General features: G+C 66.1%; 37 protein-coding genes, 5 tRNA genes, 1 other RNA gene, 3 pseudogenes and 1 riboswitch (1 of these 47 running past the window's edge). Of the genes and pseudogenes, 17 read left to right on the forward strand and 29 right to left on the reverse strand.

From position 1 onward, the window contains the following. Together AC4PWQ_RS03515 and ffs are read right to left on the reverse strand one after the other, a co-directional pair. Positions 1-1,296: DNA polymerase III subunit gamma and tau (locus AC4PWQ_RS03515; RefSeq protein WP_492089773.1), on the reverse strand; the 1,296-nt coding region annotated here is incomplete at its 3' end. 112 nt (positions 1,297-1,408) lie between these two features. Then, an RNA gene (gene ffs, locus AC4PWQ_RS03520) (signal recognition particle sRNA small type) lies at positions 1,409-1,504 on the reverse strand. 350 nt (positions 1,505-1,854) lie between these two features. Here ffs and AC4PWQ_RS03525 point away from each other — a divergent pair. Further along, positions 1,855-1,942: transfer RNA gene (locus AC4PWQ_RS03525), tRNA-Ser, on the forward strand. Between the two features lie 1,142 nt (positions 1,943-3,084). Here AC4PWQ_RS03525 and AC4PWQ_RS03530 read toward each other — a convergent pair. The 4 genes from AC4PWQ_RS03530 to AC4PWQ_RS03545 all read right to left on the reverse strand — a co-directional run bounded on the left by AC4PWQ_RS03530 (position 3,085) and on the right by AC4PWQ_RS03545 (position 10,801). Beyond that, positions 3,085-4,155, reverse strand: coding sequence for a hypothetical protein (locus tag AC4PWQ_RS03530; protein ID WP_492089774.1), 1,071 nt, complete (start codon positions 4,153-4,155; stop codon positions 3,085-3,087). A gap of 135 nt (positions 4,156-4,290) precedes the next feature. Then, a complete protein-coding gene (locus AC4PWQ_RS03535; protein WP_492089775.1) occupies positions 4,291-4,560 on the reverse strand; it encodes a helix-turn-helix domain-containing protein in 270 nt (89 codons plus the stop codon). A 476-nt stretch (positions 4,561-5,036) separates the two neighbouring features. Then, positions 5,037-6,041 carry an IS1/IS1595 family N-terminal zinc-binding domain-containing protein gene (locus tag AC4PWQ_RS03540; protein WP_492089776.1) on the reverse strand — a complete coding sequence of 335 codons (1,005 nt, stop codon included), beginning with the start codon at positions 6,039-6,041 and terminating at the stop codon, positions 5,037-5,039. A gap of 272 nt (positions 6,042-6,313) precedes the next feature. Then, positions 6,314-10,801 carry a cell wall-binding repeat-containing protein gene (locus tag AC4PWQ_RS03545; protein WP_492089777.1) on the reverse strand — a complete coding sequence of 1,496 codons (4,488 nt, stop codon included), beginning with the start codon at positions 10,799-10,801 and terminating at the stop codon, positions 6,314-6,316. 210 nt (positions 10,802-11,011) lie between these two features. Here AC4PWQ_RS03545 and AC4PWQ_RS03550 point away from each other — a divergent pair, with 210 nt between their 5' ends. Continuing rightward, positions 11,012-11,686, forward strand: a complete 675-nt coding sequence (locus AC4PWQ_RS03550) for a LytR C-terminal domain-containing protein (RefSeq protein ID WP_492089778.1) — start codon at positions 11,012-11,014, stop codon at positions 11,684-11,686. A gap of 85 nt (positions 11,687-11,771) precedes the next feature. Here the strand turns inward: AC4PWQ_RS03550 and AC4PWQ_RS03555 are convergent, their stop codons facing one another. Both AC4PWQ_RS03555 and AC4PWQ_RS03560 read right to left on the reverse strand, forming a co-directional pair. After that, positions 11,772-15,749 carry a cell wall-binding repeat-containing protein gene (locus tag AC4PWQ_RS03555; RefSeq protein ID WP_492089779.1) on the reverse strand — a complete coding sequence of 1,326 codons (3,978 nt, stop codon included), beginning with the start codon at positions 15,747-15,749 and terminating at the stop codon, positions 11,772-11,774. A gap of 334 nt (positions 15,750-16,083) precedes the next feature. Beyond that, positions 16,084-17,184 (reverse strand): annotated as a pseudogene (locus AC4PWQ_RS03560) (uracil-xanthine permease family protein); the annotation flags it as partial. Between the two features lie 93 nt (positions 17,185-17,277). On the opposite strand from AC4PWQ_RS03560, the gene AC4PWQ_RS03565 reads away from it, so the two are divergent. Further along, positions 17,278-18,441, forward strand: a complete 1,164-nt coding sequence (locus AC4PWQ_RS03565; RefSeq protein ID WP_371164145.1) for an IS1249 family transposase — start codon at positions 17,278-17,280, stop codon at positions 18,439-18,441. Between the two features lie 47 nt (positions 18,442-18,488). Here AC4PWQ_RS03565 and AC4PWQ_RS03570 read toward each other — a convergent pair. Then, positions 18,489-18,752 (reverse strand): annotated as a pseudogene (locus AC4PWQ_RS03570) (solute carrier family 23 protein); the annotation flags it as partial. Positions 18,753-19,020: 268 nt separating this feature from the next. Between AC4PWQ_RS03570 and AC4PWQ_RS03575 the strand changes: the two are divergent. Together AC4PWQ_RS03575 and AC4PWQ_RS03580 are read left to right on the forward strand one after the other, a co-directional pair. Further along, on the forward strand, positions 19,021-19,371 hold the full coding sequence (locus AC4PWQ_RS03575; RefSeq protein WP_371152894.1) for a hypothetical protein: 351 nt from the start codon (positions 19,021-19,023) through the stop codon (positions 19,369-19,371). A gap of 59 nt (positions 19,372-19,430) precedes the next feature. Beyond that, entirely contained in the window at positions 19,431-20,183 is a 753-nt protein-coding gene (locus AC4PWQ_RS03580) for a glutamine amidotransferase-related protein (RefSeq protein ID WP_492089780.1), read from the forward strand. A 98-nt stretch (positions 20,184-20,281) separates the two neighbouring features. Here the strand turns inward: AC4PWQ_RS03580 and AC4PWQ_RS03585 are convergent. From AC4PWQ_RS03585 to tadA, 4 genes are all read right to left on the reverse strand, one after another. After that, positions 20,282-20,368, reverse strand: a tRNA-Ser gene (locus AC4PWQ_RS03585). Between the two features lie 117 nt (positions 20,369-20,485). Further along, positions 20,486-23,089 carry a cell wall-binding repeat-containing protein gene (locus tag AC4PWQ_RS03590; RefSeq protein ID WP_371152897.1) on the reverse strand — a complete coding sequence of 868 codons (2,604 nt, stop codon included), beginning with the start codon at positions 23,087-23,089 and terminating at the stop codon, positions 20,486-20,488. Positions 23,090-23,323: 234 nt separating this feature from the next. Continuing rightward, positions 23,324-25,966: a cell wall-binding repeat-containing protein gene (locus tag AC4PWQ_RS03595; RefSeq protein WP_492089781.1), complete on the reverse strand. Its 2,643-nt coding sequence runs from the start codon at positions 25,964-25,966 to the stop codon at positions 23,324-23,326. A gap of 749 nt (positions 25,967-26,715) precedes the next feature. Further along, positions 26,716-27,177, reverse strand: coding sequence for a tRNA adenosine(34) deaminase TadA (tadA, locus tag AC4PWQ_RS03600; protein WP_492089782.1), 462 nt, complete (start codon positions 27,175-27,177; stop codon positions 26,716-26,718). Positions 27,178-27,306: 129 nt separating this feature from the next. Between tadA and upp the strand changes: the two genes are divergently transcribed. Next, positions 27,307-27,948, forward strand: coding sequence for a uracil phosphoribosyltransferase (gene upp / locus AC4PWQ_RS03605; RefSeq protein WP_371152900.1), 642 nt, complete (start codon positions 27,307-27,309; stop codon positions 27,946-27,948). A gap of 183 nt (positions 27,949-28,131) precedes the next feature. Here the strand turns inward: upp and AC4PWQ_RS03610 are convergent, their stop codons facing one another. From AC4PWQ_RS03610 to AC4PWQ_RS03620, 3 genes are all read right to left on the reverse strand, one after another. Next, entirely contained in the window at positions 28,132-29,016 is an 885-nt protein-coding gene (locus AC4PWQ_RS03610; protein WP_371152902.1) for a MetQ/NlpA family ABC transporter substrate-binding protein, read from the reverse strand. A gap of 233 nt (positions 29,017-29,249) precedes the next feature. Beyond that, positions 29,250-30,026: a methionine ABC transporter permease gene (locus AC4PWQ_RS03615; RefSeq protein ID WP_371152903.1), complete on the reverse strand. Its 777-nt coding sequence runs from the start codon at positions 30,024-30,026 to the stop codon at positions 29,250-29,252. After that, positions 30,023-31,030: a methionine ABC transporter ATP-binding protein gene (locus AC4PWQ_RS03620; RefSeq protein WP_371152904.1), complete on the reverse strand. Its 1,008-nt coding sequence runs from the start codon at positions 31,028-31,030 to the stop codon at positions 30,023-30,025. Before AC4PWQ_RS03620 ends, AC4PWQ_RS03615 begins: the two co-directional genes overlap by 4 nt. Before the next feature lie 4 nt (positions 31,031-31,034). After that, a riboswitch (SAM riboswitch) is annotated at positions 31,035-31,128 on the reverse strand. Between the two features lie 151 nt (positions 31,129-31,279). On the opposite strand from AC4PWQ_RS03620, the gene AC4PWQ_RS03625 reads away from it, so the two are divergent. The 8 genes from AC4PWQ_RS03625 (at position 31,280) to AC4PWQ_RS03660 (ending at position 38,824) form a co-directional block, all read left to right on the forward strand. Beyond that, complete coding sequence (locus tag AC4PWQ_RS03625; protein WP_492089783.1) at positions 31,280-32,353, forward strand: alpha/beta hydrolase; 1,074 nt, start codon at positions 31,280-31,282, stop codon at positions 32,351-32,353. Between the two features lie 72 nt (positions 32,354-32,425). Continuing rightward, positions 32,426-33,550: a hypothetical protein gene (locus AC4PWQ_RS03630; RefSeq protein WP_371177411.1), complete on the forward strand. Its 1,125-nt coding sequence runs from the start codon at positions 32,426-32,428 to the stop codon at positions 33,548-33,550. Between the two features lie 361 nt (positions 33,551-33,911). After that, the gene (locus tag AC4PWQ_RS03635; protein WP_371152907.1) at positions 33,912-35,939 is read left to right on the forward strand and encodes a glucose PTS transporter subunit IIA; all 2,028 of its coding nucleotides are present in this window, start codon (positions 33,912-33,914) and stop codon (positions 35,937-35,939) included. 71 nt (positions 35,940-36,010) lie between these two features. Next, positions 36,011-36,985, forward strand: a complete 975-nt coding sequence (locus tag AC4PWQ_RS03640) for a PRD domain-containing protein (RefSeq protein ID WP_492089784.1) — start codon at positions 36,011-36,013, stop codon at positions 36,983-36,985. A gap of 9 nt (positions 36,986-36,994) precedes the next feature. Then, positions 36,995-37,417, forward strand: coding sequence for a hypothetical protein (locus AC4PWQ_RS03645; RefSeq protein WP_492089785.1), 423 nt, complete (start codon positions 36,995-36,997; stop codon positions 37,415-37,417). A gap of 41 nt (positions 37,418-37,458) precedes the next feature. Further along, positions 37,459-38,052: a PIN domain-containing protein gene (locus AC4PWQ_RS03650; RefSeq protein ID WP_492089786.1), complete on the forward strand. Its 594-nt coding sequence runs from the start codon at positions 37,459-37,461 to the stop codon at positions 38,050-38,052. A gap of 104 nt (positions 38,053-38,156) precedes the next feature. After that, positions 38,157-38,588, forward strand: a complete 432-nt coding sequence (locus AC4PWQ_RS03655) for a helix-turn-helix domain-containing protein (protein WP_371152911.1) — start codon at positions 38,157-38,159, stop codon at positions 38,586-38,588. 2 nt (positions 38,589-38,590) lie between these two features. Further along, positions 38,591-38,824, forward strand: a complete 234-nt coding sequence (locus tag AC4PWQ_RS03660; RefSeq protein WP_492089787.1) for a VapC50 family PIN domain-containing toxin — start codon at positions 38,591-38,593, stop codon at positions 38,822-38,824. A 31-nt stretch (positions 38,825-38,855) separates the two neighbouring features. On the opposite strand, the gene AC4PWQ_RS03665 is transcribed toward AC4PWQ_RS03660, so the two are convergent. The 6 genes from AC4PWQ_RS03665 to AC4PWQ_RS03690 form a co-directional block, all read right to left on the reverse strand. After that, positions 38,856-39,224 carry a PH domain-containing protein gene (locus tag AC4PWQ_RS03665; RefSeq protein ID WP_371163941.1) on the reverse strand — a complete coding sequence of 123 codons (369 nt, stop codon included), beginning with the start codon at positions 39,222-39,224 and terminating at the stop codon, positions 38,856-38,858. Positions 39,225-39,452: 228 nt separating this feature from the next. Continuing rightward, the gene (locus tag AC4PWQ_RS03670; protein WP_492089788.1) at positions 39,453-41,438 is read right to left on the reverse strand and encodes an AMP-dependent synthetase/ligase; all 1,986 of its coding nucleotides are present in this window, start codon (positions 41,436-41,438) and stop codon (positions 39,453-39,455) included. A 311-nt stretch (positions 41,439-41,749) separates the two neighbouring features. Beyond that, positions 41,750-42,997, reverse strand: a complete 1,248-nt coding sequence (locus tag AC4PWQ_RS03675; RefSeq protein ID WP_371163943.1) for an ATP-binding protein — start codon at positions 42,995-42,997, stop codon at positions 41,750-41,752. Positions 42,998-43,327: 330 nt separating this feature from the next. Continuing rightward, positions 43,328-44,575 (reverse strand): type II toxin-antitoxin system HipA family toxin, encoded by a 1,248-nt coding sequence (locus AC4PWQ_RS03680; RefSeq protein ID WP_492089789.1) that lies wholly within the window; start codon positions 44,573-44,575, stop codon positions 43,328-43,330. Continuing rightward, a complete protein-coding gene (locus AC4PWQ_RS03685; protein ID WP_371152921.1) occupies positions 44,572-44,859 on the reverse strand; it encodes a helix-turn-helix domain-containing protein in 288 nt (95 codons plus the stop codon). Before AC4PWQ_RS03685 ends, AC4PWQ_RS03680 begins: the two co-directional genes overlap by 4 nt. 846 nt (positions 44,860-45,705) lie before the next feature. Then, on the reverse strand, positions 45,706-46,296 hold the full coding sequence (locus AC4PWQ_RS03690) for a DUF3800 domain-containing protein (RefSeq protein ID WP_492089790.1): 591 nt from the start codon (positions 46,294-46,296) through the stop codon (positions 45,706-45,708). Positions 46,297-46,495: 199 nt separating this feature from the next. Here AC4PWQ_RS03690 and AC4PWQ_RS03695 point away from each other — a divergent pair, with 199 nt between their 5' ends. Together AC4PWQ_RS03695 and AC4PWQ_RS03700 are read left to right on the forward strand one after the other, a co-directional pair. After that, entirely contained in the window at positions 46,496-49,597 is a 3,102-nt protein-coding gene (locus tag AC4PWQ_RS03695; protein ID WP_492089791.1) for a cation-translocating P-type ATPase, read from the forward strand. A 354-nt stretch (positions 49,598-49,951) separates the two neighbouring features. Beyond that, positions 49,952-51,892, forward strand: a complete 1,941-nt coding sequence (locus tag AC4PWQ_RS03700; RefSeq protein ID WP_492089792.1) for a cell wall-binding repeat-containing protein — start codon at positions 49,952-49,954, stop codon at positions 51,890-51,892. Between the two features lie 76 nt (positions 51,893-51,968). Here the strand turns inward: AC4PWQ_RS03700 and AC4PWQ_RS03705 are convergent, their stop codons facing one another. Continuing rightward, positions 51,969-52,508, reverse strand: a complete 540-nt coding sequence (locus tag AC4PWQ_RS03705; RefSeq protein WP_371152925.1) for an NADPH-dependent FMN reductase — start codon at positions 52,506-52,508, stop codon at positions 51,969-51,971. A 242-nt stretch (positions 52,509-52,750) separates the two neighbouring features. On the opposite strand from AC4PWQ_RS03705, the gene AC4PWQ_RS03710 reads away from it, so the two are divergent. After that, a tRNA-Arg gene (locus AC4PWQ_RS03710) sits at positions 52,751-52,823 on the forward strand. A gap of 282 nt (positions 52,824-53,105) precedes the next feature. Here the strand turns inward: AC4PWQ_RS03710 and AC4PWQ_RS03715 are convergent. The 6 genes and pseudogenes from AC4PWQ_RS03715 to AC4PWQ_RS03740 all read right to left on the reverse strand — a co-directional run. Further along, positions 53,106-54,089 (reverse strand): annotated as a pseudogene (locus tag AC4PWQ_RS03715) (IS256 family transposase). Between the two features lie 458 nt (positions 54,090-54,547). Continuing rightward, positions 54,548-54,636: transfer RNA gene (locus AC4PWQ_RS03720), tRNA-Ser, on the reverse strand. 81 nt (positions 54,637-54,717) lie between these two features. Continuing rightward, a tRNA-Ser gene (locus tag AC4PWQ_RS03725) sits at positions 54,718-54,808 on the reverse strand. Between the two features lie 144 nt (positions 54,809-54,952). Further along, positions 54,953-55,702 (reverse strand): type 1 glutamine amidotransferase, encoded by a 750-nt coding sequence (locus AC4PWQ_RS03730; protein ID WP_492089793.1) that lies wholly within the window; start codon positions 55,700-55,702, stop codon positions 54,953-54,955. After that, positions 55,699-57,351 (reverse strand): MurT ligase domain-containing protein, encoded by a 1,653-nt coding sequence (locus AC4PWQ_RS03735; RefSeq protein ID WP_371163953.1) that lies wholly within the window; start codon positions 57,349-57,351, stop codon positions 55,699-55,701. The genes AC4PWQ_RS03730 and AC4PWQ_RS03735 overlap by 4 nt, the downstream gene beginning before the upstream one ends. A 70-nt stretch (positions 57,352-57,421) precedes the next feature. After that, positions 57,422-57,671, reverse strand: partial view of an NYN domain-containing protein gene (locus AC4PWQ_RS03740; protein WP_492089799.1) — the end only. It continues 716 nt past the right edge of the window; the window shows 250 of its 966 coding nt (coding positions 717-966); its start codon lies beyond the right edge, outside the window; it ends in the stop codon at positions 57,422-57,424.

Below are 57,671 nucleotides of genomic sequence, written 5' to 3' on the forward strand. Positions count from 1 at the left end.
CAACGAGTCTCTTGGGACCCATAGACGTTTTTCGTGCGCCGCTTCAGCGGGCTGCGCAGCCGGGCCGGGCCGCGAAGCGCCCGCAGCGGGGGACGCGCCCTGGCCAAAAGTAGCCGGCGCGTGACCGCGCCCCTCAACCCCGGCGGCGGCGCGACCGGCGTGGTCGCCGCGCCCGGGGGCGATGCCCTGCAGCTCGCCCAGCGCCAGCAGCACGCGGGCGCACAGTAGTTCCACGTGCAGGCGCGGACTGGTGGCCCCCACCATGGAGGTCAGGGCTTCGTTGGTTAGGTCGGCGGCGGCGGACAGGGCGGGCGCGCCCAGCGCCTTGGCCTGGTCCCTCATGCGGGCAAAGACGTCTGCTGGCAGGCCGGCTAGGGCGTCGCGTGCGTTCTCCCCGGTCAGGGCCACCACCAGCAGGTCACGCAGGCGCTGCAGCAGGTCCTCAACGAAGCGGCGCGGCTCCTGCCCGGCCCCGATCACGCGCTCAACCACGCGGAAAACGCCCGCGCCGTCGTCAGCGGCGAAGGCGGAGACGATCTGGTCAAGCAGGGTCTCATCGGTGTAGCCCAACAGCGCCACGGCCTGGCGGTAATCCAACTGGCCGCCCACGGTGCCGGCGATGAGCTGGTCCAGCACGGAAAGGGAGTCGCGCACGGACCCACCGCCGGCGCGGATCACTAGCGGCAGCACGCCACCCTCCACGCGCACGCCCTCCCGGGCGCACAGCTCCTCCAGGAAGCGCGTCAGTTCCTCCGGGGGCACCAGACGGAAGGGGTAGTGGTGGGTGCGCGAGCGGATCGTGCCGATCACCCGCTCCGGCTCGGTGGTGGCGAAGATGAACTTCACGTGCGGCGGCGGTTCTTCCACCAGCTTCAGCAGGGCGTTGAAGCCCTGCGGGGTGACCATGTGGGCCTCATCCAGGATGAAGATCTTGTACCGGTCCCGCACGGGGGCGAACGCGGCGCGCTCCCGCAGCTCGCGGGCGTCGTCCACGCCGTTGTGGCTGGCGGCGTCGATCTCCACCACGTCCAGGGAGCCGCCGCCGTTACGCGACAGCTCGCGACAGGAATCGCACACCCCGCACGGGGTGTCCGTGGGGCCCTGCGCGCAGTTCAGGCAGCGGGCCAGGATGCGCGCGGAGGTGGTCTTGCCGCAGCCGCGCGGGCCGGAGAACAGGTAGGCGTGCGTCACTCGGTCCGCACGCAGGGCCGCCATCAGCGGCTCAGTCACGTGGGACTGACCGATAACGTCCGCGAAGGACTCCGGGCGGTAGCGGCGATACAGAGCTGTGGTCACGCCTCTAAGGCTAGTTGCTGCCACCAACACTTGGAGAACCGGAGGGACGGATTTGTGCGCGGCAATGATTTGGGTGCGCCTGGCTTTCGCTGTTTACTGCGCCGCGCGGGCATAAAAGGATCCTCCGCGCACCCAGCAGAGCATCCTTATCCTTGCTGCCTTCCGACCCTGGGGAGGTTCGAATGGTGCCGCCACGCGGAGGACCGCCGCCATTCTAACAGGTGGTGGCCGCGCCGGCAGAGCGGGGCCGCCGGGTGGGGTAGTCTGCGGGGCTGCCCCACCTCTGGCGCGCGGCGCTTCCGTCCGGGGAGCCCGGGCCCGGCGGCGCTCCCCCGCCTTTACGCCGCCCACCCCGGTTGCTGCGGCCGCATGAGGTGCCGCCCGCCGCGCAAGCCCACCTTCCCCGTCGACGACGTTGCCGCGCCCGCCCCCCTCCTTGCCTCGCCTGCGTGTGCGGAGCGCGGGACGGGCGAAAGCCCAGCCAAAAGCGTGACGCGGCCCATGCCTACAGGATTGGCGCCAACTGGCAACTTTGCGTATCATTACTTCTCGTTGCCTGGAGGATTCGCCTAGTGGCCTATGGCGCACGCTTGGAAAGCGTGTTGGGTGCAAGCCCTCGGGGGTTCGAATCCCCCATCCTCCGCCAATTGTTTGCCCCCGGCATTTCGACGCCGGGGGCAAACTCGTTTCTGGGCGCGTGGCACTGGCCATCCACCCCATGCCGCCCCGAACCTCCTTGCGGGGTTCGGGCTAACGCAGTGCGGAACGCCTCCGGGCCCGCACAGCCTGACTGGCGAGCCAGGGATCCACATGGGGACCATCCCACGCGGTGCCCTCCACCGCCACCCGACCGGCGGCACGAACAAGCGCTTTGTCAGCGCCGCCGCATGATCGACGTCGTCGGATGGCTTCCGCCTTACTACATTTCGGGCACTGCCGGGCCGCACTCTTCAACGCTTACGCCGAGCGCTAGGCCCCTGCAAGCATTGACCAGGAAAATCTCGTACTTAGCCGGTTTACTTCGGTAGCCGCAGACGATAATCGGGCTTCAGCCTTTAGCCACTAGAAGGAATGTCCGCCCCGAGGTGTAGCCGGAAACAGTCAACACCACAGCCTCGCTCAGCTGCAGACGCCCCGCTTCGATAGACCGGCGGAGACCTAGAGCATCGGAACCGCTATTCGCACCAACCCATCAATTGCACAGCACACAAGCATGGCAAATTGCCACCGGGCGAGCAAAATGGCCGGCAAGAAAATCTACATATACCGCACACGCTTTCACCATATGCATACGCGGTATATGAAGAACAGTACACCATGCCTTATGGCTGCCACGGGTCGGTGCCAGCACCTTTGATGCCGAGAATCGTGCCGCCGAGATTCAGAGCGAGAGTCATATACTGCTGCTCAATAAGGGCATGCGGCATCTGATCCATCATTTTCTGATTCCCCACCAGGTTGCCGCCCAAGTCATAAACCGTCTCGGCGCCGGAGGTCGTAGAGACGACAACCCTGAGAGCGCCAGGACGGCGCTCACAACTAGAGCCGGGACGGCGGGCCGAGCGACCACATTTCCTGCTTTCACTCCAAGTCTCCTTTACTTGGAGCGCCGATAACATGCGCTTATGGTTATTGCAACAATAGGTTTAGGTCACGACTGTACGCCACCGACATACTCACTAGGACGCCATCCTTTGTTGTAAAGTCACGTTTGTTGCCAGGGCGTGGGTAGCTAAAGGCTTGAAGGGTAGTTCGCGCTGCGAACGCTGGGGCTAGCCTGACTAGCGACTATTTTAGGTTGTCGGGAAGATCATCATGCTTCACAATATAGTCAACCCGTACAACTGGTATTTTTACTTCTGACTGCGGATGCCCCTTCGAAACTGGCGTACCCGGGTCTTCATGTTCGTAAGCGTAATAGTTACCGTTAAAGTCTGGAATTTGCCCCGCCTCATCGCTAAGATCCACGACGGTCACCGCGCGAATTAAAGCAATATCAGGATTATCGACACGAATAGTCTTTACCCAAAATGTTGGATACTTTTCGCTTACTGGTGGTTTATACGCTTTTTCAAGGATGCCAATCGCCGCCACGTCCTCATCGGAAATACGCACCGTCCGAGTCTCTGGACGAGTTGGCTCTTCGTCGGGGTCTTGCCATATAGAGTTTGAATTAGCCCACTCAAACCCTAAGGTATTTGTATTCGGGAATGTATTAGTGACACCCATAAGCAATTGGAGAGTTGTGCTGTTAATTGCTTCAATTTTCTTAAGATCATCTCCATTATGGTAGGATTCGAGGACTTTAACAAACGGAAACAGCTCCTGCGCCCCGAGCATGGCGTTAAGCTGGTTATCATTCGCGGTTAGCGGATCGATGCCGAATAGTGGATTATTTATATTGTCTTCCGTACCGATGGGAATGAGGTCTACCTTGTTATTTATAAATGCAGGATAGGCCCGGTCGTTTGATCCCTCGAGGTACAATGCTGCGATAAACTGGGCTCGCTGCAGTAAAACGTCGTCTGAATTACTTCGGCCAATTTCTCGGATCGTTGCCTCATCTTTTGCATACCAACTCTGCAGGACGTCCACGTAGTCTGGGCGGTAGTCTGGCTTTCCGTATACCTTTGATTCCTGCGACTCTTTCGAGGATGATGACCCATCGGTTGCTAATGCTTCGCCGCTTGGCGGCAGGACTTCAGCGGTTGCGTTGGTTGTGGCGGTGCCACTTGGGCCTTGCGCCTCACTGTTTGCCGAGCACGCAGTCAATCCTGAGAGCGCCAGGATGGCGCTTACAACTGCCAGTGGCCGCCACAGGCGATAACCGGAGGGCTTAGTAACACGCACAGGAGACATGGTCGTTTCCTTTCCAAGCAGGCACGGAGCTGATTACATGCTAGCGGCCACAATTCCGCCCGGATAGGTTGGCATGCATTCAGCCGCGCATCTTGTCTTAGAACTAATACAAGCCCGCCGTTGTTGCGCAGCCTCTCAGCCTTCCCTCGCCGCAGTCGCCATCGCATCCATCCACCGGCGCACGGTCTTGGGTGAACAACCCACACGCCGCGCAACGCGCCGCTGCGACCATCCCAAGGCCATCAGACGCTTTACTTCCACCCGATCTGCCTCTCGGTCACGCACCCCGCCCGTAAGGCCATGTGCGGCCAATACGCGCTGTACTGTGGACGCTGCCAGCCCATACCGCTTAGCGAGCTGTGCATGCGACATCCCCGCCCGCCTATCGGCAAGAAACGCCCTCATCCCCTCTTCACCCAAACGCTCCTCCGCGCTCACATTCCGCTTAGGCCCCCGAGCACTGCCCGGGACGGTGCGCCGCTGGCCCAGCTTCCCACGCAGGCTAACCCAAGCCCCCAGCAAGTAGGAATATTTGGAGTAAGCCCGCAGCTCCCCCGCCAATTGTTTGCCCCCGGCGTTTCGACGCCGGGGGCAAACTCGTTTTGGGCCGCGTCGGAGCCTTCCCTTTTGGGGTTAGCGGCATGAATGTGTGTACGGGCTCGGCGTGTCGGGCCGCGCGCGCCGCAAAAGCCACGCGGGCTGCACGCCAGCGCGTACTTTGGCGTCCGCGATTCGCAGCTGCGCGCGCGACGTTCCTCCCGCCGTCGCCTGTGGGCCCGTTCTGGTGTCCGGCGCCTGCCTGTAGACCCCGGGGCGCGGGTGTGCGCAAACGATTGAGGGGTTAGGGCACCTCTAGAGGGGTTGTGTGACCGGTCGTGGGGTTAGTGCACCTTCCGAGTAGTTACCCGGCCGGGTAACCCCTCGGAAGGTGCATCAACTACTCGAGAGGTGCAGTAAAGGCCCAGTAGGTCGGTTAACCCCTCGACCGTTTGCGCAACGGTGGCCTCGGTTCGGCGGGGCTGGCCGCGCGTCTGCGGGGCCACACCCGATCCCTGGCGGGTAACCAGTGACCTGCTCTGGGCTGGCCGTGTGTCTGCGGGCCGCACGTTGTCGACCGCAACATCCAAGCTCTGGCGGGAGGGCTGGAGGCGCGTCTGCGAGCCGCGAGCCAGCGCGTACTTTGGCGCCCGCGAATCGCAGCCGCGTGCGCGACGTTCCTCTCGCCGTCGAGTGCGCCCGCTGTCAACAACGACCATGTCGGGAGCGGGTAGAGGCTCTAGGAGGGCTTGCCAGGCCGTTTTCTTCTCTTGGTCGCACCACCGCCAGGCAATGACATGCTTGCCGGTGTAAGCCACAAGGAGACACCAGCCTTGGAGATAGGTGGCCTCCAGCATGATCACCGGGTGGACTTCACCAGTTGGGACGGGCTGCGGGATCTCAATGTTCCAGCACCAGGCCGTCTGGGCCCGAAAGGAACGTCCCGTCCCGCCCGTTGAGTACTGAGGAACCGGCCCTAAGAGCCATGCCGCGAACGCCTCTGCCTGGGCGCGTCTGGTGATGTCTGGCCGGTGCTGAACGCTCGATCCGCCGCAGGTCTTGCACCGCCACCTAGTCTTGCCCGCACTCGTCTGGCCATTCCTGACCATCTTCGCTTCACATACACCACAACACGGCGAATTCCTAGTAACGCTCACCGAACACGCTCTCAAAGCATGTCCAACCAGACTCTCACCTACTCCCCCAAAGGAAAAGAGCCCCTCGCGTACACACATTCCTGCCGCTAAACCCCCTTTTGCGTAGGCGAAGCAGTTCCCCGCCGCTGACGAAGCAACGGCACGGCACCACCCGGGCGTCCCCGACCACACAAGCGAACGGTCGGGGTACATGCGACCGATTGGGGACGTGGAACCGTTCGGTCGTATCTACCCGGATCGGTCGTATCTACCCCAATCGCTCGTATTCGCGCCAAGCCTGCCTTGTTGCCCTGGCCATCAGCCTGCGCCGGTCTGCGCTGGGCAGCTCACTGATTGTGGGCGATGGGTCCCCGAAGCGGCACGTTGCACCTCCCCCTCGACTCGTGAAACGCGGGGGTTTCACGCAGATAGAGCGGTGCCCCGCCGCTAGCGAACCAGCGGCGGGGCACCGTTTCAGTGCAGTGCTACTTCAGCAGAGAACGCACGTGTCCTTCTACTCGACCATTCACCACACCGGTGCCACCAAGGATGGTGACCTCAGCGGGCTTGTGCTTGCTCAGGTACTGCACCACCGAGTTCGGCAGTGCACCCTGGCCGGTCAGCAGCAGGATGCCGTCACGGTTGGCGGCCAGCGCAGCACCCGACAGGGCGTCCGCGTAACCCTGGCCGGAGACCAGGACAACGTTCTTCGCGTCCGGAGCGTAGGCCTCAGCTAGGCGCAGAGCAGTGGCGTAACGGTCCTCGCCGCCGATTACCCGCAGGTTCTGACCAGCAATCCAACCAGCGTTCGTGAGCGCACCGGCGGAACGGTAGCCAACAGCCACTACGTCGCCATTGAAGCGCTGCAGGAAGATCTGGGTAGAACGGTCGATCTGGTCGCCGTTGGAGAGCACGATCGCGGCGTCAGCCAAGCTCGCCACCGCGCCAGCAGACAGGCCGTCCGCGTAGCTCAGGCCGTCCACCACAAAGACCCGCTTAATCGGGGCAAGGCGGTTGACCTCGCCGGTGATGAGCTGGGCCGTCTCGAAGCGGCTGGAGCCTCCCAGGCGGACCACGGTAATACCGGCCCGCTTGAGCGCCCTCTCCACCACGGCAGGAACTGAAGAGGTTCCACCCGTGATGTACACCTTCTCGATGCCTGCCTTCAGCATCGCGCTGAGAACGTCAGCCTCCAGGGCGGGAGCCGAGGTCAGCAGCACCGGGCCATTGACGGCTGCAGCCAGCGGGCCCGCAGCCAGCGCGTCCGCGTAGTTGCGACCGGAGGCCAGCACAGCGGTCTTACCGAACTTGCCCTGCTCCATCACCTTGATGGCAGTCTGAACACGGTCAGCACCGAATACGCGCTTGGTGGTCTCCACCGGCGCCGGCTTGGCGAAGGTGTGACGCCACTCGGCAGTGGCACCCTCAGCCAGCACGTAACCCTCGGTGGCCTCAGCAACCACCACGGTCTCCACGCCACGCTTGACGTTCGTGACCTCACCGGAAACAACCTGGCCATCAATCTTGTAAACCACACCAGCAACGGCAGGAATCACAATCTTGTCGCCAGCCTCACCGTCCGGGTCAACGAACTCCACCGCCTGCGGGGTGACCACAGTGGGCTGCGGGGTAGCCGCAGCGAAGGTGTGACGCCACTCGGCAGTGGCACCCTCAGCCAGCACGTAACCCTCGGTGGCCTCAGCAACCACCACGGTCTCCACGCCACGCTTGACGTTCGTCACGTCACCGGAAACAACCTGGCCATCGATCTTGTAAACAACGCCGGTCAGCGTCGGGATCACGATCTTGTCGCCGTCCTCGCCGTCCGGATCAACGAAACGTACAGGCACCGGTGCAACCACAGTCGGCTGCGGCGCCACCACTGCGAAGGTGTGGCTCCACTCGGCGGTAGCTCCGTCAGCCAAGGTGTAGCCGTCGGCTGCCTCAGCAACCACCACGGTCTCCACGCCACGCTGAACGTCGGTGATCTCACCAGTAACCACCTCGTCGTTGATCGTGTAAACCACACCCTCAACGGTCGGGATCACGATCTTGTCGCCATCAGCGGTGGCGTCGTTGTCCACGAAGGTCGGCGCCGCCGGCGTCACCGTCTGCAAGGCGGTCTCGGAGGGCAGCTCGATGCGAATCGGAGCAATGTACTCCGCGTTGATGCCGGCGCTGCCGGTGCGGCGAGCCTTCCAGCTCGTGTTGAAGACGACGTAGCCCGCCTCCAGATCCTCTGCCTTCACCGTGTACTTGGGGTAGCAGGTGTAGCCGTCTTCACCGTGGACATTGTTCCAACCACAGCGGTCAGTACCGCTGCCGGAGGCGTAGGTACCCGTGAAAGTGGTCAGACCGTCACCGGCAACCGCCTCAACGTTGTAGCGGTTAGCGCGGAGTTCCTGACCCTTAACGCGGATCGGGATAACGATCACCTCGCCCACCGTGTAGTTCTCCTTGGGCTGGAACTTAGTTGTGTCCAACGTGGCATTGAACGGACGCAGGATAACCCGCTTGCCCTCGGGGACAGTGGTGGAGAGAACCACCGTTCCCTCCCGTTCAGTGGTGGCATCCCATGAGCTTTGCGAAACGAAGTAGCCCCGTTCCATGTCCTCGGCAGTCAGCGTGTGGAACGGTGCGTTAGCGGCGTTCGAGGCGCAGGTGTATGAGGCATTCGGCTCCAAGTTCGCCCAACGACAGTTCGGAGCAGCAGGCGGGGCGAAGTTAGAAAAGTTCCCACTACGCGGGTAGGAGGTAACTCTACGCGTGGAGGAGTTCGTTACCCGGAAGGTCCAGCGCAGCTTGTCACCCACAGAGTAGGTGTTCTCGTCAGCGTCGTTGGCCTTAACCACGGAGTGCAGGCCGTTGTCCACCACGGTCAGGTGAGAAACCGCCACATCGGAGAGGCTGTATAGCGTCACCTCGGCAAGCGAGGTCCACTTGTTCAGCTGGTCACCGTAAGTTCCCTTAGAAACAACCTTCACGAAACGCACGTTCGCGCCATTGAGCGGGACGATGCGCGCAGCCTTGGAGGTGTCCCAGGTGCCTTCAGAAACCTTGGTCATTCCCTCCTGCGTCTCGCCAGCCCAGATCTCGTAGTCCTTGATCTGACCGTTCAAAGACGCGTCCTGGCGGGGCAGGATGCTCAGGTGCACGCCCTGGTGAACCGCGCCGTAGTCAATCGTGATCTGGTGGGGCAGCGGCACCGGGGAGGTCCAGGAGGTGTGCCAGGAGGTGTTGGGCCTGCCGTCCACCGCGTTTGCGGCCGCGTCAGAGGAAGAGTTCTGCTGCGAAGAGTGGGACACAACGGTCACGCCGTCCGGTGCCACCGGGACGACCGGGAACTCGCCCTCACGCAGAATCACGTTGAAGGTGACCTGCTTGGAAGAAGAGGAGCCATCTACGGTGAAGACAACCTGGCCTGTCGCCTGGCCCGCGTTTGCGTACGGGTAGGGCTTGGCAGACACGTTGACGGTGGTGGACTGGCCAGCCTCCAGGTTCGTCACCTCTGCGGTGCCAAAGGTCCAGCCGCTCAGGCCGGTGATGGTCACGCTGCCGGACGCCAGAGCGCCGGGGCCGGGGTTGGTGATGGTGACCGGAACCTGCACAGTCTGGTCACGGTGGATGTCAATCGGGGTGGTCCCCACGGACGCTGCCGCACAGGTTCCGCCCAGCCAGTCCATGTTGAAGCGAGCGAAGGTGATGTCGTTGTTCTCAGCTTCGTACAGGATGCCGATGTTGCCATCGCCCAGCACGCTCATCACCGAGTAGGCCATCGCGCCGTCCTTGAACTGCTTGGCAGCGGTCCAGGTCTGGCCGTCGTCACAGGACAGCTTGATGGTGCCGTTGACGCGGCTGGAGCGGTTGGCGCTGTTGGAGAACAGCAGCATCTTCGCCTTCGGGTCGTCCGGCTGCGCGTTCGGGAAGGGGCGGATGATGGAGGCATTGTTGCCCGGGTCCACCAGCTGCGGGTCGCGCTTGTAGGAGCCCCAGGTCTGGCCGCCGTCCTGCGAGACGGCCACGTAGCGGTCGCCGTGGCGGGTGGTCTGGCGGGAGTTGATCATGACGGAACCGTCAGAGAGTTCTACCAGCTTGTTCTCGTCGAAGTTGTCGCCCAGCGGCTCGCCGCGGTGCCAGGTGGCGCCGTCGTCGTCGGAGTAGAGCACCACAGCGTGCTTCTGGCCGTTCTTGTTCCACACGGAGTACGGCTGCAGCAGGCGGCCCGCGTGGGTGCCGTGGAGGAGCTGGATACCGTTGCCCGAAGTGGCGAACCTACCCTTCCACTCGTTCTCGTGCCCCTTCGTGATGACATCCGTGACGAAGACCGGCTGCCCCCAGGTGTGTCCACCGTCGGTGGACTTGACGTAAACGGCGTGCAGCACGTTGCGGTTGCTCGGATCGGTACCGAGCTGAGAGCCCCAGATGCCCTGGTCGTAGGACTTCACAAAGAAGGAGTAGACGTGACCGGTCTTGCGGTCCACGATCAGGGACGGGTCGGAGTAGCCGTGCCGCGGCGCGGCGGGCTGCCCCGCCGCCGCCACAGTCTGGGCACCGAAGGTGGTGCCGTTGTCGGCGGAGGTCTTCTGCACGATCGAGTTTGGCTCGGGAGAGTCCCCGCAGTTGTTCGGGCGGCCGTCCCACTGCGCGATGATCTCACCGTCGTTGTTGGTGGCCAGGGCCGGAATGCGGTAGCAGCGGAAGCCTCCCTCTCCACCACGGGCCAGCACCTGCTTGTTCTCGGAGACCGTGGGGTCCACCGCAGCGCCGGAACCGCGCTCGTCAGCGTCGAAGGCCTTGAGTTGGCCAGCCGGAATCGGCGTCACACCGGGGACTGCCGCCGCTGGACTCACCACCGAACTGGGGTCAGTGTCTGGCGAGGCACTAGCTACAGAAGCAACTATCGGTGGCACAAACAGCGCCAAAGTGGCGCCGAGAGCCAACGGCCGCCAGCCGGGGAACATGCTGAAGCTCATTGGAATCCTTACTATTGGGCGTCATTGCCAGGGATATACATGAGCCTAGAGGGTCTTTTCATTTCAGGCAATCTCCTTCCAGACTGGGTGGTGGCCACCCCAACGCCGCCCGGTGTTTTGCCCAACAACGCAAGGAATGGCGCCTCCGCTCAGTCCCCAGGAGGACCGTTACGTCACTGCTTTGCCCTTGTGTCGCGTTATCGTTTGCCCATGCCCCCTACGCTCACCCCGAAGCAGCAACGCAAACAAGCGCTCCAACGCCGCCAGACGATGATCTACGGCGCTCTTCTAGTGGGGATGTCTGCGGTTGGGGTGGGTTCCTTCCTGGTTGCCACTGGCGCGATCCAGGGCCCGTTTGACGTTGGCTTCACCGGAGAGGAGCGCCCCTACCCCGGAGCCATAGTGCCCTGCCCACCGCAGGACGCCACTGCCCTGCCGTACGGAGAGATCACTGTCAACGTCTACAACGGCTCTCCCCTCACGGGTCTTGCCACGCTCGTGTCCTCCAACCTGGAGGGTAGAGGTTTCACTGTCGAGCAGTACGGGAACTACATCGAGGAGTCCTACCCCGGCACCGTCCTAGTCCAGAGCGGCTTGGAGGGTGTGCGGGCCGCCTACACCGTGGCGCAGCTTTTTGACGAACCAGTTATCAATGTTGACGCCCGCCCGGGGGCAACGGTGGAGATAGTGCTAGGCAAGAAAATCACCTCCATGAACGACGTTGCCTCCCCCACTGCCGAATCGACGCCGCCCCCCTTGCAGCCAGCGCGCGGCTGCGTCCCATTCGAGAGCCTGACCGCTGAAAAGCTCCCACCCATCCGGGTCCTCACCGCCATACAGCCTTCAGAGACCGCCACGCCGACAGAAACCACTAAGGCGGAGTAGCGCTTCTTCGAATCGAATACGGCTCGGGGTGGCCCCACCTTTCGGTGGGGCCACCCCGAGCCGTTTCCTGAGCTCAGGCGCCTAGCTACCTACCCAGCAGCAGGCCCTCGATGCGGGACTGCACTTGAGGCTGGATCACCTTGGTTCCACCAAAGAAGTAGACGGTCCCAGTCGGGCGAATATCCTTGAGCACCTCGAAGGTCGGCTGCGGCAGGCTGGCTGCCCGCACTAGGTGCAGCACTCCCCCCTGCCGGGCCAGCAAGGTGGCACCGGTGAGGGCGTCGGGATAATTCTCGCCCGATGCGAATCCAACCTTGCCAGCGTTGGGAGCGAATCGGCGGGCCAGCTTGGCGGAGGTGTCATAGCGGTCGGCCCCAATGAATACATCGAAAGCACCCATCTGCCCCAGGGAGCTGGTTGCAGCCTTGGCGGCCTTGCCACCGACGGCGTAGAGCTCCTTCTGCTTGGCGTTGGCATTCAGGTAGGTGCGGGTCTCAGCAGGGACCTTTTTGCCGTCAGTCAGCAGGATTACCGCGTCCTTCTTGGCCGCGATGGGGGCCGCTGACAGGGCGTCGGCGAAGTTGGTGCCATCCACCAGGAACACGCCACGGGTCTGGCCGCCCTCACCGGTACGCAGCTGGTCCGTGCGTGCCGCGATCTGCGCAGCAGTTGCGAAGCGGTTAGCGCCACCGAGCCGGATCGTCTGGATTCCCAGGCCCTGCACCTGGCTTTCCACCCGCTGGCTCAAAGAACCGGTCCCACCAACCAGGTAAACGGTCTTGATGCTGTTGACCGCGAGCGCCCGCGAAACCCTTGCGTCCAGGGCGCCTGCCGGGTTGAGCACCACCGGTGCGTCCAACTCTGCCGCTAGCGGCACCGCCGCCAGGCTATCTGCGTACGAACCGCTCGTGGCAAGTACTACCACCCCAGACTTAGTGGGATGCTCCGCCCAAATTGCCAGGGAGGTGACCACGCGGTCGGGGCCGGCCAGTCGCTTGCCGCGCACCGGCTCCGGCGTGGCCGTAGTGGAAACAGACGGCTCCGGCGTCGCGGTAGTGGAAACAGACGGCTCCGGCGTGGCCGTAGTGGAAACCGACGGCTCTGGCGTCGCGGTAGTGGAAACAGACGGCTCCGGCGTCACAGCAACTGCGTAGGTGTGACTCCAGGAAGCCTGTGCCCCCTGAGCCAGCTGGAAGCCCTCTGCAGCCTCAGCGGTGATAACGGTTGCCTGGCCGCGCACCGGCACCGCCACCTCCCCGGTCACTGCCTTTCCATTCAGCTTGTAGACCACGCCCTCCACACTCGGAATGGTGATCTTGTCCCCGTCGATGCCCTCGGGGTCGTGGAACGTCGGCGCCAATGGCGTGACGATTTGAAGCTCCCTGTCCACCCGCACCGGCTTGGGCAGGCTCAGCTGGCCCTTGGAAGGGGACTTAATGGTGGCAACGTAGTCGCCGCCAGTGGCGTTGGCCGGGATGAGCACCGGGATCCGAGCCTGCCCGTCGGCGCTAACCCGCCCCACGGCAGTCAGCACCTTCGCGCCATTGGCGAGAGTGACCTCCACGTCCTCGCCAGGCGTGGCGCCTTCAAGCACCACCACTGCACTGTTGCCAGGCTCGGCGATGTGCGGGGCCAGGTGGGTGGCCGCAAACTGCGTCACCTGGTCGGGAAGGGGCTGCGGGGTCACCTCGAACGGGACCCACCAAGAGTCAGCAACATCCACATCCAAAGCGTCAATATCGAATTCGGCGGCCACCTTCACGCTGGAAGGGATCTGCAGGCGCAGCTTGGTGGCAGCAGGATCCTTCATGCGGGCGGACTTCTTCTCCACGCCGTCAATGAACCACTTGTAAGTGCCATCGCCGGGCAGAACCAGGCTCACGCGCAGCGGCTCGTTGGCCCGGTAGGCCATATCCGTGGTAGCCCAGGTGCCGTTGTCGGTGTAGGCCAGCTTGCCGGTATCCGCCAGGGACACGAAGGCAGCCGGGCGCTCATCCTGGGTGAGCAGGTGGATACCCAGCGCCGCGTCGAGCTGCTTGGCGGTCACGGTGAAGCTGACCACCTTGGGGGCGGCGTTTCCGAGCGGAATGACCACCTTTGTGGTCGGCGGGTTGTTCATTGCGCTGCGGGAAAGCCTGAGCAGGCGGTTGTCTGCGTCCGTCACCACACCAGGTGTGGGGTTCTGGGAGCGGGTCCAGCCGGCGGGAACTGCGCCCTCGTCAACCTGCTCGAAGTCCTGCCCCCACCCGGTGGGCGGGTTGGTCCGAGCCACCGTCAGCTCAACCGGGCTGGCCGCCACCGGCGTCTCGCCAGCGAATGCGGAGGCAATGAGAGCGTAAGTGCCGTCATGCACGGCCGGAGCCAGGTTCAAGGGCACCGTCACCTCGGCAGAGCCCTCTGCGGGGATTTGGGCCTGCACATAGTCACCGCTCAGACCAACCGCGCCGGCCACACCAACCTGCACGTCTAGGTCGCGGTGGCAGGTGGAGGAGGCGTCGAACGCGGCGCTGACAGCAGTGCCGCTCTCGATGCGCAGCTGAGCCTTCGGGGTCAGGGATACGCGACAGGTCTGCGCCTCTCCCGGACCGGCGGCGGTGACCAGCGGCTGCGCCAGCGGCGGTTGGAAGGCACCCAGCTCAGCACCAGCGGCGCTGTAGGGACGCCCCGCGTAGTCGCGCAGCTTGCCCGCCCAGTCCAGGTAGTTCCAGGCAACGCTCTTGCCGGTGGGGGCGGTAGCCAACTGGTAGGCGTACGGGTTTAGCTCGCCAACCGTGCCAGAGAACGCGGCCGAACCGGCCACGTTGTTGGTGGCCCCAGCAGGGGCAGAGATGTTAGTGAAATGGTTGTTGTTGATGATCAAGCCATCGGCGGGCTTGACGAAGTTAACGGCAGCCCCGGGCTCGGCGTAGAAGAGGTTGTTGACGATGGTCACCTGCGGGGAGGCGCCGTTGGCGTCAGACCACACCGTGGTGCGCGGAATGCCCTTGGAGTAGTAGAAGGTGTTGTTGGCGATCACGCCACCCTGCAGGGAGCCACCACAACCGTGCATGAAGGTGCGGGCCTCGTCGTCGATGGAGACGTTGTTGTGCACCGCAAAGTGGTTGAGTCCCCCATAGCCTTGGGCCGTGTACGGGTCCGGGCACACCAGCAGGAAGCCGCCCTGGTTGTTGTGGGAGAGGTTGTAGCGCACCACCACGTTCTTCGATGCGTGGTCAATGTCAAACGCGTTGGAGTCCAGCGTGTTGCCCACGCCACCGGAGACGTGGTTGTACTGCAACACGATGTTTTCCGCGTTTGCCATCCAGATGCCCGCGTTGTAGGCGCGCACACCGGTGTTGAAGCGGTCCAGCCTGTTGTGCTCGGCAACGCCCCCCACGATGTTGTGTAGCACGATGCCGTCACCGCCGATGTTGGTCAGACGGTTGCCGGTCACCAGCACGTTGCGGTTGGGGGTGAATGCGGCGTGGCACTTGTCCTCCCACCGTCGCAGCTCGGGGCGGCGGCACCAGTTGGACCAGAAGTAGATGCCCTGGCGCTGAACGTCCTCGATTACGTTGCCTGCCAGCACCAGATCGGTGAAGTAGGTGGGGGTGGCGCTGCCCAGGGTCTCGACGATAATACCGCCAGCCGCGTTGGGGCCCTTGCCCACAAAAGCCCACGGCTCAGCGTTCGTCGTGGAAGGCATGTAACCGCCCACGTTGTGGATGTAAAGGTTGCGGGCCGTGAAGTGGGGAAGCTCGCCTGCGTCCGTACCTACCACGGAAAGTCCGCGACGCATCGAACGGTTATCACCCGGAGCTTGTAACTCCAGGTTTTCCACCGTGACATACTTCGGGTTTTCAATCTGCAGCGCCCACCGGGCACCGCCAGCGTTGATGCCAGCGCGCTCTGGCCCCTCCCCGTAGTCGGTGACGGTGATAGGCGCAGCCGCAGTTCCTTGCGGCGTGATCGTCACAGCGCCAGTGCAGGTGACGCCACGTTTAAACGCGAGCGTGGTCCCCGGCTCCAGGTTTAGTGCATTGACCTGCGCCACGGTAGTTAACGGTGATTCGAGTGTTCCCACCCCCTGTCCCTGCGTGGACGAACAATCCACATAAATCGTTGACGGCTCTGCAGCCTGCGCAACGGGAGAAAATGTTGCTACCGCTAGAGCGCCTGTCAAAAGAGCAGCAGTTGGCAGATAGGCACGCGTCTTTGCATCCATACACTCACTTTAAGGCAGGATTCTCTGCCCCGGCAATACGCGCTCTTGGGACACCTTTGGGGAGGTGGACGACGTTCCACCGACCCTGCCCACCTCGCACCGCCCCCACTAATGGGAGATAAGGAAACTAGGCCGGGCGGCCACCCCCCAAACAAATGGGGGCGGCCGCCCGGGCGTCGTCGTCCAAACTAAATCAGCCCTCGCTGGGGGCGGCCTCCTTGGCACGACGGTCGCGGTAGGCGTCGGACTCCAACTCCGTGCCGGCGGGCGCGGAGGCGGGGGTGGCGGCCTCCAGGTTCGTGCCGCGCAGGCGGGAGATCAGGCTCATCAGGTGGTAGATGACCAGCGCAGCGGCGGTGCCCAGAGCGATGCCCTTGAAGGTCAGGCCACCGGGGGACCAGGTGAAGTCGGCGATGCCCACGATCAGCGCCACGGCGGCGGTGTTCAGGTTCACCGGGTTGGCGAAGTCCACCTTGTTCTGCACCCAGATGCGAGCACCCAGCAGGCCGATCATGCCGTAGAGCACGGTGGCCGCGCCGCCCAGCACGCCCGCCGGGATCGTGTTGATGACCGCACCGAACTTCGGGGACATGGACAGCAGCAGGGCAGAGAAACCGGCCACCACGTAGGCGGCGGTGGAGTACACCCGGGTGGCGGCCATGACGCCGATGTTCTCCGCGTAGGTGGTGGTACCCGAACCACCACCGGAACCGGCCAGGGCGGTGGCAAGACCGTCCGCCAGCAGGGCGCGGCCCGTCACCGGGTCCAAGTTGTCGCCCGTCATGGCGGCAACGGACTTCACGTGGCCGATGTTCTCAGCCACCAGCACCAGCACCACCGGCACGAACAACGCCCAGGTAGAGGGCACGAACTCCGGGGCGGTGAAGTGGGGCAGGCCCACCCAGTCCGCGGCGGCGACCTTGGAGAAGTCCACCTCGTTACGCACCACGGCCACGGCGTAACCCACCAGCACGCCCAGCAGGATGGACAGGCGGCCCAGGATGCCCTTGAACAGGACCGTGGAAACCACGATCGCCGCGATCGTCACCACCGCGGTGACCGGGCCCTGCTGCACGTTGAACCACGCCGCCGGGGCCAGGTTCAGGCCGATCAGCGCCACGATCGCACCCGTCACGATCGGCGGCATGACCACGTCGATCCAGCGGGTGCCCGCGAAGTGGACGATCGTGCCGACCAGGGCCAGCAGCAGACCCACCACGACCACGCCACCCTGAGCGGCGGCCGGGCCGTGAGAGGCCACGGCGGCACCGATCGGGGCGATCAGAGCAAAGGAGGGTTAATGCTCAAAAAGTGTGTATGAAGTGGGGACTTTTCCGTACTGGCCGTAGGTAAAAGTCGGGGTGCACAAGCTCTGAGAGCATGTGCGGTGTCTGGTGTTAGCAATCGTCCTCGTTGTGGTGTATGCGATCGCAAGTGCGTGAAGAACGGTCGGTCCAAGACCGGCAAGATGCGTTGGCGCTGCCTGGGCTGTAACGCCTCGCTGAGCGTCAAGCGTGTGGACAAGACGGCCTTGATGGAATTCGGCCTCTTCCTGCAGTGGGTATGGGGCAAGCAAGACGCCCGCAGCCTGGCTGCCGCCAGGGGCTGGTCTCTAGCCACATTTCGCCGTCGTTTGGCATGGTGCTGGCAGGTTGAAGTACTACCTCCCAAGCCCACCGGGCAGGTCCATGACTACCTGCAAATCGATGGCACGTACTTCAATTCCTGGTGCTTGTTAATCGCTTTCGATGGCACACAAGTGGTGTCCTGGCAATGGTGCGAGCGAGAAAACGCGCCAGCCTACCGCCAGCTCTTATCCAACCTGCCCCAACCCGACCTGGTCATTCTCGACGGGGCTAACGCCGCCGCGCGTGCTGTTAAAGACCTATGGCCCCAGGCCAAGACCCAGCGTTGTCTCTTCCACCTACAAGCCACCATCACCAAGCACCTAACCCGCCAGCCCCGCCTAGAAGCAGGCCGTGAAATCAAGGCCCTTTCCCAAGGACTAAGCCGGGTAGAAAGCCAAGACCAAGCCCGTGCCTGGATGCAGCAATACCAAGCCTGGGAGACCAAATGGCACGACTTCCTAGCCCAACGCACCTACGCGCGCGATAAGACCACCAACCGCCCCGCCTGGGCCAAAGCCAACCAGACCTGGTGGTACACCCACCCTCGCCTGCGACGAGTACGCGGCTTGTTCAGGCATCTAATCAAGACCAGCCAACTGTTTACCTACCTAGAGTTCTGCCCTCCCAGACCCCGCACGACTTCACCGTTGGAAGGAGGGATCAACAAAGCCATCAAAGACCTTCAACGCCAACACCGAGGACACAGTCCTCAACACGCCCAACGCGCCGTGGAGTGGTTCCTCACCACCCAAACAGTCTCGCCCTACCGGCCCTCAACAAGCCAAATCCTCCAAGCGAAAACCCGGGCCTCAAAACCCGCGATCCCCGCCCACAAGCACCTAAAAACGCCCTTGTACGACACCGCCTTCAGCCCCGAAGACGGCAACCACACACGCAAAGGCTGGGCAGGAAGAACCACCTGAACACCCCAAGACACGCCCGAGATTTACACACTTTTTGAGCATTAACCCGCAAAGGAGGAGCCCAGGTAAGAGGGCAGGCGGCCACCGGTGATCAGCAGGAAACCAAGCGTGCCCAGGGCGCTGAAGAACAGCGTGGTGGAGGGGTCAAAGCCAGTGATGAGCGGTACCAGGAAGGTGGCACCGAACATTGCCACCACATGCTGGGCACCAATGCCGATGGTGATCGCCCAGGCCAGGCGCTCGTTGGGGCGCACAACCGCGCCCGGGGCAATGGAAACGCCGTTACCGTGCAGCTTCCAGAAGTTCGGCAGGAACTTAGATTTCAACAGGGTCTCCCGGTCTTGAATGATCGCGCGTGCGCGACTGCCGGGATTCGAGCGTACCTGGGAGGAACCTGGGTGCCGAGAGGCCAGCGGGCCCTGCGGGCAAAATGCCGCCAAACTCACGCCCCACCCCCACCTAAAACGGCAGGCTAAAGCCAGGCGAGCTTGAGGTGGACAACGTTTCTGCGCATCGTGCAGCGATCCGGCAGGCTAGAGCCAGGAGGACTTGAGGCCGGGCCTGTGCCATGCTTGGGACATGAGCGCTCCGCAGTTTCCCGGCACCGAGATGGTGAATCCCCAAGAGGTGTTCTCCGGGCCGGGCTATAACTCACCCAAGCGCGTCACTAGCACCCTGGCCCTGCTCTCGCTGGCCACGCTGCTGCTCTCCCCCCTGCTCGCCCTGCTGGTGTGGCTGTTTGTCGGGTGGCCCCCGGCCACCCTTGTTGTCCCCGCGCTGGTGATCTTCCTGGCCTACCTGGCGCGCTCGGACGTCGCCCGCCCCGGCAGGGGAGGCGCCGCCCTGACCCAGTTCGTGTGGGTGATGGGCTGGACCTCCCTGGCTGTCCTGGCCACGGGGTTGTTGCTGGCGAACCTCGATAGCTTCTGACGCAAACCCTGGGCCCACCGACCCACTTTGCCAACTCTTGAAGAAACTAAGGTGAAGATATGAAGCCTTTTCTCCTGCTGTCGCTGCGCCCCGAGGAATCCCTGATCCGGCGCGAGTACGAGCTCTTCACCTCCCTGGGCAACCTGGAGCCGCACGAGCTGGAGCTGGTCAGCCTCGAAGTGGCGCCGCTGCCCGAGCTCGAGCTGGGCGCCTACTCAGGCCTCATCATCGGCGGTTCGCCCTACCGCCACACCACGCCGGAGGGACGCCGCACCCCCTCACAGGAGCGCATGGACCGCGACCTGAACACGGTGCTCACCCAGGTGGTCGAGCGCGACGTTCCCTGCCTGGCCACCGGCTACGGCCTGCAAGCCCTGGTGCGGCTGCTGGGCGGAGAGGTCTCCACCCTGCCGGAGCAGCCCGTGGGCGGCGAGGAAATCCGCCTGACCGCCGAGGGCCGGCAGGACCCGCTCCTGGCCGACCTACCCGAGACCTTCACGCCGTTCGTTGCCCACCACGACGGCTGCACGACGCTGCCGGATGACGTGGTGGTGCTCGCCTCCTCGCGCCGCTGCCCAGTGCAGGTCATGCGCTACGGCACCGAGATCTACGGAGTCCAGTTCAACCCCGAGGTGGACGGGGCAACCCTCCACGACCGCCTGCACGCCTACGAGGAAGCGGGCTTCTACCCGGACGACGACTCCTTCCTGTACCGCATCGCCTTCGCGGCCAGCAAGGGAGACCACCCGGCCGGGCGCATCATCCGCAACTTCGTGGAGCACAACGCACAGCTGCGCAGCCTGACCCACTGACCCGCTGGCCCGCTGGCCCGCTGCCTGACCGCAGCACCCTGCCACCTGCCCCCACTGCAGCGAAAAGCCCCGGAGCCGCTTGGCTCCGGGGCGATCTGCGGTAGTGCTGGGATTCGAACCCAGGGTGGCTGTTACACCACACAGCATTTCGAGTGCTGCACCTTCGGCCGCTCGGACACACTACCTCGGGCAGACATCGTACCCGATGGCGGGCCAGAGCCCCACCGCAGCCCGCTTCCCGCCGCTGTGACTTACAGCGCCGAGAAGCAAGAACCACGGCGGGGCTCAGGGGCCCGGGCCGGTTAGCGCAGGTGCTTCTTCACCTGGGCGTCGCTAAGCGAGCTCGTACCACCCACCACGGTGATGGAGTTGACGCTCAGCTCGCGGCCCAACACGCGGGACTGCGGGGAGATGCCCTGGCGCGGCACAAGCAGCAGCGCGCCGCGACGCTTAGCAACCAGCGCACCTGCGGAGAGCGCGTCCGGGAAGTTCTCTCCGGTGGCGGCCACGACGTTGTTGCTGGAGGCAAAGGCACGCACCAGGGCGGCCGAGGTCTCGTAGCGGTCGTTACCGATGATCGCGCGCACGTTGCTCCAGCCGCGGGCGGCCGTGAAGGCCTTGCCACCCACCGCGTAGCGGTTGCGCTGACCGATGGCCAGGTTGCGCACCGCCGCAGGCGTGCTGTCGCGCCACTGCCCGTTGCTCCAAGAGATGCGAGTCAGCAGCACGAAGCCACCCTGCTGGCCCGCCGCCGCACCGGCCGCCAGGGCGTCAGGGAAGGACTGGTAGTCGGCCAGCAGGGCAACCCGGTTGGCGCCCTTCGCCTTCAGGTGGGAGCCCACGGACACCGAGGTGGCGAAACGGTCCGCGCCACCAAGGCGGGTGACCTTGATACCGGCCCCGCGCAGCTCAGCCTCCTTCGCGGCACTCACCGAGCCGGTGGAGCCGACGATGAACACGTGGTTCACCTTCCCGAAGGAGAGGGCATCCCTCACCACGGGCTCTAGCTTCCCACCGGAGGTGGTGAGCAGCACGCCCGTGCCGTACTGGGCCGCCAGCGGCGCGGAAACAACGGCATCGGCGAAGTTGTTTCCACTCGTCAGCACCGCGTAGCGCGAGGAGTTGGCAAAGCCACCCTGGCGGTACACGTTCGCTGCGGTATCGACGCGAGAGGCGCCGCCGATGCGGGTCAGGCCGATGTTGGCCTTCGGGTTGGCGGGGCGGCCCGGCAGTTTCCCCGCCGAGTCGTTGTGGCCCCACTGGGTGCGGGCGTAAGAGCGAATCCACTGCACGCCCGACTGCGCGTAGAACGGGTTGCGGCTACCGTCCGCAGCGTTCACCTGGGTCCAGCCGCTCGGCAGCAGCGAGTCCTGGAGCGTGATACAGCCTGCTGCGTTCATGTAGCAAATGCGGACGTTCATCACCACGGGCTTGCCCACTGCACGCACCCGCTCGCGGGCACCGGCCGGGTGGTAGTAGTAGATGTCGCCGTTAGACACCGCCGCAGCCCACCGCACGTCGTAGTCGGTGCTGGACACGATGGTGGCGGAGATCGGCTTGTGGTTGCCCTTGCAGTCCACGGACTTCTTGCCCGGGCCGAAGTCGAACTTCAGCGTGCCACGCTGCTCGTAGATGAACTGGCGGATCGCGTCCGCAGAGACCCAGTAGGCCAGGCCGGCGTCCTGGGGGTGGGCGATCAGCTTCTCGCCCTTGGGACCCTTGAAGCCAGACAGCGCGCCGGCGCTCAGCACGCCCACGATTTCCGTGCCACGCATTACGGCCGGGCCACCGGAGTCACCCTGGATGGTCATACCGAAAGAGGTACCCGCCATCGTCTGGTCGCCACAGAACTGGCTGGGCGTGGAAACGTAGCCGTTCACGGTCACGCTCGCGTAGTTACGGCGCGGCGGGCCGGGGTTCTGGGCGTCGGGGCCGTAACCGAAGGCGGTGAAGCTGGAGCCGCGCACCGGCTCGGCCTTGGCCACCTGGTAGGGGCGCCTGTTGGGCACCTCGCTGGTCAGCTCCATCAGGGCCAGGTCGCTGCGCGGGTCCAGGAAGACCTTCTTCACGCCGTAGGACTGGCCGCGAGCGTCCGGGGTCGGGTGGAAGGTCACCTTGGAGACGTTAACGGTGTTCTTCGGGTTGAACTTGTGCTGGTCGGAACCGGACACGAAGCAGTGGCGCGCGGTCAGCACCCACTTGGAGCGGGCGCTGCCGGCCGGGCCGATCAGGCTGCCCGTGCACATCGAGCCGCTGTCTCCGTAGGAGCGGATGAAGATCAGGCCCACCGGGCGGGTGGTGGTGTGGTCCCTGGTGGAGCCGTTGTCCAGCAGGTGCGGCACCACCGGCAGCTGGTCGGGCTCCAGGCTCTCCTCGCTCGCGGAGGCCGACGGGCTGGCCGAAGCGGACTGGCTGGGCTCGGCGCTGGCCGACGCGGAGGGGCTGGCGGACTCCGTCGGGGCCGCGCTCTCCTCCCCCGTCGCCTCGCCGGGCTCGGCGCTTTCGTCACCGGGCGCGCCGCTCGGGGCGGGGCTCGCGTCAACCGACGGCTGCGCGGTCGCGTCGTCCCCCGGCTCGATGGTGGCGTCCTCGCCCGCGCCGCCGGGGGCGGGAGAGGCGGACGGGGCAGCGGCATCTTCGCTCTGCGCCGGGCTCGCCTCGTCAGCGGGAGCAGAGTCCTCGCCGGCGGCAACGTCGGCCACATAGGGGGAATCCGCGTGGTTGCCGCCCGGGACGGCGCTTCCACGCACCCACCCCTGCGCCTCGAGCGCGGTGGGGGTGAGCCCGGGTGCTGCGGCAACGCCTTCGGGCAGCTGCGCGGCAGAAGGTGCGGTGGCTAGAGCGCTAGTCGGCAGCAGCGCAAACGCAGCCGCTGCGGCAAGCAGGCTCGCAGTTTTCTTCTTCACGATCAACCTTTGTGAGGGGTCTTACGGCACTGCGGCGCACCGAACGGGAAGGACGCGGCGGCCCGCAGCACGGCCATTATTAACCCGGAAATTTGCGGGCCGCAGGCGTTCCGTCCCGCGCAAGGGCGCCCAGGGCGTTGCACTGCACACATGTGCACGTTCAGTGACTTCCGCCACTTCCAGCCCGCGCGGGCCACCTGCCCGCCACCACCCACCTGGACAGATTTATCTCATCTATCGGACGTGGCTGAGCACCTGCTGGTCGCTGAGGGAGCGCGGCCCTCCCACCACCGTCAGCGAGTCCACGTCCAGCTCTCGGCCCAGCACCCGCGCGTGCGCCGACGCCCCGCCGGTGGGCACCAGCAGCAAGACACCCTGCCGATTGGCCGCCAGCGCCCCGGCGGTGAGGGCATCGGGGAAGTTGTCCCCAGTCGCCGCCACCACGTTGTCCTGCGAGCTAAACGCGCGAGCCAGCGAAGCCGCAGTCTCATACCTGTCGTACCCGACCACCGGCTTCAAACCATCCCAGTTGAAGGCCGCCCTGTAGGCTCCCCCACCCACCGAGTAGCGCTCCGCCTGCAGCAGCGCCAGGTCTTGCACCGCAGCAGGGGTTTGGTCCAGCCAGGCGCCGTCAACCAGCTCCGCGCGGGTAAGCAACACGATCCCACGCCGCTGGCCGGCGGCAGCGCCGGCGGCCAGCGCGTCCGGGAATGCCTCGTGGTCAGCCATGAGCGCCACCCGGTTGAAGCCGCGCCCCCGCAGGTGCTTACCCACCGCCACCGAGGTGGCGAAACGGTCCGCCCCGCCCAGGCGGCTCACCTGCAGCCCGCGAGCGCGTAGCTCCTCCTCCTTGGCCCGGCTGATTGAGCCGGTCGAGCCGACGATGAGAACGCTGGTGACACCCCCGTACTCCAGGGCCTGCACCACCGCGCCCTCCAGGCGCGCACTGGCGTTGCAGGTGAGCAGGATGCCGGTGCCGTAGCTCGCCGCGAGCGGCGCGGCCACCACCGCGTCGGCAAAGTTGTCCCCGCTCACCAGCACCACGTGGCGGGACTGCTCCCGGTAGCCGGACTGGCGGTATACCGCAGCGGCGGTGTCCACGCGGGAGGCCCCGCCCATGCGGCTAATGGCCGGGTGACCCGCGCCCCCGGTGGGACGCCCGGGGAACTTGGCCGCCGCGTCGTTACTGCCCCAGGTGGACTCGTAGTAGGTCTTGACCCACTGCGCCCCGGAGTGCGCGTAGGCCGGCACGGTGGGGTCTGCGCCGCTCACCCACTGCCAGCCGGGCGGCAGCAGCCAGTCAATCGAGGTGGTGCAGCCGGCGTGGTTCAGGTAGCAGCGCCGCACGTTGAACACCACCGGCGCCCCCAGCTCCTCCACCCGATTCTGCCAACCGGAGGGGTGGAAGAAGTAGGTCTGGCCGTCCTGCACCGCGGCGGCCCAGCGCCCGTCCGGGTCGGTGGAGGACAAGATGGTGGCGGAAACCAGCGGGGAGCGCCCCTCGCATGCGCCGCTTTCCCAGCCCGGCCCAAAATCGAAACCCAGCTTTTCCCGGTGGTCGTAGACGAAGCGCTTGATCACGCTGGCGGCCACCCAGAACGAGGAGCCGGACTGCGCGTTCTGCGCCAGCAGCAGCTCCCCCTTGGGGCCGTAGAACGCGTTTATCTCTCCACCGCTCATGACGCCGACGATCTGGTTGCCGTCCGCCACCGCCGGGCCCCCGGAGTCACCCTGGATGTTTTGCGCGCTCCAGCCCTGGGCATCAATGCCGGCGCCGTGCCCGGTCAACATCAAGTCGCCGCAGAACACCGAGGGCTGGGAGATGTAGCCAGAGACGGCCATCTTGCCGACGTTGCGGCGCAGCTTGCCGGTGTTCGGCTTCGACTTGTCCGCGCCGTAGCCGAAGGACTCGAACTGCTTGCCACGCCCCGGCTCCTGCGCGGCCACCTGCCACGGGGCGCGGGGGACAAAGCTCTGCAGTTCCACCAAGGCCAGGTCGCTGTTCTTGTCGACGATGATGTTCCTGCCCTGGTAGGCCTGCCCGGTGCCGTCCACGCTCGGGTAGAAGTAGAGGGACTCCGGGTCGGTGGTGATGCGCGGGTCGTAGGCGTGGTCGTCGTCCACGAAGCAGTGGCGGGCAGAGAGCACCCACTTGCTCTGCGACTCCCCGGCCCTGCCGATCAGGGTGCCGGTACAAAAACCCTGACTGCCGTCGATCTGCTTCTTGATCACGCCCACCGGGCGATCATTGTCACCGTCGTTGCTGGCGCCCTGATCCAGCAGGTCGGGCCGCCTGGGCTCCTGCGTCGGCTCCTCCGCCGGTTCCTGCACGGGCTCGCGCCCGGGTGCCAGCCCCGGTGCGAGCTCCGGCGCGGGCTCCGGCGCATTGGTGCTCTCCCGCGCCGCCTCCTGCAACGCCTCATCCACCGGTTCGAGTCCCGGCTCCTCCGCCGGTTCCTGCGCGGGATCTAGTTCTGGCTCATCCGCCGGCCCCTGCGCGGACCCGAGTCCCAACTCATCCACCGGCCCCTGCGCGGGCTCTAGTTCTGGCTTCTCCGCCGACTCCTCCGCACGCTCTAGTCCCAGCTCATCCGCCGGCCCCTGCGAACGCTCGCGCACCGGCGCCCCCGCCTGGTTTCGCCCCAGCTCATCCTCTGGCTGCTGTGCAGGCTCGCGCACCGGCGCCCCCGCCGACTCCAGGACCGGCTGGTCGACCGCGCCCACCTCGGCGCCCGTCTCAAGTCCTGCCTTCGCCTCTCCGCCGGCGCCGGGCAGCCCCAACTGCCCCTGCTGCGAATCGGTGGCGAGGGCCGCAGCGGGCAGCAACAGGCTCAGGACGATTGCGGTTGCTAGCGCGCTCGCAACAGTTCTCTTCACGGCGTGCCCCTTTGGCGGAAGACGGCTCCATTTGCAGCGACAGGGCACCAAATTGCCCACATCGCTTTCATTATTCGCGCAGCCCGGAGCGCCCGAATATAGGTTCGGCTCGCCTGTGGATAACTAGATCTGCACAGATAGATAGTTGGTTCGGCGGCGGCACCGGTACCTGCATGCGCGCCACTGGCTATTCCCAAACGAGGTCATTGGGCATCGGGCCGGCTCGCCCCCGGGCAGGCCGTGGGGCGAAGACGCCGGGCGGTGGGCAGGGGGCGGCTTGGCGCCCCCGAGCGCACAAGCGTGCGGTCGGGGTACATCCGACCGACCGGTGCCATGGCACCAAGCGGTCGCATGTACCCCGTTGCAGCATTTGCGAGCTTGGGGGACAGTGAGCGCGGCCAGCCCGGCCGAGTCCGCCTAGGCCGAGTCCGCCTAGGCCGAGCCCGCCCCGGCCATGCCCAGGGCCATGCCCAGCGCCAGGCGGCGGGCTGCCGCCGGAGGGTCCTTGCGCAAACGATCGAGGGCTTAGTGCACCTCTCGTAGGGTTGGCCCAGCAGTCGTGGGCTTAGTGAACCAGTCGTAGGCCTACCCGAGCCGGTAACCCCTCAATAGGTGCACCAAACCCGCAACAGCTGCACCAAACCCGCAAAAGGTCTACAAACCCCACGACAGCTTGCGCAGCACCCACCCTCACGTCCCGCGCGCGCCAGCGTCTGCGCAGATCCGCAATGCCCCAGGGAATTGGGGCTTTAGCGCTGCCCGCCAAAGAATGAGGCCATGAGGGCGGCAGCGTCGTCCCCTAGTACGCCTCCCACCACCTGGCATTGGTGGTTCAGGCGGGAGTCGCGCACCACGTCCCGCATCGAGCCGCACGCCCCGGTCTTGGGCTCCCACGCCCCGAAGACCACCCGCCGCACTCGCGCCAGCACTGCCGCCCCGGCGCACATGGTGCAGGGCTCCACGCTCACCACCAAGGTGGCGTCCTCTAGGCGCCAGCTTCCCCGCGCCCGGCCCGCCGCCCGCAGCGCCAGGATCTCGGCGTGGGCGGTGGGGTCCCCGTCCGCCTCGCGCCGGTTGTAGCCCTCCCCCAGCACGGTGCCGTCCTGGGCGATCACCACCGCGCCGATGGGCACGTCACCAGCCCGGCCGGCGCGCCTGGCCAGCTCCAGTGCGCGACGCATCGCCTCTATCTCTGCGGGAGTGGGGATCACGACGCCCAGCCTAGCCGCCCCCCTTCGCCGCACCACCCTCCCGACCACCCCACCACCTCCGCCCGTGATTGGGCGAAAACGGGACCAAGGTGGATGCGAAGTGCCCGCCGGGCAAGGTAGGTTCGACCTATGCGCTTGCACGTCGCGGACCACCCGCTTATCGCCCACAAGGTCACCGTTTTGCGTGACGCCACCACTCCCTCGCCGATCTTCCGGCAGCTCACCGACGAGCTGGTGACGCTGTTGGCCTACGAGGCCACCCGGGATATCCGCACGGTCGAGGTGGATGTTGTTACCCCCGTCGCCCCCGCGCGCGGCACCTACCTGGCCGAGCCGCGCCCGATGGTCGTGCCGATTCTGCGGGCCGGCCTGGGCATGCTGGATGGCATGACCCGGATCATGCCGACCGCCGAGGTCGGTTTCCTGGGGATGAAGCGTGACGAGGACTCGCTGGAGATCGAGACCTACGCCAACCGCCTGCCGCAGGACCTCTCGGGGCGGCAGTGCTTCATCCTGGACCCGATGCTGGCCACCGGTCACACGCTGATCGCGGCCATCAACTACCTGCTGGAGCGCGGCGCCACCGACGTGACGGCGATCTGCCTGATTGCCGCCCCGGAGGGCCTGGCCGCCCTGGAGGAGGCCATCGGGGAGCGCGCCAACGTCACCATCGTGTGCGCCTCCCTGGACGAGCGCCTCAACGAGCACGCCTACATCGTGCCCGGCCTGGGCGATGCCGGTGACCGTCTCTACGGCGTGGTTGACCTGTAGTTTTCTCGCCCGGCGGTGGCCGACGCTGCCGCCCTACCGCCCCGCCTAGCCCGGCCGATTCCCGCACCGCCGCACCGCCGCAATAACTGGGCGCGGGAGGGGCAAAACGCCGGTGGGGGTGAGCAGTTCAGCTTTTGAACTGCTCACCCCCACCGGCCTTTGTTTTGGGTCAGCCCGGGCCTATCAGAAGGCCGGGATGACGGAGCCGTCAGTCCAGGTGGACTCGATGAACTCCTTGACCTCCGGGGAGGTCAGCAGCTCCTGCAGCTTCAGCAGGGCGGCGTTGTCCTTGTCAGCGGTGCGCACGACCAGCAGGTTGGCGTACGGGGAGCCGGTACCGGCCTCGAGCAGCAGGGCGTCCTTGGAGGGCACCTTTCCGGCCTCGATGGCGTAGTTGCCGTTGATGACGGCGGCGTCCACGTCGGCCAGGGCGCGCGCGGTCTGGGCGCCGTCCACCAGCACGAACTCGAAGTTCTTCGGGTTGGCGGTCACGTCCAGGTCGGAGGGCAGCTCAACGTCGGCCAGCTCGATGAGCTTGTTCTCAGCCAGCAGCTTCAGGGCGCGGGCGGTGTTGGCCGGGTCGTTGTTCAGGGCGATGCGGGCGCCGTTGGGCAGCTCCTCGACGCTCTTGTACTTGTCGGAGTAGAAGCCGAGCGGCTCGATGTGCACGCCGGGCAGGAACTCGGTGAAGTCGTAGCCCTTGTCCGCCTCCTGCTGCTTGAGGAAGTTCGGGGTCTGGAAGTAGTTGGCGGCCAGGTCGCCGCTCTCCAGGGTGGAGTTGGGCAGCTGGTAGTCGCTGAACTCCACCACGTCCAGGTTCAGGTTGGCGCCGGCGGCCAGGTGCTCCTGCACGAACTGCAGCACCTGGGCGTGCGGCACGGGGGAGACGCCGATGGTGATGGTGGCGACGCCGTCTTCCACGGTGATGCCGTCGGTGACCACTTCCTCGGTGAAGCCGCTGCCGGCGGGGGCGGAGGCGCCGGCGGGCTTGGAGGTGTCGGTGGAGCAGCCGGCCAGTGCCAGCACGGCGGAGGCGACTACGGCGGTGATGACGCGAGAAGTGCGCATTTTGAGGGGTCCTTTCTTGGAGGTCCGGCTGGGCCGGTGGGCTTTACGCCCGGCAGGGGGACGGGGAGTTTCCCGTTCCCGCCCGAGGTCTTTTGTTCTTCTTCCCCGCGCGGCGGCGGGTGTGGTTTTCCGGGAGGGAGTGGCAGCGCTGCTGCCTGGCCGCTGGGCCCTGGCGCGTGGCTGCCGGTGGAAGCCTGGAAACAGTTGGATCTGTTGCTCCGGCGGGTGGCTGCTTACCGGTGGTCCACCCACCGGCTGAGCATGTCTCCCACCCACTGGATGAGCTGGACGATCACCACGATAACCACGATCGCGGCCACCATGACGGGGGTGTTGTAGCGGTTGTAGCCGTACAGGATGGCCAGGTTGCCCAGGCCGCCGGCGCCCACAGTGCCGGCCATGGCGGAGTAGCTGACCAGGGTCACGGCGGTGACGGTGATCTGCTGGATCAGCGTGGGCAGGGCCTCTCGCACCTGCACGCCCCACATGATCTGCAGACGGGTGGCGCCCATCATCTGGGCGGCCTCGATCTTGCCGCTCTCCACGCCCAGGATGGCGCTCTCAGCCAGGCGGGCGAAGAAGGGGATCGCGCCGATAGACAGGGGCACGGAGGCGGGCAGCCAGCCCAGGGTGTCCCCCACCAGCCAGCGCGTGAAGGGGATGAGGGCGATCAGCAGGATGATGAACGGCACCGAGCGGCCCACGTTCACGATCGCGGACAGCACGGCGTTGACCACCCGGTTGGGGCGCAGGCCACGAGAGGCCGTGGCCACCAGGGCGATGCCCAGCGGCAGGCCCACCAGGACCGCCACGAGCGTGGACAGGCCGGTCATCTGCAGGGTCTCCACCACGGCGGGCCACAACTTCTTGCGGATCACCGGGCTGCTGACGAGCTCCTCGAAGAAGGACTTGTCCCTGCCAGCCAGGGCAACGCCCGCCTGCGCGGCCAGGCCGTTACCCGCCTGCGCCACTGCGCCGGGCAGACCCGCAATCACACTCAACACGCTCATCGTGCCCGCACCTCCGCGTCGATGCCGGCGTCCTGCAGGGCCCGCACCAGCTCGTGCGGGTCGCGCCCGCCGCAGGTCAGGGCGAGGCGGCCGATCTGGGCCTGGCCTACGGTCTCAAACACGCCGGCGGCAACGTCGGCCCCCAAAGAGGCGATCAGCGCCATGACGCGCGAACCGGTGGGCTCGCCGGGGTGGGAGGAGAAGGCGATGTCAACGATCGTGCCGGCGTCCTTCGCCACGGCGGGCGGTGGCACCAGCTCGCGGGACAGGCGCGAGGACGGGCGGCTGAGCACCTCCTCCAGGGTGCCGTGCTCGCTGACGCGACCGGCCTCCAGCAGGGTGACCGAGTCACACACCGAGCGCACCACGCTCATCTCGTGGGTGATGATCACGACGGTCACGCCCAGGCGGTCGCGCACGTCCTTGATGAGGGAGAGCACCTGGCGGGTGGTCTCGGAATCGAGGGCGGAGGTGGGCTCGTCGCACAGCAGCACGGCGGGCTCGTCGGCCAGGGCACGGGCGATGCCCACGCGCTGCTTCTGACCGCCGGACAACTCGGAGGGGTAGTGGTGGCCACGCCCCTCCAGGCCCACCACGGCCAGCAGGCGATCCACGCGGGCCTTTGCCTTCTCTCCCTTCACGCCCGCCAGGTTGAGCGGGTAGGCGATGTTCGCGGCGGCCGTGCGGGCGTCCAGCAGGTTGGCGTGCTGGAAGACCATGCCGATGTTGCGGCGCGCGGCGCGCAGCTCCTTGGAGCTGAGGGCGGCGATGTTCTGCCCGTCCACCAGCACCTCGCCGGAGGTGGGGGTCTCCAGGGCGGTCAGGCAGCGCACCAGGGTGGACTTGCCCGCCCCGGACTGGCCCACGATCCCGTGGATCGCGCCGCGCGGCACGGTGAGGGAGACGCCGTCCAGGGCGTTTACCTGCTTGCCGCCGGTCACGTAGGTCTTGACCACGTCGCGCAGCTCGATCGCTACCTCGGCGTGCTTAGCCCTCTTGGTCACTGTTCCTCCATCGGTCCTGGCGGAAGCACCCTCACCCGCAAGCAGGGGGTTGCTGCAGCGTCGTAGAGCCAGGTCTCTGGTGCTGCTCTGGATGGTTGCGAACACGATAAGCAATGCCCGCTTTGCCGGTCAACGCAAGTAGGGGTGCTACTGCTCACGCCCCCTGTTTCAGATTGATAACGGCCGCGCGGCCGGCAGCGGCGAGGCGCACAATTGCCCCCTAGAGGCAACGCGCAAAGGAGAGGCGAAATGCTTGGCACGGTCGTGGACGACGAGCTCGGGGTCAACTGGCACGCCACCACCTTCGCCGTGCGGCCCCACCGTGGCGTGCCCGGCCAGAACGTGGCGGTCCTAGTACACCGCCCCGGCACCCTGGGGACTAGGCACGGTTTGGACGACGCTGCCGCCGGCACCGCCCCTAGCACCGGCGCGGTTTTCGACGCGGCCGCAGGGGACGTCGGCCATCCCTTCCCCACAGAATGCGGCAGGCGGGCCGTGCTGTACGTCCACGGCTTCCAGGACTACTTTTTCCACCCCCACCTGGCCAGGGCCTGGGAGGAGGCCGGCTTCACGTTCTTCGCGCTGGACCTGCGCGGCTGCGGGCGGGCGTGGGACGGCGCCGCAGAGGTGGGGCGGGTGGACGACCTGCGCGCCTACGGCGATGACCTGATGCGGGCGGTGCACATGATCCGCAGCGCCGGCGCCCAACAGGTGGTCATCAACGCCCACTCCATGGGCGCGCTGCTGGTGAGCGTGTGGACCCACGCCTTCCCCGAGGCGGTGGACGCCCTGGTCCTCAACTCTCCGTGGCTGGACCTCTCCGGCGGCAGGGCCGCCAAGCGGCTCCAGCGCGCGGCCATCCGCGCCACCGCCGCAGTCAACAGGCAAGCCGTGCTGGCGGTGCTGCACGGCACCAACTCCGCCAGCCTCCACTACTCCACCGGCGGGGAATTCAGGTTCTCGCTGGCCCGAAAGATACTCAGCGGCGCGCCAGCCCGGGCCGGATTCCTATCCTCCGTGGTGGCCGCGCAGGACGCCGTGGCGGCCGGGCTCGAATTGCCACTGCCCGTACTGGTCTGCCACTCCGACCAATCCGAGCTCGGCCTGAAAATAGGCAGCCGCAAGGACACCGCAGAAATAGACGCGGACCTGGTGCTGGACGTGGAGGCGATAGCCAAGCGCGCGATGGGGCTGGGCCCCAAGGTGGAAGTCGCGGTGACCCCCGGCGGAAAACACGACCTGGCACTGTCCAGCCCCGAAGTGCGCGCCAACTACTTTGCGCGGATAACCCAATGGGCGAGCGCGGTTTTACCAAAACTCTGAAGCAGCGTATTGGTTCTAGGTCACAACTTGGGGAGTAGTCTTTAAGAGAGACCACCCAAAATGGAGGATCCAATGAGCAACGAGCCCGACCAGCCTCAATTCCCGAACACGCCAGGCGGAGTTCCCTCTGGCCCGGCTGACATGAGCCAGGCCTCGGCCCCGCAGGCGGCAGACTTCGGCACGCCGGCGCAGCCGGCCAGCCCGGTAGGCGCCGCTCCCACCGACGCCACCATGGCCTACCCGTCCACGCCCCAGCCCTACGGCCAGGGCGGCTACGGCGCCCAGCCTGGCTATGGTCAGGCCGACGCCTCCTACGGCCAGAGCGCCTACGGCACCCCCGGCACCCAGCCCGCCGCCTACGGCACCCCGGCCGCCTACGGCCAGGGCGGCTACGGCGCCCAGCCCGGCTACGGTCAGGCCGACGCCTCCTACGGCCAGAGCGCCTACGGCACCCCCGGCACCCAGCCCGCCGCCTACGGCACCCCGGCCGCCTACGGCCAGGGCGGCTACCCGGGTGCCCAGCCCGCCTACGGCGCCCCGCAGGGCCCGGGTGGCACCGGCGGCTCCGGCAAGTCCAACACCGGCATGATCCTGGGCATCGCGGGCGGTGTGGCCGCGCTGCTGATCGGCCTGCTGGTCTACTTCCTGTTCTTCGGCGGCGACGACAACAAGGGCAAGGACACCCCCAGCCCGAAGCCCACCGCCACCGCCCCCGCCACCACGGAGCCCACGCAGGAGGAAACCGCCCAGCCCACCGAGGCCCCCGGCGGCAGCCCCGAACAAGAAGCCATCAAGATCGCCTCTGACGCGAAGTCAGCCAAGTGGGGCGAGACCGTTGACATGGGTAACAAGATCTTGGTGACCGTCTCTGAGCCCAAGGAATACACGGTGGGCAAGTACGCCACCGATCCGGTCTACCCGGGCCAGGACCGCCCCCTAGAGGTCACGGTGACCATCAAGAACGACACCTCCAGCAAGTTTGACACCATCGAGCTGGACCTCGACATGGTCACCGAAGGCAAGAAGGCAGACGGCATCGTTGACTTGGACGACCCGGACCTGGACTTCATCCCGATGGACACGATCGAGCCCGGCGCCACCATCACCTACAAGCTGGCCTTCTGGGTGACCCCCGGCAAGCCGGTGCAGTTCTACGTCGACAACTGGCTGGACGACCACCGGGTGCTCTTCGAGTAAACCCGGCTCTCCCCCAGAGTTGAGGTGGGGGTGGCGGCGCCGTACCGGCCCCGCCACCCCCAGCCCGCCTTTCGGGCCGGGGCGGGCCGCGAACCGGCACCTCCCCAACTCCTTGCCCACCGACAAGCTGGGTGGTAGCCTGGCAACATAAACGGCCGAAAGGCTGCAGGGTTGTTACTCCGCTGAGCAATCAATACGAGGCAAGACCTGAGACGCACTCGCGTGCGCTCTCAGGTCTTTTTTTTCTCCGTTGAGCTGCTCAAGCCCAAACAGCACTGAACGCGGTAAGGAGCCGCGGCGGTGACCTCCCCGGGTCCGTCCCCGGAGTAACAACCCTGCTCTACCCTCAAGGAGGACGACGGTGTCTGAACTCGAGACCGCCAAGGCCATCTTGGCCCACGTTGGCGGCGCTGAAAACATCACGAGCCTGACGCACTGCGCCACGCGCCTGCGTTTCGAGCTCCGTGACGCATCCCTAGTAGACCAGGGCAAGCTGGACTCCACCCCCGGTGTGCTGGCCGCTGTGCCCCAGTCCGGCGACCGCCTCCAGGTGGTCATCGGTGGCGCGGTCCAAAGCGTCTTCAACCAGCTGGTCGCACTGCCCGGTGTCAGCAAGTCCGCACACTCCGGTGACCAGAGCGACGCTGACGTCAAGGCCGCTGCCCGCGCCAAGGCGCGCGGCAAGTCCGCCATCCTGGACTCGTTCTTCGAGTACCTGTCTGATTCGTTCCGCCCGATCCTGGGCGTACTGCTGGGTGCGTCCCTGATCATCGCCTCCGCTGCGGTGCTGGACGCCCTGCACATCGTGGACTTCCGCGACCCCGCCAAGGGCGCCACCTGGGTGTTCATCGACGCTATGTGGCGCGCGGTGTTCTACTTCCTGCCGATCATGGTTGCCTACAACGCCTCCAAGAAGCTCAACGTTGACCCGTGGGTGGGTGCCGCCGTCATGGGTGCGCTCATGACCCCCGAGTTCCAGAGCCTGGTCAACCCGGACCGCTTCCCCGGCACCACCTGTGTCCCCAACGAGGTCCTGCACGGCGAGCTGCAGTGCACCACCGAGATCTGGGGCCTGCCGATGCAGCTCAACGGCTACGGCGGCAACGTCTTCGTGCCGTTGATGATGGTGGCCATCTTGGGCCTGCTCTACAAGGGCCTGAAGAAGGTCATCCCGAACAACGTGCAGATGGTGTTCCTGCCCTTCATCTCGCTGGCCGTGATGATCCCGCTGACCGCCTTCATCATCGGCCCCTCCGGCGTGTGGCTGGGTAACGGCCTGGGCACCGGCCTGGCCTGGATGAACGCCAACGCCCCATTCGTGTTCGCCATCCTGATCCCGATGCTCTACCCGTTCCTGGTGCCGCTGGGCCTGCACTGGCCGCTCAACGCCCTCATGCTGGTCAACATCGACACCCTGGGCTTCGACTTCATCCAGGGCCCGATGGGTGCGTGGAACTTCGCCTGCTTCGGCGCCACCGCCGGTGTGCTCTACCTGTCCATGCGTGAGAAGGACGTCCAGATGCGCCAGACCGCCACCGGTGCCCTGGCTGCCGGTCTGTTCGGTGGTATCTCCGAGCCGTCCCTCTACGGTATTCACCTGCGCTTCAAGAAGGTCTACTCCCGCATGCTGATCGGCTGTTTCGCGGGTGGTCTGACCATCGCCCTGCTGGGCCTGCCCTTCGAGGGCGTGAAGACCAACGCCTTCGCGTTCACCTCGCTGCTGACCATCCCCGTGTTCTCCCCGATGTGGGTTTACGGCATCGCCATCGCCGTCGCGTTCTTCACCGCGATGATCCTGATCATCGTGATGGACTACCGCACCCCGGAGGAGAAGGCCGCCGCTCTGGCGAAGGTGGCCGACGCTGCCGCCCCGGCCGCCGCTCCGGTTGCCGCGCCGCTGTCCGCCGGCGGTGCCGCCACCGCGACCATGGTTGCCACCACCTCCGTGGGCGCCCCCGTGGCCGGCCGCGTGATGAGCCTGGAGGAGTGCGGCGACAAGGTCTTCGCCTCCAAGGCCTTGGGTGAGGGCGTGGCCATCGAGCCCGTCTCCACCAAGGTGGTTTCCCCGGTCTCCGGCACCATCGCCACCGCGGCGAAGTCCGGTCACGCCTTCGGCATCAAGACCGACGACGGCGTGGAGGTGCTGGTGCACGTGGGCATCGACACGGTCAAGCTGCAGGGTGAGGGCTTCGCCGTGGCCGTGCAGCGCGGCCAGCGCGTCGAGGCCGGCGACCTGCTGGTCACCGCCGACTTCGAGGCCATCGAGCGTGCCGGCTACCCGACCACCACGATCATGACCGTCACCAACACCGCTGCGCTGTCCCAGGTGACCCCCCTGGTGGGTGGCAGCGTGGACGCGGGTGACCCGGTCCTGAAGGTGGCTCGATAACCGAGCCCGTCCCGGGGGTGGCGCGCCCATTTGGGTGCGCCACCCCCGGTCCTTTGCGTAGATTGACTCTCATGGAAAGAAGGACGCAGGCGCCGATGGAGCTTCTGCGCGTCTTCAACAACAACGTGGTCCTTGCCCGCGACCCCTCCGTTGGGGGACTCGAGGTGATCCTGACCGGGCGAGGGTTGGGATTCGGGCTCAAACCCGGGCAAACGATCGACCCCGCCAAGGTGGTGCGCAAGTTCGTGCCCGAAGACGGTCGCGACCCCGACCACATGGGCCAGCTGCTCGCGGACATCTCCCCCGAGCAGATCTCCCTGGTGGGAGAGGCCATGGCCCGGGCCGGCCTGCCCGAGAGCCTGACCAGCTCCGTCACCCTGGTCATGGCGCTGGCCGACCACATCTCCTTCGCCATCAAACGCATCGAGGCCGGCATCGAGTTCGAGTACCCGATCAGCACCGAGGTGCAGTCCCTCTACTCCGAGGAGTACTCCCAGGCTGTGGCCCTGTTGGCCGCCCTCAATAAGCAGCTGGGCGGTGTGCTCCCCCTTGGCGAGGCCACCGCCTTCACCCTCCACCTGGTCAACGCCGGCTTCTCCACCGGCGACCTCAGCTACACCTACACCATGACCGGCGTGATCCAGCAGATGCTGGCCGTGGTGGAGCAGGCATTCGGCTCCCTGCCCAGCCCCGGCCCGGCCGCCACGCCGGGCGAGCGCGGCCGCGCAAAGGAGTGGGCGGCAGCGTCGGCCCCCCAAGCCGCCACTGTCTCCGTCTCCGAAGGCCGCTTCATCACCCACGTCCGCTACCTGTTCGTGCGCATCGGGCAAGGCAAGCAGCTAGTGGAGAAGGCCAGCAGCATCGGCAAGGCCATCCGCGAGGCCTACCCGCGCGCCCACCAGTGCGCCCTCAAACTCGCCAGCCTGATCGAGCTGCGCCTGGGCGCCCGCCTCACCGACGACGAGGTTGCCTACCTGACCCTCCACGTGGCCCGCCTGGCCGACGACCGTGGCCACAGCCAGACCGATTCCGCCGACGACTCCTAGGCTCTAACCGTGACCGACAATCACAACCCGTCCCCGTTCGTGCCCGGCCCCACGCCCATCCCCACCGGCGCGCCCGTGCCCGGCCCGCACGTTCCTCCGGCAGCGCACCCGCAGCAACCTGGCCCGGTCCCCCAGCCCGGCACAGTGGCCCAGCCCGGCTCGGTCGCCGCAGCGACCCCCGGCGGCGAGGATTACGCCCGCTACCAGCCGACAGTGCCGGCCACCGGGGACACTGTCGACACCGGGTGGGTGGTCACTAAGGGCAAGAGCTCCAGCCGCTTCCAGAAGGAGTGGCACATGACCGTATTCCGGGAGATCAACATCCCCGAGGGATTGAAGTGGGTGCCCACGGCGTGGAAGTGGTTCATCTACATCCTGATGACTGCGGTCTACGTATTCTCCTTCTACCACGCCGTGATCAAGCAGCTGTGAGCCCAGCCGATCGGGTATCCCACGGGGCTGTGGGCGCGGCCGTGGCTTCGGGACCAACGGCGGCAGTGCTCGACGCCTGCGTGCTCGCCCCCGAACTGCCGCGCCAGCTGCTGCTGGGGTGCGCGCGGGCCGGACTGTTCACGCCGCAGTGGACCCTGCGGATCGCCGGGGAGGTGACTGCCACCGTGAGGCGGGCACGCCTGGGCGATCCCAGCCAGGTGCGCGCCGAGCTGATCGAATGGGGATCCAACGTGCTCGTGCGGGACTACGAGGCCTTGGAGCCCGGGATCGGGCTGACCGACCCCGCCGACCGCCACGTGGTCGCCGCCGCCATCAACTGCGGGGCCCAGGTGATCGTCACCGCCAACACCAGGGACTTCCCCGCGCACGTGCTCACCCGGCGCGGCCTGCTCGCCCAGACACCAGACGATTTCCTGTCCTCCCTGGACACCCCGCCGGGCGGTGCGGGGGCGGAGGGGCGGGCGGCAACGTCGGCCAATGCAGCCGCAACGATTGCCGAACTCGCTCGCGGCCTGGCCGGCGCGCGCGGGTGGAGCCAGAAGGAACTGGGGCTGGCACTACAAAGGTCCGGCCTACCGGCCCTGGCCCGTCGCCTCCGCGCGGCTACGGGATGAGCGCCACCCGGCCCGCGCAAAATCGTGAATCTCGTTACGGAGACATGGCCCTCAAGACGTGGCACACTGAAGCCACGGTTTCGATTATTTCGATTGGAGGAGACATGTCGCCGCTCGTTTCTTGCCCCGACGCCCAGCTCGCCTCCCAGGCCCTCGGAATCATCAGCGCTCGCCTCCAGACTGAGGAGGGCAACCTGACTCTCGACGTTGAGGGCAGCAAGGACAGGCTCACCCTGCCCCGCTCCGCTGCGGAACTCTTGTGCCGCGTCCTTGCCCACCTGGCTAACGGTGACCCCGTGTCCGTGGTGCCCGCCCACAAGGAGATGACCACACAAGAAGCCGCCAACTACCTAAACATCTCTAGGCCCACCCTGATCAAGCTGTTGGAGACCGAGAAGATCCCCCACCGCAAGGTGGGAACCCACCGCCGCATCCGGTTCTCAGACCTGCACGACTTCAAGAAGGCCGACGACGCCGAGCGGCGCGCTGCGGCTGACGAGCTCACAGCTCTAACCGAGGAGTTGGGTCTCTACTGAGCATGGGGTTCAGAGCTTTTCCCGCCGATCAGCTCAGCCAGTTTGGCATCGAGGCAAAGACCGCTGACGCGTTCATCCTCGATCAGATCTATCTTGCCCGCGATTCCCTCGTGAGCATCGTGGCTCAGATCGCCGCGAGCAGGAAGAAGCCGCCGCAGGACGTCAACGACGTGCTCGATTCGCTCCAGAAGGACGGACAACTACTCTCTGCGGCGGCACTGCGCGTCATCCACTAGGCCCATCCCAGGGGCCGCCTACGCGCCGACGCTACGGGATGAGCGCCACCCGGCTGATCAAGAGGTCCAGCTCGCGCACGTTGACGCGGTCGCCCAGCTTCAGCTTGATCTGGCCAGCGCGCGTCCACAGCTCCATCTCCGTGTTCGCGCCCAGGAAGCCAGCCGTCTCCGAGGACCACATGTTGATCGAGCGGTAAGGCAGCGAATACATCTCCACCTTCTTGCCCGTAATCCCCTGCGAGTCGCGCACGATCAGGCGCAGGTTGGTAAACACCGCCGCGTCCCGCAGCGTCTTGAACGCCCGCACCGGCACCTCGCCCTCGATGAGGATCTCCGGCAGGTCCTTGGGGAAGGGGCACTCCTCGATCAGGGTCCACTCGACTACTGCTGCCGGTTCCATCGCTTCTCCTCGCTGCGTTGCGGTTTCGCCGTTCAGGCTACGCGCCGGCCCGCCCCTTGTCAGCGCCTTGGCGCCCTCTTGTTGCCCCACCCCCGCCGCGTGAAACACCATTTTTCACGCAGGGGCGTGGGGTACGACGCCGCCGCCCCACCTCCCCTCCCCTGCGGCCGCCACGCAGGGCGGGCAGGGAATTGGGGCGGGGGGGGCGGCAGTGTCGGCCCTCCTGGCCTACTCCTCCTCGCCGGCGGGGCGAACCGGGCCGCCGTAAATCTCATCCACCTGGGCGGCGAAGCGGGCGATGACCTCCGCGCGCTTGACCTTCAGGGAGGGGGTGAGCAGGCCGTTGGCCTCGGTGAAGTCCGTGGTGAGGACCTTGATCTTGCGGATCGCCTCCGCGCGCGAGACGTGCCTGTTGGCGCGCTCCACTGCGCGGTCCAGGGCGGCCAGCACCTCCGGGTGGGTAGCGGCCTCCGTGACCGGCATGGCGGGCAGGGCGTGGTTCTTCAGCCAGCCCGGCAGCATCTCCTCATCCAGGGTCACCAGGGCGGCGACGAACGGACGCTGGTCGCCCACCACCACGACCTGGCTGATCAGCGGGTGGCCGCGCAGCGGGTCCTCCAGGGCCGCCGGGGCCACGTTCTTGCCGCCCGCCGTGACGATGATTTCCTTGGCGCGGCCCGTAATGCGCACGTAGCCGTCGGAGTCCAGAGAGCCCAGGTCGCCCGTGCGGAACCAGCCGTCCTCGGTGAACGCGGCCGCCGTGGCCTCCGGGGCGTTGTGGTAGCCCTGGAACACCGAGGGGCCCTTGATGAGGATCTCGCCGTCGTCACTAATGCGCACCTGCAGCGGCGGCAGCGCCGGACCCACCGTGCCGATCTTGGAAAGCGTGGGCGTGTTCACCGACAGCGGGCCCACCGTCTCCGTCAGCCCGTAGCCCTCCAAGACCGGCAGGCCCAAGCCCGTGTAGAAGTGCGCCAGGCGCGTGGACAGCGGCGCGCCACCGGAGATGATGAAGCCCGCGTTGCCGCCCACCAGGGCACGGATCTTGGCGTACACCAGGCGGTCGGCGATGGCACGCTGGAGGCGCAAAGAAGCAGGGGCCGGGCCCTTCTCCAGCGCCCGCGAGTACGCGATCGCCACCTTGGCCGACCAACGGAACAGCTTCTGCTTCAACCCGCCGCCGGTCTTCGCGTCGGCCGAGTTGTAGATCTTCTCCAGCACCCGCGGCACCGCCAGCAGGTAGGAGGGCTTGAAGGTGGCCAGGTCCGCCAACAGGTTCTTGGTGTCCGGGGTGTGGCCCAAGATGCCCTCGCCGGAGAGCTGGAAGACCTGCAAGAAGCGGGCGAACACATGCGCCAGCGGGAGGAACAGCAGCAGGCGCGAGTCCTGCCCCATCGCCACCTCCGGCATCCACGCGTGGGAGTTGACCGCCAGGTCCGTGAAGTTACCGTGCGTAATCACCGTGCCCTTGGGGCGGCCCGTAGTGCCCGACGTGTAGACGATCGTCGCCAGGCTCGCCGTGGTCAACGCGGCGGTGCGCTCCGCGACGGCGCCGGGCGGAACGTCGGCCCCCATCGCCTGAATCTGGTCAATCGCGTCCGTGTCCAGGGAGAACAGGTGCGCCTGCGGCAGCCCGGCGGCCTGGCAGGCGGTGCGCGCCAACTCCAGCTGCGTGGTGGTCTCCGTAACCACGGCGCGCACCTCCGCGTCCCGCACGATGTACTCGATCTGCTCCCCCGACGAGGTCTCATAGATCGGCACCGGCACCAGGCCCGCCGCCCAACACGAGTAGTCCAGCAGCGTCCACTCGTAGCGGGTGCGGGACATGATCGCCACGCGCGCGCCCGCCTCCAGGCCCAGCCCGATCAGGCCGGCTGCCGTACGCTCCACCTCCTCACTGAACTGCGCGGCCGTGAGGTAACGCCAGTTCGTGCCCAGCGCGTCCTTCACCGCCAGCAGCGGGCGGTCCGCGCTGCGCTCCACGCGCGCCGCCAACAGCGAGGGGATCGTGGTGCGCTCGGTGACCTCCACCAGGCGCGGGGCGGTCCACTGGATCACGCGGCCGTCGGCGGCGCGGGTCGGTTCGCCGACGTTCCCGCGCGGCCCCTGCGCGCGTTGAGGGGCGGCGGGGGTGGGGGCGGGGCGGCTTGCGACGGGGGTGGGTGTGCCGGGGGTGGGGTGATCGCCCGAGGTGGGGGTGGTGGCCGGGTTCATCCTTGAGTCCTTAGTCTGAGGGGGCGCGGCAAGCTACTGATAGCGGGCCGCTATGCACCTTACTCCCGTGAGTGGGCGAGGTGGGGGACTCAGGAACGTGGGCGGGAAATGGCGGCTGGCGCATTGGGGCCGCAATTCGTTCCAAATTTGGACCACCTAGACCTTATGCACTCGACCTAGACCTTGCGTGGTGCTCTACGGTCTAGGTCGGCTGCACAAGGTCTAGGCCGTACGAATTTGAACCACCCGGTGCGGCACTGGAGGGATGGGGTGCACCCCACGAAAGGCGCTGCCTCCACGCAGTCCGGCTCTCACGGGCCGAGCAACGCCAGGGGCACTACAGCGACTCCATCCGGGCGGCGGTAGGCGACTGGGCCTGTGTTGACAACCATCAGATCAACTACGCGACCAGGCATCTGCTCACGCAACCACAACAGGTGACGAACGTCAGCATCGGTAACGGCACCAGAGAGCTTCACCTCAACCCCGATCACCTGTCCCTCTGCCCCCTCGACGATCAAGTCGACTTCCCGATCTCCTCCAAACAGGCGAAGGTGCGCGACAGTCGCTTCTGCGGCCTGCGCCATTACACGCACTCCCAAAGCAACTAGCGACTCAAAGAGCGGTCCCACCAGGTGCGCTCCACCTGCAGAGACCAACGTCGCCTCAGTCAGGCCTAACAGCCTTACCGCTAGGGCAGGGTCGGCAAGCTGATGCTTTGGCCCCTGCTGTAGGCGCTTGAACGGATTGTTGCTAGGCAGCCAGCCCGGGATGGGATCGAGAAGCCATAGTCGTGCCAGGTGCTCCCTGTAATGCTCGGTTGTAGCCTTGGAGGGTTGACTCCCATCCCCGCCGGTGGTTGCGTCAAGAATCTTTGAGTAAGAGGTGGTCGTGGAAGACGCTGCAGCGTAAGCAGCTAGCCATCTGCGAAGAACCTCAGGACGGCGCACGTCATATCCCTGGTCGGGGAGGTCTCGATCGATCACCCTTTGCAGGTAGGAGTCCAGCAGCGCCCGCCTGGCCCTAGGGCTTGCACCCATGATGCCTGGCAAGCCACTCGAAACGATTGCCCGCGCGTAGTCAGCTAGCTCGAATCTGCAGGCGCCTGTCACCTCCCTGTCTCCATTCAAAAGGGCAGAGAGAGAAACCGCGGGCGTGCAAAGACCCCGCTCATGCAGCGCCATGGGCCGCATCCGCAAGGAGAGAATTCTCCCCGCACCCGAATGCGTACCGACGGAATCGACCGGCGTAGCAGAGCCAGTGAGTAGAAAACGCCCGGGAGGGGCACCGCTGTCCACACTCCGCCGCACCGCGTCCCAAACCTGCGGCAAGCGCTGCCACTCGTCTATTAGCGCCGTACCTGACGCGAGCGTGGAGAGCGAAAAGTCAGCTCGCACAACCTCCAGCTGGGCTGGGTCGTCCAGCTGCCAAACCGAATCGGCACGCCGACTGGCTGTGGCGGTCTTCCCTACGCCCTTAGGGCCGTCCAAGGCGATAGCGGGGACCTCAGCCAGAAGCTGGTCCAACTCGGCATCCACCGTGCGTGGCAGGTACTCCATGAGACCAGACCCTACCCTACTAGCCCATTCACGGCAGATGGACTAGCCCATCCACGGGCCGCAAACTATGCCATTCACGACCCCGCTACTATCTCATCCACGGGCCATGAACTAGCCCATTCACGGGCCTTGAACTAGCCCATTAACGTCACGCATGCTTGACCCGCGGGCGGCGACGCTACGCGAGAAGGTAATCGACGCCCTCAAGGCGTGGTGGGGCAGGTTCGGGAACGGCAACGGGCGGTAGGCACGGCGCTCCCGGGCTACGGCTCAGCGGACCGGACAGCCCAAACCTCTCCGGCAGCTGCCCCCAACACGCTTCTGCGCCTCCTACGCCCCGAACGGACGCGGCGCCGTTCTCTGGGCCAGCGCCTCTTCCATGACAGACACGTCTTTCCCGGCAAGTCCCGCGCGCCGCGCGTACTGCTCCCAGCCGGCAACAAGCAGCCGCAACTCGGAGATGCGCACCCTTGCGTCGGCCGGCGGAACGTCGCACGCCTCAGCAAATCCGATCAGGGCGTCCATCTCCTCCGGGAACGTGTCAGCACCCATGATTGACGTTGACCGCCGCGCCCCCGGGTGCGGGTTCGGGTTGACGTCAAAGGCGGGGGCCAGGCTCCACCCGCCCTCGCGCCACAGAAAACCGTGGTTGCGCAGGTGATCGTCCGTATTTCCAAGCAGCACGCTCAGCACCACGCGATCAAACAACTCGCCCAGATCATGCGCCGGACTGCCGGACAGATCCCGGACCGAATCAGCCAGGTCCAGGTAGTCGGCGTGTTCGCCATCGCGCATACCAAGTGCCGTCATGGCGCTGATGTAGGGCACCCTTGTCCCGTCGCGCTCACGGTCGAACCTGCGCACGATCAGGACGTTGCGCGGCCCCACCTTTGCCACCTCGAACTCCGGCACCCCCACGCCCGCTGCCCGCAGGATACTCAGTGCAACACCTTCCCACGCCAGCACGTCCCACTGGTCGGAGGCGTGGGGGAACTTTGCGATCGCCAAAGCCCCATCCCCCAACGTGACCGACGCCTTTGGGCGCGCCCCACCTAGGCCCGTGGTCCCCGTATCCAGCAATGCCTTGACGGCCAGCCCCGGGTCTTCATCCCCCGAGACCTGATCGGCCAAGTGCAACAGATGCGGCAGAGAAACCATCGGCGGCACAGCGGATGCCCTGCCAACAAACTCGCCGCCAGGAGCCTTGAACCGCAACGCTCCCTGCCGGGTGTTGTCAGAGACCCCCAGCAGGTAGTCCAGGTCATCCAGTTTCCGTGGCGCACGCTTCTCCTCCGCCGCCTGCAGCCGCTCAGCCTTGTCCAGAAGGTTGCGGCCCCACCTGTCGGGGGCCGTATCCCCGAAGGCTCCTAACAAGCCCGGGAAGTACTGCGGGCTGCTGCCCAGGGTCAAGTTCGGGTCTATGTTGGGGCCGCCCGCGTTCAGGTAGGTGGGGTCGTACGCAAAGGTGGTGGTCACCCCGGCCCTACTGCGCGTGAAGAACGCGTGCCCCACAAGAACGGGGACGCCCGTCTGCCCAGACACGCCGGCCACATCCAGATAGACCTCTACCCGGGTCATTGCGCCCTCCTGCGGGTGAGCCGGTCCGCGCGCAGCTTTCCGATGTCCGTTCGCAGCGGGTCCGTGGCGTCCACCACCGCCTGCAACTGCCCCAGCGCGCGCAAGACCTGCGCGACCGAGGAGAAGGACACCGTCGGATCTCCTTGTTCGATCTTGCGCAGCGTGTCGCGCGAGATGCTCGCACGCTCAACCGTCTGCTGCGCGGTCACTCCCAGCACCATGCGCCACTGGCGGATGTGCTCACCGAACTCCTTCAACTCCCGCTGGATGCGATAACCGGCCACTTCTCCCACCCCCTTATGACGCTCATCTTAGCCATAACTCCCGATTACGGCGATGCTGGCCGCCATTGGCAAACCCGAGGTGTGACGACCACGCAGGCCGCCCACCACCGGGAGCCAAGCGCAATTCCCGCACCTGACCGCCACTCGCTAACCCTCCCTACTTCGACCAACACCCCGCCCTCATCCGGCTCTCCTCAGAGGAGGGCGTCGTTGTGGCTATCTCGAGGCGGCGGGTCTGTACTCGGGCGGGCCAAGCCCCGCTGGGCGGGAATCTTCCATGCCGCTTGGGGCGCCCAGCGCTGCGCCAGGTGAACCCAGCATCGGCGAAACGCTGCATTAGTTGACGTTGGGTGGTTTTGGTGCCGTGGGGCAGTTCCTCCGGGGCATCAAAACCACCCAACACCAAGTTTTGTCGCCCGTTGCGACTCTTGTCGCCCGAGTCGACTGTCGCTCGAAACGACCGGGCACACCCACGCCCCGGATTGTGAAGAGCTACCAAAGGTACCGCTCCTCGCACTACCCAACACTGTTTGACGCAGCATGAATGCGAGCAGCAATATCCGCGAATGCAGGACGATCACCCAAGCGTTGGGTTATCCCGACCCCTTCGTAACTGTCCAGGTTTTCTAGGTCTATCCGGCCTGCCCCTTCAACAAGCAAGCTACTCTTAATTGCCCTCTGCGCCTGGGGATTCCAGATTCTCGATTCCTTCACAAATGAGCACGCCCCACTTACACTACCAAGCAAAGCAGGTGCCCATGCGAAGTCAGAATTGCTAGTAAGCTTCTCTTTTACAACTCTAGACAGCAGAGCACAGTACCAGTCCGCGAACTGCATAGCCGCATATCATGAGCTTTCTACCTGCGTAGGAATCTCCACCAGCCGAACCATATGCTCTTGACCTTGCGCAAACATCTGGGCAGAGATCACGTCGATCGCATGCTTCCTGTTAGCGTCATCAACCTGGTCTAGGAAAATGTAAACATTTTTCTCTTGACTTGCCGCGAAACGGGCAATGCGATGCACGGCACCAATAAGCGCTGACGACGACCGTTCTCGGATGCGCTGCCTATCCTTGGGGCTTTCTTTGCGCGGCTTCAACTCGCCATAGAAAAAGAATCTGCCATGATTCCTTCGAAGCCCCCACGCCAACTGAACAAGCAGCCGAGTCGTCTCGCTCCCATACTTCTCGTATGCGCCGCGAGTTAGTAGCTCTGCCCCTTTCTTTTCCCACGAATGGGGATCTTCAGCATCGCTGATTTCGTTGACAAAGTAGCTACTTTTGGCTACATGGACACACTTGGAAAACTGGCGAAGATAACCATCAGGAAGGACGAAGCCAGCATAGCCAAAGACTGGACTATGGCTATACTTGGGATGGTCGGACCCCCAATAGGGGCCGACATGACCAAACTCATCCAGGTACGCAATCAGCACCCAAGCCCCTTAGACGTAGCAAGGTGTAGCACGGGGGCCTAAGACCTTAGCCTTAGACCCCCGGAAGTGGCTCGCGGCTCGCATGTGAGCTCGACGCCGGTTTCACCGTACTCTGTTCCGGGCCTCTGTTCAAGTGGAATGAGAAGTACCCCGCCCCTCATACCCAGCGCCGCTCCCGCCGCCCGCTTAGCCTTGAAGCATGAGTGGCGTCCCATCCGATTCACCTGTCCTCGCCCACCCCCACGCCGCGGCCACCGCCGCCCTGTTGGAGCACCTGGGCGCTAGCGCCACTTCCGGACTCTCGGCCGCCGACGCCGCCTCCCGCCTTGCCTCGCACGGCCCCAACGAGCTTCCCTCCAAGCCCCCCACCCCCCTGTGGCGGCGCGTGCTGGAGCAGTTCCGCGACCCGCTGGTGATCCTGCTGCTCGTCGCCATCGTCATCTCGACGGTGGCGTGGGCGATCGAGGGTGCCCACGGCGCCCCCATCGACTCCCTGGTAATCGCAGCGGTGATCATCCTGAACGCCGCCATCGGCCTGATCCAGGAGTCCAAGGCCGCCTCCGCCGTGGCAGCCCTGCAACAGATGACGCAGGCGCAGGCCACCGTGATCCGCGACGGCCAGCGCACCGAGCTGCCCGCCTCCCAGCTGGTCCCCGGTGACGTGATCCTGCTTGCCGAGGGCGACCAGGTCCCCGCCGACGCCCGCCTGCTACGCGCCGAGGCCCTGCGCGTCATCGAATCCTCCCTGACCGGCGAGTCCGAGCCCGTCACCAAAACCAACGCCCCCACGCCGGCGACCTCCGCGCCAGCCCCCACGCCGGCCCACCCCGGCGCCGCCCCCGCACCGGCCAGCCCAACGCCGGCCGCCACGCAGACCGCGCCGCCCTCGTCCGAGCGGCGGGTGGACGACGTCGGCCACCAAACCGCCCCCAGCGCTTCGCCGCAGCAAGACACGGCCACCAACGGGACTCTGCCGGCCGACACGCCGCTGGCCGAGCGCACCAACATGGTGTTTCGCGGCACGTCGGTGGCCCAGGGCAGCGCCACGGCTCTCGTGACGGCCACGGGGCGCGCCACGCAGATGGGCGAGATCGCGCTCATGCTGAACTCGGTGGAGGACGCCCCCACGCCGCTGCAACGGGAGATCACGCAGGTCTCCAAGGTGCTCGGCATCGTGGTGGGCCTGATCGCGGTGGCGGTCGTGGCGGTAATGCTGGCAATCAACGGCGTGGACACCCCGCAGGCGATCATCGAGTCGCTGCTGCTGGGCGTGTCGCTGGCGGTGGCGGCAGTGCCGGAGAGCCTGCCTGCCATCCTCTCACTGGTGCTGGCGCTGGGGGTGCGGCGCATGGCGGCCCATCGCGCGGTGGTGAAGAAGCTGACGAGCGTGGAGACGCTGGGTTCGGCCAGCGTGATCTGCTCGGACAAGACCGGCACACTCACCAAGAGCGAGATGACGATCCAGGAGGTGGTCACCGCCTCGGGCGCCACGATCGTCTCCGGGGTGGGCTACCTGCCGGAGGGGGACCTGGGCCCGGACGCCGACCGCGACTACGTGATGGACTCCCCCGCCCTGACCGGGCCGCGCCGCGACGAGGTCACCGCCACGCTGCTGGGCGGCACGCTGGCCTCCGACGCGGAGCTGGCGCGCGGCGAGGACGGCACCTGGCGCATCCTGGGCGACCCCACCGAGGGCGCGTTCTTCGTGGCGGAGGGCAAACTGGCCCTGAGCGGCAACGACACCGCCGACGCCCCCTCCCGCCGCGCAGAGGACTACACGCGCCTGTCTTCCATCCCCTTCACCTCGGACCGCAAGATGATGAGCGTGATCTGCCGGCACGAGCCGCGCGGGCAGGTCTTCGTTTTCTCCAAGGGCGCGCCCGACGTGCTGCTGGAGCGCTGCACCCGCATCGTGCGCGGCGGCGAGGTGGTGGACCTGGACGAGCCCACGCGCTCCCACCTGCTCGCCGAGGTAAGCGACATGTCCGGCCGCGCCCTGCGCACCCTGGCCACCGCCTACCGCCCGCTTTCAGACAGCGAGGCCGCCGCCTTTGACTCCCCTGTGCACGACGCCTCTCCTGCCGCCCCCAGCGATGAAGAGGTGGAGTCCGGCCTGATCCTGACCGGCATCGTCGGGATAATTGACCCGCCCAGGCCGGAGGCCGCTGCGGCGGTGGCTGAGGCCCTGCGGGCCGGGGTGCGAGTCATGATGATCACGGGCGACCACCCGGCCACAGCTGGGCGTATCGCTGCGGACCTGGGGATTGCCCCAGTGGGTGCCCGCGTACTGACCGGTGGGGAGCTGAGCCTGCTCAGCCCTGCCGAGCTTAGCCAGGCCGTGCGGGAGGTGAGCGTGTACGCGCGCGTGGCTCCCGCCCACAAGATGGCGATCGTGAAGTGCCTGCAGGCCGATGGTGAGACGGTGGCAATGACCGGCGATGGCGTGAATGACGCACCCGCGCTGCGCCAGGCAGACATCGGTGTGGCCATGGGCATCACGGGCACGCAGGTGACCAAGGAGGCCGGCACGATGGTGCTGGCTGACGACAACTTCGCCACGATCGTCTCCGCCGTCCGCGAGGGCCGCCGCATCTTTGACAACATCCGTAAGTTCCTGCGCTACCTGCTCTCTTCCAACATGGGTGAGGTCATGACCGTGTTCGGCGGCGTGCTGCTGGCGGGCATATTCGGACTGCGCGGCGAGTCCGGCGCCGTGATTGTGCCGCTGGTGGCCACGCAGATCCTGTGGATCAACCTGATCACCGACTCCGGCCCCGCCCTGGCGATGGGCGTGGACCCCGCCACTGGTGACCTGATGGGGCGCGGCCCACGCCGAACCACCGACCGCATCATCGACAAGCGCATGTGGGGCGGCATTCTGGGCGTGGGGGCGGTGATGGCGGCAGTGACGTTGTTGACCTTCGATTACTTCCTGCCGGGTGGCCTCTTTGCCGGCACCGACTCCGTGGAGGTGGCGCGCACGGCCGCGTTCACCACCCTGGTGTTCGCTCAGCTTTTCAACACGTTCAACTCCCGCTCCGACGAGCTGAGCGCCTTCACCCGCATTTTCACCAACGGCTGGTTGTGGGCGTCGCTCGCTTTGGGAGTCGTGCTGCAGTGGGCGGTGGTGGAACTGCCCTTCTTCCAGGCCGCCTTCTCCACCGCCGCGCTGGACCTGCGGCACTGGGCAATCAGCGTGGGCATGGCGAGCGTAGTGCTCTGGTACGACGAGTTGCGCAAGGCGGTGACGCGCGCCCGGGCGGCTAGCGGCAAGCGGGGCGGTGGTGGGCTGGGCAACTAACTGGGCTCTCCTCTTGCCTCTTACCTGCTCCGCGTTAAACTCATTGATTGCCTTAGCCTTGCGCAACTGCGCTGATTAGGAGCTGAGGAGCAGCCACCCACTGGCTTCGCGGCCCCGCCCGGCGGCAAAGAATCCCCCTCCGCAGCTAAACCTTGCTGCGGCGTTAATCCCCCTTTCGGAGGCAACGTGCTCTTCCATTCAAATTCAATATCCCGCAGGGCTCTGCCCACCCTGGCGATTGTTCCAGTCGCCTTGGGGTTGCTTTCCCCTGCGCCGGCAGCCTTGGCCACTCCGCTAAGCGAGACCGCTCCTGCCGCAGTGGCAGCCAATGAAAGTGTCATCAACATTGGGGACTTGATCTGGGAAGACAAGAACGGAAACGGCATCCAGGAGGAGGGAGAACCCGGTATTCCCAATGTGAGCGTCTTCCTCAGCCGCACCGACAACCAACCGATCCGCCCCCCTCTGCGCCCGTTTACTACCACGAACGCATCTGGCCACTACTCCTTCACTGGCTTGCCCGTACCGATCTACGGAGTGCGTTACAAGGTGTTTGCCCGTACCCCGCAGGGTTACAAGCCAACGCTCGTAAAGCAGGGCGGAAACAACGAGCTGGACTCCAACGAAACCCCCTCTCACGTCTTCAATGTGGATGAGAACGGCGGTACCAACAACTCCATCGACTTTGGCTTTGTGCGTCTGCCGTCCAGCGTGGACATCGAGACCTATAGCGGCGAGTGGGGCGGCGTAGTTTTCCAGGGAGATGCCCCCGTTCTCAAGGACGGCGAGCCCGACCCGCTTCCTGCCGGAGACCACGACACCGTTGCCACTGCCCTGGAAGTCGCGAAGGATGCCCCGCAGCAGGTCAAGGTCCGCGTCACCAACACCGGCATGCACCCGCTGAAGAACATTTCCATTAGCTACGAGGTTGAAAACGGCCCGGCGCTGAGCAACTTCTCTTGCCGCATCGGTTCCCACGATTACAAGGCAGCCAACGGCCGCGTGGCACCGGACCCCTCTTACAGCCTCCCCGCCAAGGGAGTCATCAGCTGCACCGCAGAAATGGCCGCTATGCGGATCTACTCCACCCACGCGAACGTGGTTACCTTCACCGGCACCCCCGTCGCTGGCGGCGACGAACTGACAGTAAGCGACGAGTGGCACGCCAAGGTCAAGCCGGCTATCCCGGTTGACCCAGCGCCTACTCCGACCCCCAAGCCCAGCGTCACTGTCACGCCGCAACCCTCGATGACCGCCACCGTCACTCCCGCTCCCAAGCCGAGCGTTTCCGTCACTCCGACCCCCAAGCCCAGCGTCACTGTCACGCCGCAACCCTCGATGACCCCCACCGTCACGCCCACTCCCGAGCCGAGCCTCACCCCGTCCGCAGCCCCGGCTCCGGGCACCGTGCACCGCATCGCTGGGGACAACCGCGTAGCAACCGCCGTGAAGGCAGCTAACTCTGCCGTCTTCACCGGCGACGCTGCCGTGCTCGTCTCCGGTAGCGGCTTCGCCGACGCCGTTGCAGCCGGACCGTTGGCTGCCACAGTAGAGGGCCCCCTCCTGCTGACCACGGCTAAGCAGCTGGAGCCAATGGTGCTAGAGGTGCTGAAGAACAAGGGCATTAAGAAGGTCTACGTGGTGGGCGGCACCACTTCCGTGGCGGAAGGCAAGTTGGCCGCTCTGCGCTCAGCCAACTTCAACGCTGTTCGCGTGGCGGGTGGCACCCGTTACGAGACTGCCGTTGCCGTCGCCAAGGAGGTGGCAGCTAACGGGGCAGTGGATCGAATCTTCGTTGCCGACGGCACCCAGTTCCCCGACGCGCTGGCGGCCGGGCCGGCCGCCGCCCGCAGCGGCGGCGTGATCGTTCTTTCCGCCGGCGCCACCCTTCCTGCCCCTACTAAGGCTTTCCTGGCCAAGCACGCCGCCCTTGGAAAGGTGGCAGTGGGTGGCCCTGCCGCCAAGGCCCTGGCAGGCGGAGCCGGCAAGCTGACGGTCGTGGCCGGCGCAGACAGGGAGGGCACCGCTGCCCTGCTGGCCGAGCGCTTTGCCTCGCAGGCAACCTCCGCAGTGCTGGCCTCTGGCGCCACCTACGCCGACGCCCTGCCGGGCGGCGCACTGGCTGCCGCCATGGGAGCCCCACTGCTGCTGAGCAAGCAAGCCGCGCTCTCCCCAGCCACCGCCAAGTACCTGCAGGATCACAAGGTGATCCGCCACGTGGAGATCATCGGCGGCACAGGAACCCTGCAGGCTGCCGTCCAGCGTTCTGTGGTCGGCATCATCAGCAAGCGCTAAGGCGCTCAAGGCTAAGGGTGGGGCAGCGAGCCATTTGGCCCGCTGCCCCACCCTTTTCTACCGCCTCCGTCTTTAGCTAGGCAGTTAGTTGCTCCAATGCGTCGAGTACTGCGTTTACGTTGTCCTCCTGGCCCTCTGCCGGCGTGAAGGCGCCGTCCTGGACCTCGGAGACAAGGCTGAAGGAGAGCACCTGCTCCACCTCCGGCATCTTGAATCCGGCCGCGGTGTTGCGCCACACGGAGATGGCCTTTAGTCCGCCGCCGTATCCATACCCGGCGAAGGCAACGGGCTTGCCCTGCCATTCCTCACCCAGGGTGTCCACTGCGTTCTTGAACGGGGCCGGGACGGAGTAGTTGTACTCGGGGGTAACAAACACGAACCCGTCGAAGGAATCGATCTTGGCGGACCACTCCCGGACGCGAGGGTCCGAGTATTCCTTGTTCATGCCCTTGGGGGAAACCGGCCCGTTGAAGAAGGGCAGCTCAAAGTCCACCAGGTCCACCAGCTCATAGACCGCCTCGCCACTGCGCCCCTGGGCGATACCGTCAACCCACTTGGCAATCTGGTCGCCAAATCGGCCCTCACGGGTGGAGCCAAGAATGATTGCAATGCGCATGTTCTTCCTTTCCAAGCAGTCCAGCTCCGGACGCTAGGTACCGTTGCATTATCGAGAATACTGGCGCTAGTACACCGTAGAGCCGCGAAGCAGCCTCGCCACGCGAGGCTGCCCGCCGGCACAGCCGCCATATTATTTTTACTTTGAAGCACTTGCGACGAGGGCTCGGTGCGACGGATCACAGCCGCTGGATTTGCGTTCGACACCCACCGCCAGTTAGACTTCTCAAGTCGCAAGACAATGCGCCCGTAGCTCAATGGATAGAGCATCTGACTACGGATCAGAAGGTTAGGGGTTCGAGTCCCTTCGGGCGCGCAGAGGATCCGCTCCGCAATCGCGTAGCGGATTTTTTGTTGCCCGAGCACCGGATCGGGGCTATAGGACAAAATGTGTTGCTTTGGGGCTTGGTTTTCGTTGTGTTTGTTGGGCAAAGTGGGGTTTGAAGTTGGGGGCTAATGCTCAAAAAGTGTGTAAATCTCGGGCGTGTCTTGGGGTGTTCAGGTGGTTCTTCCTGCCCAGCCTTTGCGTGTGTGGTTGCCGTCTTCGGGTCAAGTCCCTTTGAGTGGTGTAACAGTCCTTCAAGGTGCTGGTAAGGGGTTAGGCGGTTAGTGCGGGGAGGGGGTGGGTGATGGTTTGGATGTCGTCGTTGGGGACGAGGTGGAGACGACAGCGGGTGAGGGCATCGAGGCTGAGGTAGCGGCGTCGTTGGGCCCATTGGTCGGTTTGTTCGGCCAGGACGGCTCCGACGAGGCGGGTGACGGCCTCTCGGTTGGGAAAGATTCCTACTGAGTCGGTTCTGCGGCGGATCTCCTTGTTGAGGCGCTCATGGGGATTGTTGGACCAGATCTGGGGCCATACGTCTTTGGGAAAGGCGGTCAAGGCCAGCCAATCCGCCCGGGCTGCGTCCAGGTGCTCGGCCACTGCAGGGATCTTGTCGGCAACGTAGTCCAGTAGTCGGTCGAACTGAGCGTGGACACTGGCAGCGTCGGGCTGGTCGTAGACGGAGGGCCACATCGCCTTGACGGCGGGCCACAGGCTCTTGGGGGTGGCGCTCATGAGGTTGGCGGCGTAGTGGGTAGGGCACCTCTGCCAGGAGGCCCCTGGCAGGTTCGCTCCGATCGCGTCAACTAGGCCTGCGTGAGCGTCGCTGGTGACCAGAGGCACCCCGCCAAGGACTTGGGCGACCAGGTCAGCGAAGAATGCGTTGCCTGCCGTGCCGGTCTCGGCGGTGGCGACCTGGGTGCCCAGGACCTCGCGGCGTGCGTCAGCGTTGACGCCGGTGGCAACCATGACAACGGCGTTGACGACGCGTCCACCTTCACGGACCTTCATCGTCAGTGCGTCGGCAGCCACGAAGGTGAATGGGCCGGCTTCATCCAGGGGGCGGTGGCGCTAAACGTTGCGCTGCGTGACTCTCTCGGGGCTGGGCTGGCCCCACTGGGCGCCGCACACGGCGTGCGCGTGGGCAGACAGCAGCGCGTTGATCACCGTCTGCAGCAGATCACGCATCAGGTCGGGCCAAGCTTCGGCCAGAGCTTCACTCAGCAGGCCGGCAGGATCGACAATATGAGGAGCGGTCATCGTAACGAGTCCTTTCGAGCGGGTTGTAGGAGATTCCTCGAAGGATCACACGGTGACCGCGCCTACATCCACAAGCCGGGCCGACCACCAAGTGGTTACACCACAATGCGGGACTCACCTGCAACCCCACCCACCCAAAAGCAACACATTTTGTCCTATAACCCCAGACATGGCCCACCGGCCCATCGCCCCAGCAGGCGGCCCACCGACCCTCAAGGCGGCCCACCGACCCTCAAGGCGGCCCACCGACCCTCAAGGCGCCCCGCTGGCTCCGCGTCGATGCCCTGTCACAGCACTCCCCCGCCGAAACTTGTCCAACCCCCACGGAACTTGTCCTTAGCGGGGTGCCTACGGACAAGGCCCAACGCGGTTTGACAAGTTTCGGCGAATCGAGGAGCGGGCGGGCACGCCGCTCGGGAACGCAAAAGCCCGGAACCCTGACGGGCTCCGGGCATTCGCGGAGACGGCGGGATTTGAACCCGCGAGGGGCGTGAACCCCTACCTCCTTAGCAGGGAGGCGCACTCGACCTGGCTATGCGACGTCTCCAGGCCCGCCTATCTTAACCAAAGTCCACTGCCACGCAAAACCTGAGCCCGGGAGTGGTTGATCACCACTCCCGGGCTCCTCTGGCGGAGAGTAAGGGATTCGAACCCTTGGTGCGGGGTCACCGCACAACAGTTTTCAAGACTGTCACCTTCGGCCGCTCGGACAACTCTCCTTACCCGCCCATTCTGGCAGCTTCCCGCCAGGGTCGGCAAAACCGCAGCGAAGATCGCGCGTGGGAGCGCACCGAGCCCCGCCACGCAGCCAGGCCCAGCAGTGGACCCGCGCAGCCATGCCGCCACGCCGCCGCGCGGACGCGCTAGAGCTTGACCTTGGCCGCCGCCGCGCGCTCGGCGCGCAGCCGCTGCTGCAGCTCCACCTCCACGGGCGCCAGGTCTGCAACGCCCACCCCGAGAGCGCGGGCCAGCAGCGCGTCAGCCAGCTGAGGGTTGCGCGCCAGCACCGGGCCGTGCGCGTAGGTGCCCAGCACGGAGCCCGCAATGGCCCCGTCCAACCGCCCGTCCGTGGCCCCGTCCTTCGCGCCGTTGCCCCACCCGGACAGCACCTCGCCCAGCGGCGCCGCGTCCGGCCCCAGCTCGGTGCGGCCGCCGTGGTTTTCAAAGCCCAGCAGAACGTCGTCCACTGCCCAATCCGCAAGCAGGCTGGAGGGCTTGACCGCCAGTTCGCCGATCATGCGCGACCCGCTCGGGGTGGTGCGCGCGTCGATCAGGCCGCAGCCCTGCACGCGGCGGCCCTCGGCGTCGGTGAACCACTCCCCTAGCACCTGCAGGCCGGCGCAGATCGCCAGCACCGGCGCGCCGCGCTCCACGGCGCGGGCCAGGCCGCCGTCGGCCAGCAGGTGGGCAGCCGCCAGCGACTGCGCCACGTCCTCCCCGCCACCCAGCGCGTAGATGTCCAGGGAGTCGGGGATCGGCTCGCCGTAGTGGACCGTGAGCACCTGGGCGTCGTACCCGCGCGCCCGCGCCCGGTGCGCCAACACCACCGCGTTGCCGCTGTCACCGTAGGTGCCCAGCAGGTCCGGCAGGATCAAACCAATGCGCAGGGTCATCGCCGCGCCTCCTCGCTCTTCTCGCCGCCGCTGACCTCCGGCTCCCCACCGGTCACCGCGCTCTCGCAGGCGGCCCCGGCCCCGGAAGCGCCCGTGCGGGCCGTCAGGGTGGCCCCCGCGCTGCCCGTGGGGGTGAAGTAGCCGGCCAGGGTGAGCTCGCGGTAGTAGTCGCGGAAGGCCGTGTAGTTCAGCAGCCCCTCCACGGTGCCGTTGGGGCAGCAGGCCACGGCCTGCGCCGGGGTCTCCACCACCCTGTGCGGGATGCCCGCGTAGGTCAGGCGCACGGAGAGGTCGGCCACGCGCTCGCCGCACGCGATCACGGGACCGCCGGCGTCCGCGTAGCGCTTGACGGCGGTGAAGTCCACGTCCCACAGCCAGGACAGGTCCTCCCCGTCCGGGATCTGCCCGTTGACGGCCAGCAGCACCGAGTCCGCGTCCGGGTTGAACATGCTCATCGACTCCTGCCAGCCGGCCGGGTTCTTCGCCAGCAGCAGGCGCACCTCGCGGCCGTCCACGCGCACGCTGGAGTAGCGCCCGGCCACCTCCCGCAGCTCGGCCAGCACGGCCGCCGCGAGCGCACTCTGCGCGCCTAGCCGCACCGCCGCAGCCAGGGCCTGGGCGGCGTTGGCCTGGTTGGCGCGCCCGGGCAGGTTGAGACGCACCTTCACCGCTACGGCCTCATCCGTGGACGACGCTCCACCCGCGCCCCCCTGCCCCCCGACCGCAGCGAGGTCAGGCCGCGTGATCGGGGCGGCGGGAGAGGCGTCGTCCATCCCGCCCAGCAGGGAGCGCTCCAGGCGCACCACGAACTCGCTGCCGCTGGGGGTCTCGGTGCCGCGCTCCACCCACACCTGGGGGCGGGGGCGCACGAACTCGGCTACGGGCACCTGGCCAGGTCCGGTCTGCACGGCGGCGCCCTCCAGGGCGGGGGCGGCGTACCAGTGCTCGCCGTCGCGCAACACGGGCGTGCCGGTGCGCGGGCTGGTGACGGAGTCCAGGTTCCAGCCCGTCCCGGCCGCCACCCAGGTCACGCGCCCGGAGTCCCAGGCGGCGGAGGCGATCAGCGGGTCGTCCGCGTTGGCGATCACGTGCGCGTCCGGGCAGGCGTTGACGGCCTCGCGCAGGCGCTGCTCGATGGTGCCGATCTCCCCCACCCGGTCCAGCTGGTCGCGCGACAGGTTCAGCAGCACCAAGGCAGCCGGCCTGGTGGCCTTGGCGACCATCGGCAGGTGCATCTCGTCCACCTCCAGCACCGCCAACGGGGCGCGCGGGGCGGCCATGAACGCCGAGGCGATGCCGTCCAGCATGTTGTCGCCCCCCGAGTTGGTGGCCACCTGGCCGACGCTGCTGAGCGCCGCCGCGATCATGCGCGTGGTGGTGGACTTGCCGTTCGTGCCGGTCACCAGCACCACGCGCCGGCCCCGGGCCAGGCGCTCCAGCAGGTGCGGGTCAAGACGCAGGGCCACCTTGCCGCCGATCATGCCGCCCGAGCCCACCTTCAGCGTGCGGGAGAGGTACTTGGCGCTGTTGCCCAGGAGCGTGGCTAGGCGGGTGCGCGCCGGCAGAGGTGGGAGACCTGCGGCTGCGCTAGCTGTGTGGCTGGACGGCGGCGGGGCTTGCCCGCCTCGGGGCGCGCTGCGATGGGTCATGCCCCAAGCCTAAAACGCTTCCCGGGCGCGGGCCGCCTTAAGGCGGGGCGGGCGGTGGAACGTCGGACCTTCAACGAGTCTGAGGGTTTGCGCAAACGCACTGCCTGAAAACCTTGCGTGCCTTCCCAAGCTCTCCCCCGCTAAGGCGCCCTCCACCTTGCAGTCTTGCGATTGCTCCTACAAACGGGCGGTCAAACTCGCTGGGAATCTTGCCCGTGCTCTCGAGCTGGGCTCGTAGCTGCTCCAGACGCCTGGCGTCAACCTGTGCGATCAAACTGGCAGCCACCCTGCGAGCACTCTCGTCGAGTTCCTCCCCAGTG

This window comes from Buchananella sp. 103232, from assembly GCF_058725725.1.

What these genes read in the sequence shown, in the direction of transcription:
- AC4PWQ_RS03630 (WP_371177411.1), top strand. Translation starts at nt 32,426, where the DNA reads ATGAGCAACGAGCCCGACCAGCCTCAATTCCCGAACACGCCAGGCGGA.
- AC4PWQ_RS03610 (WP_371152902.1), bottom strand. Translation starts at nt 29,016, where the DNA reads ATGCGCACTTCTCGCGTCATCACCGCCGTAGTCGCCTCCGCCGTGCTG.
- AC4PWQ_RS03670 (WP_492089788.1), bottom strand. Translation starts at nt 41,438, where the DNA reads ATGAACCCGGCCACCACCCCCACCTCGGGCGATCACCCCACCCCCGGC.
- AC4PWQ_RS03680 (WP_492089789.1), bottom strand. Translation starts at nt 44,575, where the DNA reads ATGACCCGGGTAGAGGTCTATCTGGATGTGGCCGGCGTGTCTGGGCAG.
- AC4PWQ_RS03705 (WP_371152925.1), bottom strand. Translation starts at nt 52,508, where the DNA reads ATGCGCATTGCAATCATTCTTGGCTCCACCCGTGAGGGCCGATTTGGC.
- AC4PWQ_RS03640 (WP_492089784.1), top strand. Translation starts at nt 36,011, where the DNA reads ATGGAAAGAAGGACGCAGGCGCCGATGGAGCTTCTGCGCGTCTTCAAC.
- AC4PWQ_RS03675 (WP_371163943.1), bottom strand. Translation starts at nt 42,997, where the DNA reads ATGGAGTACCTGCCACGCACGGTGGATGCCGAGTTGGACCAGCTTCTG.
- upp (WP_371152900.1), top strand. Translation starts at nt 27,307, where the DNA reads ATGCGCTTGCACGTCGCGGACCACCCGCTTATCGCCCACAAGGTCACC.
- AC4PWQ_RS03540 (WP_492089776.1), bottom strand. Translation starts at nt 6,041, where the DNA reads ATGTACCCCGACCGTTCGCTTGTGTGGTCGGGGACGCCCGGGTGGTGC.
- AC4PWQ_RS03615 (WP_371152903.1), bottom strand. Translation starts at nt 30,026, where the DNA reads ATGAGCGTGTTGAGTGTGATTGCGGGTCTGCCCGGCGCAGTGGCGCAG.
- AC4PWQ_RS03580 (WP_492089780.1), top strand. Translation starts at nt 19,431, where the DNA reads ATGAAGCCTTTTCTCCTGCTGTCGCTGCGCCCCGAGGAATCCCTGATC.
- AC4PWQ_RS03625 (WP_492089783.1), top strand. Translation starts at nt 31,280, where the DNA reads ATGCTTGGCACGGTCGTGGACGACGAGCTCGGGGTCAACTGGCACGCC.
- AC4PWQ_RS03735 (WP_371163953.1), bottom strand. Translation starts at nt 57,351, where the DNA reads ATGACCCATCGCAGCGCGCCCCGAGGCGGGCAAGCCCCGCCGCCGTCC.
- AC4PWQ_RS03665 (WP_371163941.1), bottom strand. Translation starts at nt 39,224, where the DNA reads ATGGAACCGGCAGCAGTAGTCGAGTGGACCCTGATCGAGGAGTGCCCC.
- AC4PWQ_RS03530 (WP_492089774.1), bottom strand. Translation starts at nt 4,155, where the DNA reads ATGTCTCCTGTGCGTGTTACTAAGCCCTCCGGTTATCGCCTGTGGCGG.
- AC4PWQ_RS03535 (WP_492089775.1), bottom strand. Translation starts at nt 4,560, where the DNA reads ATGAGGGCGTTTCTTGCCGATAGGCGGGCGGGGATGTCGCATGCACAG.
- AC4PWQ_RS03695 (WP_492089791.1), top strand. Translation starts at nt 46,496, where the DNA reads ATGAGTGGCGTCCCATCCGATTCACCTGTCCTCGCCCACCCCCACGCC.
- AC4PWQ_RS03545 (WP_492089777.1), bottom strand. Translation starts at nt 10,801, where the DNA reads ATGAGCTTCAGCATGTTCCCCGGCTGGCGGCCGTTGGCTCTCGGCGCC.
- AC4PWQ_RS03655 (WP_371152911.1), top strand. Translation starts at nt 38,157, where the DNA reads ATGTCGCCGCTCGTTTCTTGCCCCGACGCCCAGCTCGCCTCCCAGGCC.
- AC4PWQ_RS03730 (WP_492089793.1), bottom strand. Translation starts at nt 55,702, where the DNA reads ATGACCCTGCGCATTGGTTTGATCCTGCCGGACCTGCTGGGCACCTAC.
- AC4PWQ_RS03575 (WP_371152894.1), top strand. Translation starts at nt 19,021, where the DNA reads ATGAGCGCTCCGCAGTTTCCCGGCACCGAGATGGTGAATCCCCAAGAG.
- AC4PWQ_RS03660 (WP_492089787.1), top strand. Translation starts at nt 38,591, where the DNA reads ATGGGGTTCAGAGCTTTTCCCGCCGATCAGCTCAGCCAGTTTGGCATC.
- AC4PWQ_RS03550 (WP_492089778.1), top strand. Translation starts at nt 11,012, where the DNA reads ATGCCCCCTACGCTCACCCCGAAGCAGCAACGCAAACAAGCGCTCCAA.